Annotated in this window: 52 protein-coding genes (1 of these 52 cut by a window edge); 24 read left to right on the plus strand and 28 right to left on the minus strand. The window is 63.3% G+C overall.

Annotated elements, in window-relative coordinates; all coding sequences use genetic code 11:
- Window positions 1-37 precede the first annotated feature (37 nt).
- Window positions 38-664, minus strand: coding sequence for a transglutaminase-like cysteine peptidase (locus I6F35_RS28680; protein ID WP_225121010.1), 627 nt, complete (start codon window positions 662-664; stop codon window positions 38-40).
- A 333-nt stretch (window positions 665-997) separates the two neighbouring features.
- Complete coding sequence (locus I6F35_RS28685) at window positions 998-1,615, minus strand: PilZ domain-containing protein (RefSeq protein WP_225121011.1); 618 nt, start codon at window positions 1,613-1,615, stop codon at window positions 998-1,000.
- A 334-nt stretch (window positions 1,616-1,949) separates the two neighbouring features.
- On the opposite strand from I6F35_RS28685, the gene I6F35_RS28690 reads away from it, so the two are divergent.
- From I6F35_RS28690 to I6F35_RS28700, 3 genes are read left to right on the plus strand one after another with little or no spacing between them, the layout of a single operon-like run.
- Complete coding sequence (locus tag I6F35_RS28690) at window positions 1,950-2,810, plus strand: xanthine dehydrogenase family protein subunit M (protein WP_225121102.1); 861 nt, start codon at window positions 1,950-1,952, stop codon at window positions 2,808-2,810.
- Between the two features lie 3 nt (window positions 2,811-2,813).
- Window positions 2,814-3,296, plus strand: a complete 483-nt coding sequence (locus I6F35_RS28695; RefSeq protein WP_225121012.1) for a (2Fe-2S)-binding protein — start codon at window positions 2,814-2,816, stop codon at window positions 3,294-3,296.
- Window positions 3,293-5,548 (plus strand): xanthine dehydrogenase family protein molybdopterin-binding subunit, encoded by a 2,256-nt coding sequence (locus I6F35_RS28700; protein WP_225121013.1) that lies wholly within the window; start codon window positions 3,293-3,295, stop codon window positions 5,546-5,548. Before I6F35_RS28695 ends, I6F35_RS28700 begins: the two co-directional genes overlap by 4 nt.
- Window positions 5,549-5,820: 272 nt before the next feature.
- Here I6F35_RS28700 and I6F35_RS28705 read toward each other — a convergent pair whose 3' ends face one another.
- Complete coding sequence (locus tag I6F35_RS28705) at window positions 5,821-6,120, minus strand: hypothetical protein (protein ID WP_225121014.1); 300 nt, start codon at window positions 6,118-6,120, stop codon at window positions 5,821-5,823.
- Window positions 6,121-6,572: 452 nt separating this feature from the next.
- Window positions 6,573-6,950: a VOC family protein gene (locus tag I6F35_RS28710; protein WP_225121015.1), complete on the minus strand. Its 378-nt coding sequence runs from the start codon at window positions 6,948-6,950 to the stop codon at window positions 6,573-6,575.
- Window positions 6,951-7,075: 125 nt separating this feature from the next.
- Here I6F35_RS28710 and I6F35_RS28715 point away from each other — a divergent pair, with 125 nt between their 5' ends.
- The gene (locus I6F35_RS28715; RefSeq protein ID WP_225121016.1) at window positions 7,076-7,489 is read left to right on the plus strand and encodes an ASCH domain-containing protein; all 414 of its coding nucleotides are present in this window, start codon (window positions 7,076-7,078) and stop codon (window positions 7,487-7,489) included.
- A 133-nt stretch (window positions 7,490-7,622) separates the two neighbouring features.
- Here I6F35_RS28715 and I6F35_RS28720 read toward each other — a convergent pair whose 3' ends face one another.
- Window positions 7,623-7,946, minus strand: a complete 324-nt coding sequence (locus tag I6F35_RS28720; RefSeq protein WP_225121017.1) for a hypothetical protein — start codon at window positions 7,944-7,946, stop codon at window positions 7,623-7,625.
- Between the two features lie 308 nt (window positions 7,947-8,254).
- On the opposite strand from I6F35_RS28720, the gene I6F35_RS28725 reads away from it, so the two are divergent.
- Window positions 8,255-8,560: a Kazal-type serine protease inhibitor family protein gene (locus tag I6F35_RS28725; RefSeq protein ID WP_225121018.1), complete on the plus strand. Its 306-nt coding sequence runs from the start codon at window positions 8,255-8,257 to the stop codon at window positions 8,558-8,560.
- Between the two features lie 302 nt (window positions 8,561-8,862).
- On the opposite strand, the gene I6F35_RS28730 is transcribed toward I6F35_RS28725, so the two are convergent.
- Together I6F35_RS28730 and I6F35_RS28735 are read right to left on the minus strand one after the other, a co-directional pair.
- Complete coding sequence (locus tag I6F35_RS28730; RefSeq protein ID WP_225121019.1) at window positions 8,863-10,380, minus strand: hypothetical protein; 1,518 nt, start codon at window positions 10,378-10,380, stop codon at window positions 8,863-8,865.
- Between the two features lie 348 nt (window positions 10,381-10,728).
- Complete coding sequence (locus I6F35_RS28735) at window positions 10,729-11,682, minus strand: tripartite tricarboxylate transporter substrate-binding protein (RefSeq protein WP_225121103.1); 954 nt, start codon at window positions 11,680-11,682, stop codon at window positions 10,729-10,731.
- 396 nt (window positions 11,683-12,078) lie between these two features.
- Between I6F35_RS28735 and I6F35_RS28740 the strand changes: the two genes are divergently transcribed.
- Entirely contained in the window at window positions 12,079-12,456 is a 378-nt protein-coding gene (locus tag I6F35_RS28740; protein WP_225121104.1) for a hypothetical protein, read from the plus strand.
- Between the two features lie 20 nt (window positions 12,457-12,476).
- On the opposite strand, the gene I6F35_RS28745 is transcribed toward I6F35_RS28740, so the two are convergent.
- The 3 genes from I6F35_RS28745 to I6F35_RS28755 form a co-directional block, all read right to left on the minus strand.
- Window positions 12,477-13,529, minus strand: a complete 1,053-nt coding sequence (locus tag I6F35_RS28745; RefSeq protein ID WP_225121020.1) for a glycosyltransferase family 4 protein — start codon at window positions 13,527-13,529, stop codon at window positions 12,477-12,479.
- Between the two features lie 103 nt (window positions 13,530-13,632).
- Window positions 13,633-14,877: a glycosyltransferase gene (locus I6F35_RS28750; RefSeq protein ID WP_225121021.1), complete on the minus strand. Its 1,245-nt coding sequence runs from the start codon at window positions 14,875-14,877 to the stop codon at window positions 13,633-13,635.
- Window positions 14,878-15,781: 904 nt separating this feature from the next.
- A complete protein-coding gene (locus I6F35_RS28755; RefSeq protein WP_225121022.1) occupies window positions 15,782-16,330 on the minus strand; it encodes a DedA family protein in 549 nt (182 codons plus the stop codon).
- A gap of 364 nt (window positions 16,331-16,694) precedes the next feature.
- Here I6F35_RS28755 and I6F35_RS28760 point away from each other — a divergent pair, with 364 nt between their 5' ends.
- Both I6F35_RS28760 and I6F35_RS28765 read left to right on the plus strand, forming a co-directional pair.
- Window positions 16,695-16,916, plus strand: coding sequence for a hypothetical protein (locus tag I6F35_RS28760; protein WP_225121023.1), 222 nt, complete (start codon window positions 16,695-16,697; stop codon window positions 16,914-16,916).
- An 8-nt stretch (window positions 16,917-16,924) separates the two neighbouring features.
- Window positions 16,925-17,329 (plus strand): hypothetical protein, encoded by a 405-nt coding sequence (locus tag I6F35_RS28765; RefSeq protein WP_225121024.1) that lies wholly within the window; start codon window positions 16,925-16,927, stop codon window positions 17,327-17,329.
- A 26-nt stretch (window positions 17,330-17,355) separates the two neighbouring features.
- Here I6F35_RS28765 and I6F35_RS28770 read toward each other — a convergent pair whose 3' ends face one another.
- The 3 genes from I6F35_RS28770 to I6F35_RS28780 all read right to left on the minus strand — a co-directional run bounded on the left by I6F35_RS28770 (window position 17,356) and on the right by I6F35_RS28780 (window position 21,537).
- Entirely contained in the window at window positions 17,356-17,916 is a 561-nt protein-coding gene (locus I6F35_RS28770) for a GNAT family N-acetyltransferase (protein ID WP_225121025.1), read from the minus strand.
- A 6-nt stretch (window positions 17,917-17,922) separates the two neighbouring features.
- Complete coding sequence (locus I6F35_RS28775) at window positions 17,923-20,280, minus strand: Orn/Lys/Arg decarboxylase N-terminal domain-containing protein (protein WP_225121026.1); 2,358 nt, start codon at window positions 20,278-20,280, stop codon at window positions 17,923-17,925.
- 105 nt (window positions 20,281-20,385) lie between these two features.
- The gene (locus I6F35_RS28780; RefSeq protein ID WP_225121027.1) at window positions 20,386-21,537 is read right to left on the minus strand and encodes a DJ-1/PfpI family protein; all 1,152 of its coding nucleotides are present in this window, start codon (window positions 21,535-21,537) and stop codon (window positions 20,386-20,388) included.
- Between the two features lie 262 nt (window positions 21,538-21,799).
- On the opposite strand from I6F35_RS28780, the gene I6F35_RS28785 reads away from it, so the two are divergent.
- On the plus strand, window positions 21,800-22,189 hold the full coding sequence (locus tag I6F35_RS28785) for a hypothetical protein (RefSeq protein WP_225121028.1): 390 nt from the start codon (window positions 21,800-21,802) through the stop codon (window positions 22,187-22,189).
- Between the two features lie 63 nt (window positions 22,190-22,252).
- Here the strand turns inward: I6F35_RS28785 and I6F35_RS28790 are convergent, their stop codons facing one another.
- From I6F35_RS28790 to I6F35_RS28810, 5 genes are all read right to left on the minus strand, one after another.
- Window positions 22,253-22,696, minus strand: coding sequence for a cupin domain-containing protein (locus I6F35_RS28790; RefSeq protein ID WP_225121029.1), 444 nt, complete (start codon window positions 22,694-22,696; stop codon window positions 22,253-22,255).
- Window positions 22,697-22,759: 63 nt separating this feature from the next.
- Window positions 22,760-23,314, minus strand: a complete 555-nt coding sequence (locus tag I6F35_RS28795; protein ID WP_225121030.1) for a PAS domain-containing protein — start codon at window positions 23,312-23,314, stop codon at window positions 22,760-22,762.
- Between the two features lie 2,057 nt (window positions 23,315-25,371).
- Window positions 25,372-25,515, minus strand: coding sequence for a hypothetical protein (locus I6F35_RS28800; protein WP_225121031.1), 144 nt, complete (start codon window positions 25,513-25,515; stop codon window positions 25,372-25,374).
- Window positions 25,516-26,090: 575 nt separating this feature from the next.
- Complete coding sequence (locus tag I6F35_RS28805; RefSeq protein WP_225121032.1) at window positions 26,091-27,071, minus strand: tetratricopeptide repeat protein; 981 nt, start codon at window positions 27,069-27,071, stop codon at window positions 26,091-26,093.
- 459 nt (window positions 27,072-27,530) lie between these two features.
- Window positions 27,531-27,764, minus strand: coding sequence for a hypothetical protein (locus tag I6F35_RS28810; RefSeq protein ID WP_225121033.1), 234 nt, complete (start codon window positions 27,762-27,764; stop codon window positions 27,531-27,533).
- Window positions 27,765-27,987: 223 nt separating this feature from the next.
- Here I6F35_RS28810 and I6F35_RS28815 point away from each other — a divergent pair, with 223 nt between their 5' ends.
- Together I6F35_RS28815 and I6F35_RS28820 are read left to right on the plus strand one after the other, a co-directional pair.
- Window positions 27,988-28,785, plus strand: a complete 798-nt coding sequence (locus tag I6F35_RS28815; protein ID WP_225121034.1) for a rhomboid family intramembrane serine protease — start codon at window positions 27,988-27,990, stop codon at window positions 28,783-28,785.
- Window positions 28,786-28,983: 198 nt separating this feature from the next.
- Window positions 28,984-29,412 (plus strand): CBS domain-containing protein, encoded by a 429-nt coding sequence (locus tag I6F35_RS28820; RefSeq protein ID WP_225121035.1) that lies wholly within the window; start codon window positions 28,984-28,986, stop codon window positions 29,410-29,412.
- A gap of 4 nt (window positions 29,413-29,416) precedes the next feature.
- On the opposite strand, the gene I6F35_RS28825 is transcribed toward I6F35_RS28820, so the two are convergent.
- Complete coding sequence (locus I6F35_RS28825; RefSeq protein ID WP_225121105.1) at window positions 29,417-30,448, minus strand: patatin-like phospholipase family protein; 1,032 nt, start codon at window positions 30,446-30,448, stop codon at window positions 29,417-29,419.
- 228 nt (window positions 30,449-30,676) lie between these two features.
- On the opposite strand from I6F35_RS28825, the gene I6F35_RS28830 reads away from it, so the two are divergent.
- The 3 genes from I6F35_RS28830 to I6F35_RS28840 all read left to right on the plus strand — a co-directional run bounded on the left by I6F35_RS28830 (window position 30,677) and on the right by I6F35_RS28840 (window position 35,822).
- Window positions 30,677-31,747 (plus strand): hypothetical protein, encoded by a 1,071-nt coding sequence (locus I6F35_RS28830; protein WP_225121036.1) that lies wholly within the window; start codon window positions 30,677-30,679, stop codon window positions 31,745-31,747.
- Window positions 31,748-32,036: 289 nt separating this feature from the next.
- A complete protein-coding gene (locus I6F35_RS28835) occupies window positions 32,037-34,505 on the plus strand; it encodes an EAL domain-containing protein (protein WP_225121037.1) in 2,469 nt (822 codons plus the stop codon).
- 189 nt (window positions 34,506-34,694) lie between these two features.
- Window positions 34,695-35,822 (plus strand): lipase family protein, encoded by a 1,128-nt coding sequence (locus tag I6F35_RS28840; RefSeq protein WP_225121038.1) that lies wholly within the window; start codon window positions 34,695-34,697, stop codon window positions 35,820-35,822.
- 146 nt (window positions 35,823-35,968) lie between these two features.
- Here I6F35_RS28840 and I6F35_RS28845 read toward each other — a convergent pair whose 3' ends face one another.
- The 3 genes from I6F35_RS28845 to I6F35_RS28855 all read right to left on the minus strand — a co-directional run bounded on the left by I6F35_RS28845 (window position 35,969) and on the right by I6F35_RS28855 (window position 39,374).
- Window positions 35,969-36,532, minus strand: coding sequence for a nitroreductase (locus I6F35_RS28845; RefSeq protein WP_225121039.1), 564 nt, complete (start codon window positions 36,530-36,532; stop codon window positions 35,969-35,971).
- A gap of 102 nt (window positions 36,533-36,634) precedes the next feature.
- Window positions 36,635-37,012 (minus strand): hypothetical protein, encoded by a 378-nt coding sequence (locus tag I6F35_RS28850; RefSeq protein WP_225121040.1) that lies wholly within the window; start codon window positions 37,010-37,012, stop codon window positions 36,635-36,637.
- Window positions 37,013-37,028: 16 nt separating this feature from the next.
- Window positions 37,029-39,374, minus strand: coding sequence for a YadA-like family protein (locus I6F35_RS28855; RefSeq protein WP_225121041.1), 2,346 nt, complete (start codon window positions 39,372-39,374; stop codon window positions 37,029-37,031).
- 129 nt (window positions 39,375-39,503) lie between these two features.
- On the opposite strand from I6F35_RS28855, the gene I6F35_RS28860 reads away from it, so the two are divergent.
- Window positions 39,504-40,412 (plus strand): hypothetical protein, encoded by a 909-nt coding sequence (locus I6F35_RS28860; protein ID WP_225121042.1) that lies wholly within the window; start codon window positions 39,504-39,506, stop codon window positions 40,410-40,412.
- Between the two features lie 3 nt (window positions 40,413-40,415).
- On the opposite strand, the gene thrS is transcribed toward I6F35_RS28860, so the two are convergent.
- Together thrS and I6F35_RS28870 are read right to left on the minus strand one after the other, a co-directional pair.
- Window positions 40,416-42,464: a threonine--tRNA ligase gene (thrS, locus tag I6F35_RS28865; RefSeq protein ID WP_225121043.1), complete on the minus strand. Its 2,049-nt coding sequence runs from the start codon at window positions 42,462-42,464 to the stop codon at window positions 40,416-40,418.
- Between the two features lie 140 nt (window positions 42,465-42,604).
- Window positions 42,605-42,775: a hypothetical protein gene (locus I6F35_RS28870; RefSeq protein WP_225121111.1), complete on the minus strand. Its 171-nt coding sequence runs from the start codon at window positions 42,773-42,775 to the stop codon at window positions 42,605-42,607.
- Between I6F35_RS28870 and I6F35_RS28875 the strand changes: the two genes are divergently transcribed.
- The 5 genes from I6F35_RS28875 to I6F35_RS28895 all read left to right on the plus strand — a co-directional run bounded on the left by I6F35_RS28875 (window position 42,711) and on the right by I6F35_RS28895 (window position 48,472).
- Window positions 42,711-43,880: an MFS transporter gene (locus tag I6F35_RS28875; protein WP_225121044.1), complete on the plus strand. Its 1,170-nt coding sequence runs from the start codon at window positions 42,711-42,713 to the stop codon at window positions 43,878-43,880. The two genes, I6F35_RS28870 and I6F35_RS28875, sit on opposite strands and share 65 nt — an antisense overlap.
- Window positions 43,881-44,219: 339 nt before the next feature.
- A complete protein-coding gene (locus I6F35_RS28880; RefSeq protein WP_225121045.1) occupies window positions 44,220-45,257 on the plus strand; it encodes a 2-keto-3-deoxygluconate permease in 1,038 nt (345 codons plus the stop codon).
- Between the two features lie 2 nt (window positions 45,258-45,259).
- Entirely contained in the window at window positions 45,260-46,567 is a 1,308-nt protein-coding gene (locus tag I6F35_RS28885; RefSeq protein WP_225121046.1) for a four-carbon acid sugar kinase family protein, read from the plus strand.
- On the plus strand, window positions 46,564-47,562 hold the full coding sequence (pdxA, locus tag I6F35_RS28890; RefSeq protein ID WP_225121047.1) for a 4-hydroxythreonine-4-phosphate dehydrogenase PdxA: 999 nt from the start codon (window positions 46,564-46,566) through the stop codon (window positions 47,560-47,562). The genes I6F35_RS28885 and pdxA overlap by 4 nt, the downstream gene beginning before the upstream one ends.
- 142 nt (window positions 47,563-47,704) lie before the next feature.
- Window positions 47,705-48,472, plus strand: coding sequence for a DeoR/GlpR family DNA-binding transcription regulator (locus I6F35_RS28895; protein WP_225121048.1), 768 nt, complete (start codon window positions 47,705-47,707; stop codon window positions 48,470-48,472).
- A gap of 43 nt (window positions 48,473-48,515) precedes the next feature.
- On the opposite strand, the gene I6F35_RS28900 is transcribed toward I6F35_RS28895, so the two are convergent.
- A complete protein-coding gene (locus I6F35_RS28900) occupies window positions 48,516-49,751 on the minus strand; it encodes an alpha/beta hydrolase (RefSeq protein WP_225121106.1) in 1,236 nt (411 codons plus the stop codon).
- Between the two features lie 355 nt (window positions 49,752-50,106).
- Between I6F35_RS28900 and I6F35_RS28905 the strand changes: the two genes are divergently transcribed.
- Window positions 50,107-51,480, plus strand: coding sequence for an amino acid permease (locus I6F35_RS28905; RefSeq protein WP_225121049.1), 1,374 nt, complete (start codon window positions 50,107-50,109; stop codon window positions 51,478-51,480).
- 2 nt (window positions 51,481-51,482) lie between these two features.
- Window positions 51,483-52,697 carry a hypothetical protein gene (locus I6F35_RS28910; protein ID WP_225121050.1) on the plus strand — a complete coding sequence of 405 codons (1,215 nt, stop codon included), beginning with the start codon at window positions 51,483-51,485 and terminating at the stop codon, window positions 52,695-52,697.
- 317 nt (window positions 52,698-53,014) lie between these two features.
- Here the strand turns inward: I6F35_RS28910 and I6F35_RS28915 are convergent, their stop codons facing one another.
- Entirely contained in the window at window positions 53,015-53,182 is a 168-nt protein-coding gene (locus I6F35_RS28915; RefSeq protein ID WP_225121051.1) for a hypothetical protein, read from the minus strand.
- A gap of 103 nt (window positions 53,183-53,285) precedes the next feature.
- The gene (gene yidD / locus I6F35_RS28920; RefSeq protein WP_225121052.1) at window positions 53,286-53,630 is read right to left on the minus strand and encodes a membrane protein insertion efficiency factor YidD; all 345 of its coding nucleotides are present in this window, start codon (window positions 53,628-53,630) and stop codon (window positions 53,286-53,288) included.
- 244 nt (window positions 53,631-53,874) lie between these two features.
- Here yidD and I6F35_RS28925 point away from each other — a divergent pair, with 244 nt between their 5' ends.
- On the plus strand, window positions 53,875-54,807 hold the full coding sequence (locus I6F35_RS28925) for a hypothetical protein (RefSeq protein ID WP_225121053.1): 933 nt from the start codon (window positions 53,875-53,877) through the stop codon (window positions 54,805-54,807).
- Window positions 54,808-55,014: 207 nt separating this feature from the next.
- Here the strand turns inward: I6F35_RS28925 and I6F35_RS28930 are convergent, their stop codons facing one another.
- A complete protein-coding gene (locus tag I6F35_RS28930) occupies window positions 55,015-55,461 on the minus strand; it encodes an iron-sulfur cluster assembly scaffold protein (protein ID WP_225121054.1) in 447 nt (148 codons plus the stop codon).
- A 340-nt stretch (window positions 55,462-55,801) separates the two neighbouring features.
- Here I6F35_RS28930 and folE point away from each other — a divergent pair, with 340 nt between their 5' ends.
- On the plus strand, window positions 55,802-56,449 hold the 5' portion of the coding sequence (folE, locus tag I6F35_RS28935) for a GTP cyclohydrolase I FolE (RefSeq protein WP_225121055.1). 51 nt of this gene lie beyond the right edge of the window; only the first 648 of its 699 coding nucleotides appear in the window; it begins with the start codon at window positions 55,802-55,804; the stop codon falls past the right edge of the window.

Below are 56,449 nucleotides of genomic sequence, written 5' to 3' on the forward strand. Positions count from 1 at the left end.
GTGGGGATGTGACCGGGTCGCGGGTTCGATCCTTTGCTTATTGCCGGGAGCTGGCGGTGGCGACCGCCGGGCGGTTGTCGCCGAGCGAGACCCAGACGTTGGGATCGCCCTGCGACTGCCGCTTGACGAAGCGGTAGCCGGTCTCGGTCCAGGCGACGACCTCCTCGTTCTGGTTGTCGAGGATGAACTCGCCCTTGTCGGTCTTCACGGTCAGCACCGCGTGGCCTTCGCCCTTCTTGTCGCGCACGACAGTGATAAGCAGCGCCTCGCGCGGCCAGCCGGCGTCGATCAGCATCTTGCGCTTCAGCAGCACGTAGTCCTCGCAGTCGCCGTAGCCGTCCGTCGGCAACGACCATTTCTCGATCACGCCCCAATGATCCATGTCGGTCATCGGCTTGATGGTCTCATTGACCCATTTGTTGACCCGCAACAGATCGCGCCACGCCGTCTGCGACAGCACGATGTCGCGCGGTTGCGACGCGCCGGGCCGGCATTCGCCGGCGTTCTCGGCGCAGAATTCGACCCAGCCGATCGGCGAACGCGTGGCGTCGCCGAGGCTGGCATAGACCACGTCGCCCGCTTTCGCCGCGACGCTCGTAGAGATGCTCAACCCCAACAGGATGGCGGCAACCGCCCATCCTTTCCCCTGTCCCCTGAAAACCATTGTGGCCCCCGTTTTTCTTGTTGGGACCATGTTTCACACAAAGGTTTTGCGGTGCGGCTAAGTCGGCAAAGGTGATTTGACGCGAATGCAAGTAAAGCTGGCGGAAAATTCGATCTGTACTTGAGGCAAACTCGACTAAAATTTGAGATGACTGCAATTGATTCAAATTTTACGCATTAACGACGCGAACGCCGTCGCGAAGCGTGTTTCTGATCGCAAAATCTGCCGGCGTTAACCGCGCGCGGCGGGCGCAGGACAAGCAAAAGGCGGCGTCCGCCATCGCGGATGCCGCCTCGTCAGCGCTGAAAACAGGGGATTTGGAGCCCGCGCGCTTTACCGCGCGGTAACCGCATCTTCGAGCGTCTCGGCAGCCTGCTCGTGGACGAACTCGAGCGCGAAGCCGTCGTCGAGGTTTCGCACCACGCGCGACTGCACCCGCCCGAGCATGACCAGCGATTTCAGCGGCGGGCGGTTCTCGGCGGCGATCGCCGCGCCCGACAGCGAGAGGTCGATGATGCGGCAGGTCATCTTGCTGCCGTCCTCCAGCGTGAGCAGCGCGATCGGATTGCGCGGCACGATACGGTCGTGGCGGCGGTCTTCCGGCAGATTGAGGATGTCGCGGTTGGCGAGCCAGGTGAGCTGCGCGGCGAGCTTGTCGCGCTTGCGCGGCGTCGAGATGATGGTCATCGCAAAGCCGTTGTCGATGATGCGGGTGATCCTGCCCTCGACGCGGCCGATATGGTCGAGATAGGCGATCACGCGGTCGCCGACATTGCCGATGCCGGGCGCCAGCAGCGCCAGCCCGCCCGGGGACATGTTAATAATCTGGCAAGGAAATTCGCGCCGGTCGGGCAGCATGTAGCGGCCGAGCAGGTGCACCTTGACGCGCTGGAAGCGCCGCCGCTCCTCCTGTGCCGGGAAGACCGTAGGTTTCTTTTGTGCAAACGACATCACCGCCACCCGACAACCGGCATTCCGGCGCGGGCAAACCCTACGGCTGACAGGGTTAATGGCCCGTTAGCGGCGGTTGCATCAAGGGTAGGCACGCACGCGACCGACGCGCGCAATCGCTCGCCCTTGCGCGCTTGCGCTGACAGTCCGGATCGTGACGGTTTTGTGTGAAGGCGCTCGTGTGCAAATTCCCTTTGCGCATGGGAGGGCGCCACTTCCACCGGGGCCGGAGGCTGTTCCGATGCCATGCCGGCGTGTAGTCTTAAGGGCGAGAGGCCCCACCAGAGGGCACCAGCAAGGAACGAGGGAGGCATCGGACACGACCATGACGGATATCCGATACGTCGCGCCGCAGACGCTTGATGAAGCGGTCGGCGCTTATGCCGCGGCGGGCAGCGCCGCGCGCATCCTGGCCGGCGGCACGGATCTGTTGGTGCAGATGCGCTCGGGCGCGGTGAAGCCGGGCCTGATCGTCGACATCAAGAAAATCAGGGAACTCACTGCTGTCGAAGAGCTTTCCGGCGGCGGTTTCCGCATCGGCGCGGCCGTGCCCGGCGCCGTGCTCGCGGAGCATCCACGCTTCAGGCAGACTTGGCCCGGCGTCCTGGAAGCGGTGAACCTGATCGGCTCCACGCAGGTGCAGGGCCGCGCATCCGCCGGCGGCAATCTCTGCAACGCCTCGCCCGCCGGCGACAGCGTGCCGGCGATGATCGCGGCCGGCGCCGTCGTCACCGTGCAGGGCCCGGAAGGCCGCCGCGAGTTGAAGGTCGAGGACGTCCCCGCCGCCCCCGGCCGCACCAATTTGAAACCCGGCGAGATCCTGGTCTCCTTCACGCTGCCGCCGCGCCCGCCTGGTTCCGCCGACGCTTATTTGCGCATGATCCCGCGCACCGAGATGGATATCGCGGTGGTCGGCTGCGGCGTCAGCCTGACGCTGAAGGACGGCGTCTGCGCCCATGCCCGCGTCGGCTTAGGGGCAGTGGCGCCGACCGCGCTGCTGGTCGAGCCGGCCGCGCAGGCGCTGATCGGCTCCCGCCTCGATGACGCCGCGCTCAATGCCGCGGCCAATGCCTGCCGCGCCGCCTGCCGTCCGATCGACGACAAGCGCGGCACCATCGCCTACCGCACCCAGATCGCCGGCGTGCTGCTCAAGCGCACCGCGAACATCGCCGCAGAACGCGCGCAAGGGAAATGACAAATGGCAAAACTGCATGTGACGACCACCGTCAACGGCGAGCCGCTGGAATTCCTCTGCGAGCCCTACGAGACTATGCTGGATGCGCTGCGCAATCAGCTCGCGCTCACCGGCTCCAAGGAAGGCTGCGCGTCCGGCGATTGCGGCGCCTGCTCGATCACGCTGGATGACCGGCTGGTCTGCTCCTGCCTGATGCTCGCCGCCGAAGCCGAAGGCCACGAGATCAGGACCATCGAGGGCATGGCGCGCGGCGGCCGGCTGCATCCGCTGCAGGAGAAGTTTCTGGAGCAGGCCGCGCTGCAGTGCGGCATCTGCACCTCGGGCATGCTGGTCGCCTCCGAGGCGCTGTTGCGCAAGAACCCGAACCCGAGCGAGGAGGAAGTCCGCTTCTGGCTCGCCGGCAATCTCTGCCGCTGCACCGGCTACGACAAGATCGTTCGCGCCGTGCTGGAGACCGCTGAAGAAATCCGGGAGGCCGCCCAATGAACGTCGTCAACAACAAGTGGATCGGCCAGCGCACCATCCGTCCCGATGGCGTCGACAAGGTCACGGGACGTGCCGCGTTTGCCGCCGACACCGCCATGCCCGGCATGATCTGGGGCAAGGTTCTGCGCAGCCCGCATCCGCATGCGCGCATCCGCTCGATCGACACGTCCAAGGCCGAGGCGCTGCCGGGCGTAAAGGCCGTCGTCACCTCGCGCGATGTCGTCGATTTCCCGCTGGATAAATCCGTGATGCTCGGCATCCAGGACATGCGCTGGATGTGCCGGAACGTGATGGCGCGCGACAAGGCGCTGTTCCCCGGCCACCCGGTCGCGGCCGTGGCCGCCACCACGGAAGCGATCGCGGCCAAAGCCTGCGAATTGATCGAGGTCGATTACGAGGTGCTGCCGTTCTCGATCGAGATCGAGGACGCCATCGAGCCTGATGCGCCGATCCTGCACGAGTTCAACACCTTCCAGGGCAAGCCCTCGAACATCGTCGGCACGCTGGAACACAAGAAAGGCGACATCGAAGACGGCTTCAAGCAGGCCGACGTGATCATCGAGCGCAGCTTCACCACGCGCCCGGTGCACCAGGGCTATATCGAGCCGCACGCCTGCCTGATCTCGGTCGCCGCCGACGGCAAGACCACGATCTGGAGCTCGAGCCAGGGCCAGTTCATGGTGCGCGCGATGACCGCCTATCTCACCGGCATCCCGCAGAGCGACATCCGCGCCATCCCCGCCGAGATCGGCGGCGGCTTCGGCGGCAAGACCATCGTCTATCTCGAGCCGCTGGCGACGCTGCTCGCGAAGAAATCCGGCCGCCCGGTCAAGATGGTGATGACGCGCGAGGAGGTGATGCGCGCCACCGGGCCGACATCAGGCTCGAAGAGCACGGTCAAGATCGGCGCGAAGAAGGACGGCACCATCGTCGCCGCGCAGGGCACGTTCTATCTGCAGGCCGGCGCCCTCCCGGGCTCGCCGATCCGCGGCGCCGCCGGCTGCAGCTTCGCGCCCTATGACATCGCCAACGTGCTCTCGGTCGGCTATGACGTCTGCTCCAACCGCTCCAAGGTCGCAGCCTATCGCGCACCCGGCGCGCCCATCGGCGCCTATGCGGTGGAATGCGTGCTCGACGAGCTCGCGGAAGCCTTGAAGATGGACCCGCTCGAGTTCCGGCTGAAGAATGCGGCGAAGCAGGGCACCAAGGCGGCGCACGGGCCGGTCTTCCCCCGCATCGGCTATATCGAGACGCTGGAAGCCGCGAAGAACTCTGCGCATTACAGCGCCCCGCTCCGCAGGCTGCAGGGCAGGGGCGTCGCCTCCGGCTTCTGGTTCAATGCCGGCGGTGAATCCTCGGCGCAGGTCAACATCACCGAGGACGGCAACGTCGTCGTCACCACCGGCCATCCTGACATCGGCGGCTCGCGCGCCGGCATCGCCAATATCTGCGCCGAACTGCTCGGCATCGACTATCGCCGCGTCTCCGTCATCATCGGCGACACCCAGACGGTGGGCTTCTCCAATCTCACCGGCGGCAGCCGCGTGCTGTTCGCCTCCGCGATGGTGGTGACGCAGGCCACCGAAAAGGTGATCAACACGCTGCGCGAGCGCGCGGCAAAAATCTGGGAGATCGATCCCGAAGCGGTGAAATGGGAGAACGGCGCCGCGCACCCCGCGAGCCCCAACGCCGGCCAGTTCGAGCCGCTGACGCTGGAGGATCTCGCCGATAAAGCTCCCATGCAGGGCGGCCCGATCGGCGCCGGCGTGCAGCTCAACACGCAAGGAGCAGAGGGCGGCTTCGGCACCCACATCTGCGACGTCGAGGTCGACATCGAGCTCGGCATCGCCAGAGTGATCCGCTACACCGCGGTGCAGGACGTCGGCCGCGCCGTCCACCCCGGCTATGTCGAAGGCCAGCTCCAGGGCGGCGTCGCCCAGGGCATCGGCTGGGCGCTGAACGAGGAATACATCTATCGCAGCGATGGCAAGGTCGATAATCCCGGCTTCCTCGACTACCGCATGCCTGTCTGCTCCGACCTGCCGATGATCGACACCATCCTGGTCGAGGTGCCGAACCCCAAACACCCGCAAGGCGTGAAAGGCGTCGGCGAAGTGCCGCTGGTCCCGGTGATGGCGGCCGTGGCGAACGCAATCTACCGCGCGGTGGGCAAGCGCTTCTACGCGCTGCCGATGTCGCCGCCGAAGGTGCTGGCAGGCTTGGAGCCGCCGGTGCAGCAAGCGGCAGAGTAGCTGCGTGGGATGATTGGTGGTCAACCCGCACCCACCGTCATTGCGAGGAGCGTAAGCGACGAAGCAATCCATCTCTCCGCAATCGGCGAAATGGATTGCTTCGCTCCGCTCGCAATGACGGTGCGGCTATTATGCGCGTAGGATGGGTAGCTCCCGTAGGGCGGATTAGCTAAGCGTAATCCGCCGCTCACGGCGAGAAGCGGCGGGTTACGCGGAGCCTGTCATCGGGCCATGCGAAGTGCGGACCCGGTGGCTAACCCATCCTGCGCGCTCTAGAGATCGATGCCGACAGCGATGTTGCGGCCCTGCAGTTCGGCAATCTTCATTCCCTCAGCCTGAAGCTGCGTGAACTCCGGGTCCTTTGCTATGGCCTCCTGCACCTTGCCGTAAACTTCCCAATTCGCGTAGCGCGTCGTCACCAGCCACTCTCCCGCCCACACGCCGGTGTGGAAGCGGGACAGCCGAAGAAATTCGGCACCGTGTTTTTCGAATATCTTCTTCGCCTGCCTGGCAATCTTGACCATTTCCTCGGCCTTGTCGGTCTTGAAACGAGTGAATTGCACGATTGACATGGGGCTACCTCCATAATGGCGATAAAATATCCAAGAGGCATGTATCGAGCGATGTTTGGGAAATGAACGTCAATGCAAGCTCGATGAAGGTTTGTCTTCGTTGGCTTGATCCTGGTTCAGGCTTCGCAAATGACAACTCTATTGTCTTATCGCAACGGAAGCGCGCGCATCGCCACGCGCCACGCAGCGACGACGCGGAGGATGGGTAGGGCGAAGCGAAACCCGTCAATCCCGACCGACCGCAAACGGCCGCTGCTCAATCGAAAAAGGTTGCTCTGAAGAACGTCGGATCTTGCAAGTGAGCCATAAGATCGCGGGGTGCCCAAAGTCAGCGTAGGGCGGATTAGCTCTTCGCCGCCCTTCGCGGCGAAGAGCTAATCCGCCGAACCACACGCGCGATAGACGGCGGGTTACGCCAGCGCTAACCCGCCCTACGAATTGTCGCCGTCCGCTCAATCCATCCGATGCACGGCGCAGAGCTTGTTGCCGTCGTGATCGCGCAAATAGGCGATGTACAGCTTCATCCCGCCGCCCTCGCGGATGCCGGGCGGATCCTCACAGGTCGTGCCGCCATTCGCAATTCCCGTCGCATGGAATGCATCGACCGCCGCCGGCGACTCCGCGTTGAAGCCGATCGTCCCGCCATTGGCATGCGTTGCAGCCTTGCCGTCGATCGGCTTTGATACCGAGAAGGTGCCTGTCTTCGTCCGCCAGAACACGCGATGGCGGTCGACAAACCCCGGCTTGACCCCGAGCGTGCCGAGCAGCGCATCATAGAACGCCTTGGACTTTTCGAGGTCGTTGGTCCCGATCATCACATGCGAAAACATGCTGCAAATACCTCCCGTTACGCGACGTTCATTCCGCTGCGACGCCGCTTCGCAGAAGATGTTACTAGCAGAAGGTCGGGCGGGGATGGAAGCCCGGGAAGGGCACAAGGCGGATTGGGAAAACCATGAGCAAGCCGGTCCCCGAACGGTATCGACACCTCCGGACGTTCGCCTTCGGCGACAGTCCCGAACTCGCCGATGAGCTGCTCGAACTTGTCGTCAGGGGCGTCAAGATCGCAACGTGCAGCACGGAAGACGAGCCGAACACCTCTGCGCCCGGCGAGCGTTGGGTCGTGCTCGACGGACGCGGCGAACCGCGCTGCGTCATCGAAACCACCGAGGTAACGTATCGGCGCTTCAATGAAATCGACTCCTCCTTTGCGCACGACGAGGGCGAAGGCGATCGGAGCCTGGCCTATTGGCGTAGCGCCCACCGCGCCTATTTCGGCCGGCTCGGACGATACAGCGAGGACATGATGCTCATGTGCGAGCGCTTTCGCCTGGTCGAGGTCTTCGATCTCCCGCACACGGAGCCGTAGCTGATGTTCGCTTGGCCCCAAGCGGCGCAGAAGCAGACGCGCCGACGCTGACGCGACGGGCCATGGGCCGGCTATCCAGCCGACGGAGGTTGCAGTACTGTCTCCCGGCGGCGACCAGGATGTCCGCGCACCGCTATCGAACGACAGCCGCCTCGCCGATCCACCGCCCCTCCCAGAGATAAAAGCGATCCGTCGATCCGAGCGCTTGCGCTGCCTCTTGGCGACACAGGAACACGAAACCCAGACGCCTCCGTTCGCCCGGCATCATGGCGCGTTCGAGCAGCGGATAACCATCCCAGCCCTCATCGACACTTCTGTCCTTGGTGCACGGGCAGCCCCAGCCAAGACGGACCGGACCAGTCCTGCCACCGGCCTCGACCGGATAAAGATAGAGGTCCGCGATCACGTCAGGCGTTACCGAGTGTAAGGCTTCGCGGAATGGGGTGTCGTGTGTCACAGCCACACCTCAACACGTAGGGCGGATTAGCGCAGCGTAATCCGCCGTTCACGTAGAGCAAAGGAGCGGATTACGCCTTCGGCTAATCCGCCCCACGAGCTGGCCCGATGTATGCCACGTCCGATCGGGTTCGAAGCTGGTGACGGTCAACAAATAAATCTGCGCAGGCAGCAGTGCCGTCTGCTGGCGCAGAACTATCGCTAGTGCAGCGCAAAAAGATGCCTAGAATGTTGCAAACGTATAGGTTGTATTATATGTAATTTGCTCTCAACGTATTCAATTTCAGCAAAACATTTCAGGAGAGGGACATGCGGGCGATAATTTTGGTGGTACTCGTCCTGGGCACCTTATCCGAAACGAGCGGTGCATACGCCGCAAAGGTCGGACAAACATGCGGAGGGTTCCCAGGAATTCAGTGCGATGAGGGTTTGTGGTGCGACCCGCAGCCTGGCAAGTGTGGGGCGGCTGATGCGCAGGGAAAATGCGTGAAGGTACCCGAAATTTGTACAAGACAACGGAGACCGGTTTGTGGATGCGACGGCACCACGTATTCCAATAACTGTGTGCGGCAATCGAAAAAGGTTGCTCTAAAGAGCATCGGACCTTGCAAGTGAGCAAGGTGGCTCGTGAGAGCGGGATCGTACCGACACCTAAGTGGCGGATAGGAACGCGCGGCGCGCAGGGCGGATTAGCGTAGCGTAATCACGCACCACAAGGCGGATCACGCCGTCGGCTGATCCGTCGTACGTGCTGAGCGCTTCTCCGACGTTTCCAGAGGCACCTCGCGCCGTTGCGATTCTGTGCACGATTATCGAACGGCGGCAGCCTCGCCGATCCACCGCCTCTCCCAGAGATCAAAGTGTCCGTTGATCCGAGCGCAATTGAGGGGGCTTCGTGTTTGATGCGACGCGCCGCGTCAAAAAATGAGAGTTGTTCCAAACACTGCGAGACCCACAATCAAGCCGACAACGGCCAGTGGACTCTTAAGAAACACGGGCTCGACGGCCGATATGCCTAAGATAACTCTCTGATAGAACTGCCGAGCCACAAGCAAGAAAAATGCAGCCGCATACAGCAAGGCAGTAACGGATAGAGAGGTCATAAAGAGGATGTTGAGCGGAATACTTTTGCCTGAAAATCCTGAATTTGCATCTTGTGCTGCGCGTCGGAGTGCGACCAAATTCGCTGGAGAGAATTCCACCGTTCCATCGCACGCTGTCAAGTCGGTTCGCACTTCCCACCGCATTTGGCCATTGACCCTCGTTCCGCAACCTCGCAAATTCGTTTCGTTGGAGAGGAGAAGAGATTGGTACGACCTATTCAAGTCGTCCACAGAAACTGAAACTAGTGGCATAAACAGGATTGCTGGAAACGAGTCCTGTACCGAATCAACGCTTTGGTAGGCAGCAGTATAGGCATACTCCCATGACTTAGGTTTACCAAACCATGGGAAGGAAATTGTCAGTTCTTCCTTTTCCTCCGCAGATTCCTTGTCTGTCAGCTTTCTCCACTCCGCAGAGAAACGTTGCATCAGTGGCTGCTGTTTCTCTAACTTATCAGGGGTCGGGAGCAGCATTAATTGCTGCGAAGAAAGGACCGTAGCGCTAACCGTTCGATCAGCGAGATGTAAAAGATCGGCGAGAGATATGTTCGGCGCGTTCGTGTCGGCTGTGATCGAGCCCGCAAACAGATCTTCATTTTCGTCGGTAGACGACTTAACAGTCATATCGAAGCTTATTTTGTAGGGATAGTTCTTAGCCCGTTCGGACGCGCGCGCTGTGCTGCCCTGCGCTTCCTCTGAGTTCACGTCCTCCGCTTCCTTGTTCGGTTCGGCTTCCCTCGCGGTGACCGAGACTGATACCCTGACGTCGTCTTGTGCAATTGCACCGTAGAGGTAAGCGCCTAGTCCGATCGGCTGCGCGTAGAGCATAGTGAAGACATTTATCGTTAGGATAAAATCGGCTACGATTAGGATTACTGCACGGGACAAACGTGTTTGTTGAGCAGAAATTTCAAAGAATACCTGAGTTTGCCCGATGCTTAGCCAGTCAACGATTATGTTGACGACAATGCACGCAGCAAGGATCAACACTTGAGATTCATCGAGCTCTATTTCTCGGAACGCAGCGCTGCCGTGAGCCAGTACCTCTGCAACCAATATGACCAACAGTGATAGCAGAGAGACGACTGTGCAGGTTAAAAAGTATCGCCACGAAAAGAAGGGAGACGAGAAATAGCGTCTGAAGACCGTTTCGTTCACTAGCGCGATGTAGGCGAATAGGTTGCGTTCGCCTGTCACCCTCGAGCGTTGGAGAAAGGCGCTTATCTTTGATCGCGTCTCGTTCGTCGTAAGTATCTTGTCAAATGTTCCGCCGAGTGACGCGAAGCCTCCGACGATACCAATTCCATTTGCAATAAGTGTCTGTAAGTCCATCCCTGCCCCCAGGGCTCTGAAAAGCTAAACTGACTTCTACGGATCTTTCTCCTCTCTGGGAGAGGAATTCACGTTCCATCCACAGATACTCGGGGAAGTAGTACGTTTGGTCCAGGAAGACATTTAGTATTGGCTACGAGAGTCGGAAGGCTGAGGAAGCCAGGCTAACGCGGGGGCTTCGTTGCTTGGCGATTTCACTCCGTGAAGCAATTGCCGCGAACTTGATAAGTGGCCCATATCAACTAGGACCACCGCAGTCGTGGTCAGCAAGCAAACCTTTGGTCTGTAATGAATTTTGCGATCGGTCGCTTGCTGGATGAAATCCATCCAGTCTCTAGGTCATACCCCTCAATCCGCAAATTGCCCCGCCGCCTCAATAATCGGCTTCCACCGGTCCACCTCGCTCAGCAGCTTCACCTTCAGCGCTTCGGGCGTGGCTTCGTCCTGGGCCACCGGCTCGGTGTTGATCTCGTTGAAGCGCTTGACCAGGTCCGGGTCGCGGAGGGCTTCCTGCAGCGTCTTTGACAATTTCCGGACAACATCGTCCGGCGTGCCCTTGGGCGCGTAGAGGCCGTGCCAGGCGCCGACTTCAAAGCCCTTCAGGCCGGCTTCGTCGGCGGTCGGCAGGTCGGGCATGGAGGCGAGGCGGGTTTTGGTGGTGGTGGCGTAGCTCTTCACCAGCTTGGAGGCGATCGGGCCCGTGGTGTTGGTGGTCTGGTCGCAGGTGAGGTCGATCTGCTTTGCGATCAGGTCGTTCATGACCGGCGCGTTGCCCTTGTAGGGCACGGTGAGCACCTGCTTGTCGATCGCGGTCATGAACAGCATGCCGCAGAGATGCGAGGCGGCCCCTAAGCCCGCATTGCCGAAGGTCATCTTGTCGCCGTTGGCCTTGATGTAGGTGATCAGCTCGGCGAGATTGTTCGGCGGCAGGTCGGCGCGGGCGATGATGGTCATCGGCGCGTTGGTGACGAGGCCGATCGGCGCGAACGCCGTTTTGGTGTCGTAGGGCAGCTTGCGGTAAAGAGTTGCCGCCGTCGAGATGCCGATGTGGTGGATCAGCAGCGTATAGCCGTCGGGCTCGGCGCGGGCGGCGCGCGCGGTCGCGATGGTGCCGCCGGCGCCGGTGGCGTTCTCGACGACGATGGTCTGGCCTAGGAGTTTGGACATCGATTGCGCCGTCATCCGCGCCACCGTGTCGGTCGGGCCGCCAGCGGCAAACGGCACCAGCAAGGTGATGGGGCGGGCCGGATAGGTCTGCGCGGAGGCCGCGGAGCTCACCATCGCAAGCGCAGCGGCAATCATGGCCAGTCGTTTCAAGTCGTGCCTCCCTTTGAGCTTGTTCTTCTTTGGTCGCGCTTTTCTACACGTTTTGCGCTGCCGCACAAAAGCGAAAGATGTCGCGCGGCCCGGAGGAGACGGTGCTCCGCAGGACCTATTGACTTAGATCAACGAAAGGTCCGCCAACTCGTCGCACTCGGATACTGTGCAAAAAGCGATCCGAAAGGCCACGTCGGGGTGCTACGCCCGTCCGCGTCGAAGAGACGATCTGGCGACAATTCCACGTCCGATCGAACGGGCCCCCGGTCACCTAAAGCATGATCCGGAAAAGTGGACACCGGTTTTCCGAAAAGATCATGCTCAAACAAAGAGCTAGTGACCATTTAATCGGAGAGTCTCATGAGAACCATCAATCGGTTGGTGCTGCCAGTCCTTGTCGTCACGCTATCGGCCGCGGCCCAGGCCGCGGATTTGAACGGAGCCTGGACGATCGACGCCTCGGCCTGCGGTGACGTGTTCACCAAGGAGCACAACAAGCTTGCTTTCAAGCCAGATGCCGATCTCCACGCGGGCGGCATCATCGTCCAGGGAAGGCAGATCACCGGCACCTTTGAGAAATGCACTGTCAAGTCGTTGCACGATGACGGATCGAATGTGCGAATGATCGCGTCGTGCTCGGACGGCGTCGCGATTTCGGACGTAGAGTTCGACATAAAAATCTCCGGAGAAAACAAGATCACCCTCAGCTCCAAGCAGCCGGTGCCGGTGGAAATGCCGTATGTTCGCTGCTCGATGTGAATGATCGGGCTGCCCTCTGCTCACTTGGCTGCAAGAGCGTAGGCGGGCTTTAATCGCGCGAGCGCCTCGTAGTGGCTGAGATATTCCTTCGCCATCCGCTCGGAGGTGAAGCGCTCCTCGAACCGGGCGCGCACTTTGCGGCGGTCGAGTTCGCCGAGCCGGCCGATGGCCTCGACGGCTTCCGCTTCCCCGTCCACGACGAAGCCGGTGATCCCGTCATCGATCACTTCCGGCACCGAGCCGGAGCGGAATGCGATGACCGGGGTGCCGCAGGCCATGGCTTCGATCATGACCAGGCCGAACGGCTCCGGCCAGTCGATCGGAAACAGCAGCGCCGCGGCGCCGGCCAGGAATTTCTCCTTGGTCTGGTCGTTGACCTCGCCAGTGAGCCGCACCGCATTGCCGTCGATCTGGGGTTCGAGCCGTTCCTTGAAATAAGCGCGGTCGCCGCGCGGCACTTTCGCGGCGATGCGAAGCGGCATGTTTGCGGCCCGCGCAATGCGGATCGCAACCTCGGGCCCTTTCTCCGCCGTGAGCCGGCCGAGGAAGGCGAGATATCGCCCTTCCTCGAAGGAGGGACGAAACAGGCCGGCGGGAAGCCCGTGATATACGGTGCCGATCCAGTTGGCCTCGCGCAGGGCAGTGTTCTGGTTGTTCGAGATCGAGACGTAGGGAGCGTCGGGAAACAGCCGCACGAGATCGGCAAGTCCGGGAAGATCCAGCCGTCCATGTGTGGTCGTGAGGAAAGGCACGCCGAGGCGGGTCAGGAGCGGCAGGTGCATCCAGTCGATGTGCGCGTGGATCACGTCAAACTCGCTTGCCCGGCGCGAGAATGCTTCCAGCAGCGCTGTCTGAGCTGCCATAGGGTCCGAACGCGGCCGGCCAAGGCGCAATGCGCGCGGCCAGACGGGCTCAAGTTCGGCCGGCGTCTTCGAATCGCCGCTTGCGAACAGCGTCACCTGATGTCTGAGCCTGACCAACTCGTCGATCAGCCACGCGACGACACGCTCCGTGCCTCCGTAAAGCTTCGGGGGAATGCTCTCAGCCAAAGGCGCGATCTGCGCAATCCGCATGTTGCGTCCGACTCCAGCAATCCCTCGACGGCCGGGGTTAAAATCCGAAGCTTCAACTGCAGTATCCAGATGCCGTTCCAGCGCCGGCGAAGATTTTCGGGAATTATCGGCAAACGGGCCGTTCGTAGCGTGCAAGCAGATCGAGCCAGTCCTCGAGCAGGCGGCTCATCAGGAATCTCTCGCGCACGGTTTCCCTGGCGCGCGCGCCGAGCCGCTGGCGCAATTGTGGGTCCTTCAGGATCTGCACCATACGATCGGCGGCCTGGTCCACCGTGCTGACCAGGAAGCCGTTCTCGCCATCCGTGATCTGGTGCCGGATGCCGCCGACATTGCCGCCGATCACGGCGGCGCCTTTCCACATCGCCTCGGTCACGGTGAGGCCGAACCCCTCGCGCGTCGATTTCTGCAGCACCACGGCGGAGTGGCGCTGCAGCGCGTTCACCAGGATCGGATCATCGACGGCGAGCACGATGACGCGATCGTCGATCGAACGCTTGATGGTTTCGAGAATGACGTGGCCTTCAGGATCGTCGCTCGCATTGTTGCCGACCAGCACAAGCGTGCAGTCCACCTCCCGGCGCGCTTTGCGGTGCGCCTCGATCACGCCGATCGGATCCTTCCACCGGTCGAACCGCGAGATCTGCGTCACCAGGGGGCGATCGGTCGGGATACGATGGTACTTCAGCGTGTCCCTGATCTCCTGCTCGGACAATTCGGCATTCTTGGCGGAAAACGGATCGATCGCCGGCGTGATGAACTGCTGATCGATGCCGAGGTCTTGCCCGTATTCCGGCAGCGAGAAGATGGCGGCATCGTAAGGCTCGATGAACTGGTGCAGATAATTCCACACCGGCGGGTGGGGCGAGGAGAGATCGACGTGGCATTGCCACAACCAGGGCATCTCCCGCTCCGCAAAGTGCCGCACTAGCGGCAGCGGTTGCGGATCATGCACGATCACGGCATCGCAGTCTTCAAGGTGCAGCCTGGTGGCATTCTCGAACACCACTTCTTCGTAGATCGCCTTTTCCTGTTCGGAAAACTCCAGCTCCTGCCCCTGCAGGGCATTGTGCAGCTTCTTGGTGCAGGCGAAGAAACCGGGCGTGCCCTGCACCAGGTGCCAGTCGGTTTCGATCCCGGTCGCATTCATCATCAGCGTCAGCGGCGTGAGGATTTCCGTGACGCCACCGCCATAGAAGGTTGAACTGATGTGCGCGACCTGCATCGTCCCTACACGGTCGGCCTTTCGTTCGATGCGTTCCGCTGCGGCAGCTCCGATGATCGGCGCGTAATGCTCGAGCGAATGCAGGCCGAGAGTCGAGCGATCGATGGCTGGGGGAGGCAGAGACATAGGCTGCGCACCTTTGGCTGAGGAGTTTGATCACATCAACGTCCGATCGCGCTTCAAGCCCGGCTTGCGCGCTCGCCTTCAACTGCGGTTGCAGCGGCGACGTTCCAAACAATGTCAGCCATCTTCTCGAGCTATGCAAAAAGTGCCCGTCGGGCAAATCAGGACGAAAGTCTGTCCATCCCTCGCGCAAAAAATATTCCGCTTCCGTCGTCGGGCAAATCAGTGATTTAACTCCGCGCGTCTCACGGCGGATGAGGGGCGGCTCGCGATCGTCACGAACGTTGCGGTGAGATGCGGTGGACGTGATGGGTGTGACTGACGAGCACGCGCATCACGGACGGCGAAGTCGTGTGGTTCTGGCGCCCCGACGCTGGCGCTAAGCTCGCGAGCAGCAAGAGCTGGCGCGGGTGACGGTGGCAAGAAAGCCCGGTCACCGGGAAGAGCACGAAGTAAGCCTGTAAACCATCGCGCAGGGAAAGCCGGAGTGTTTTCGGTTGAACCTGTGGTCCTACCCCCGTGCTTTCTTTGCACGGGACCCACGGGTGCAACCGGCACCCGGCTTTCCCTGCGCCCTCTGCTATCGAGGAGGGTGAAAGCAGATGCAAACCTCGGACGCCATGCGCCGCGAGAACGTGAACTCCTGTCTCACCACACTCCACCGTCATGCCCGCGAAGGCGGGCATCCAGTACCCGGCGGCCTCTCGGCTCAAGCACCGCCGCCTCTGGAATAGTGGATCGTCCGGTCAAGCCGGACGATGACCGCGGAGAGCTGTTTGAAATTTGAACCAGAACTCACCGCCCGTCATTGCGAGCGCAGCGAAGCAATCCATGCCTCCGCGAGTGGCGAGATGGATTGCTTCGCTGCGCTCGCAATGACGCTGTTGCGCAATCACGCCACTCACCGTCAAAACCTCTGCACCACATGCTCCCAGAACCATCCCCACGCCAGCGCGCTGACGTCGCCGAGTTGCAGCAGCACCGCGACCCAGACGAAGGCCGAGACGAAATTCGCGATCTGGAACGGCTGCCACGGCATCCGCAGCATGCCGGCGACGATCGGCACCGAGGCGCGCAGCGGGCCGGAGAAGCGGGCGATGAAGATCGCGAGCACGCCCCACTTCTTGATGAAGACCTCGCCGCGAAACAGAAGCTGCGGATGCTGCGCGAACGGCCAGAGCCGGCCGATCGAAGGCTTGAACTTGCCGCCGATCCAGTAGGACAGCCAGTCGCCGAGGGCGGCGCCGAGCGCGCCGGCGAACAGCATCGGCAGGAAGGCGATGCCGCCGGACGTCATCATCGCCCCGAGGCCGACCAGCACGGCCCAGGCCGGCACCACGAACGAGAGGAAGGCGAGCGATTCAGCGAAGGCGAGGGCAAAGACGATCGGCGCCGCCCAGGCCTGGTGATCCCTGACAAAGTCGATGACATGCCGGCTGGATTCTTCGAGAGACATGTCACCGCCGCTTCCGATCCGCTCTGGCCGTCACCTGGCGATCACTAGGCCATCCCTTGGCCATCACCGCGACGTCGCCCGGGGATTGCCGACCACATGCGGCCGCTGGACACCGAGCGCTGCATCGAGAGGCGCTGGAGAAGCGGATCCGGGCGCATCCCGACGTGTCGCTGTGCATCGAGCCACAAACCCGTCACCACGATGACGCGGTGCGCAGCGCCCGGTTCGGCGGTGGCTAAAATTGAGGCTACCACGGCGACGTGCGAAATCGAAAGGCCTCTCGCGACTTTGCACTGGCGCAGCCGGAACTTTCGCCCTAATCTCTCATTAGCTTTGCAGTTTCATCCAGCAAGGGAGTGCGGGGATGGCGACGCAAATCGTGATGGATCACACTGGCGACAGCCGGCACAATTTCAATCCCGCCGACGAGAAGGCCCTGCGCGAGGCGCAACTGCGCTTCGACGCTCTGATGAAGAGCGGCTACACCGCGGCGGTGCGGGATGTGTCGGGGCAGCCGAACGTGATCCGCTCGTTCGATCCCAAGGCCGAAGAGACGCTGTTCTATCCGCGACTTGTCGGCGGCTAAGCCGGCCGATGTCCGGCGGGCTGTCGCGGGCGTTCGCCGAGGCCGCGCGGCTGGCGCGCGCGGCCTGGCGGCGGTTTGTCGAATATTGCGTGCTGGATGACAGCCAGTCCCGCGGCCTGTCGCTGCTGAAGGAATGGCTGACGCCCGAGCAGCTCGCGCAATATGAGGCGAGCGGCCATTTCGACGTGATCGGCTGTCACACCGGCAAACGCTACCGGATTCGTCACGGCACTGGCATGAACATCTATGAATTGGATGAACTCGGCCGGCTGCACGCCGGCTGGTGCTTCGTGCCCAGGGATACGCTGGTGGCCGGCGACGTCATGCTGGCGCAGAAGATCGCGCTCGAGGCCAATGAGCGCGCAGCGCTCGCGGTGGCGCGGAGCTTTCCGGTGCGCTGGCGGCCGACATAGCTGGCCGCTGCTGACCGTCGTGATCCTTACCGCCGTGATAGCGGCGCGGGCGGCGGGGGCTCGGTAGTGCCGGGGCCGAGCGAGCGTTGCACCATCACGGTGTCGGCCCAGCGGCCGAAGCGATAGGCGACGCCGGGCAGGAGCCCGACGCGGGCGAAACCGAACCGCTCGTGCAGCGCCAGCGAGGCGGCGTTGTCGCTGTCGATATAGCCGATCATCTGGCGAAACCCGGCCGCCGCGCAGGCGTCGATCAGTTCGCCGAGCAGGAGGCGCCCGATGCCGCGGCCGACATGGTCGTGGCGGACATAGATCGAATGCTTTACTGCATAGCGATAGGCCGGTCGCTTCCGGAACAGCACCACATAGGCATAGCCGACCACATCTGCGCCGCGGATCGCAACCAAATGCGGCAGGCGATGGTTGCGGAAATTCTTGCGCCGGTCGCGAAAGTCATCCGGCTCCGGCACCCCGCTGTCCTCGACGCTGTCGTCGACGCCGCGCCGGATGTGGCGGCGGTAGATCGACAGCATGGCCTCGACATCGGCCTCACGCGACGGCCTGACGGTGATCCTGTCCTCGTTCAGCATCGGCCGTCACTCGGAAATCACGTAAGTGAACAGGCGTACGCGCCCCGCGCCGTCGATTTCCTTGTAGACGCCCTGGATCTCGACCTCGAAGCCCGGAAACGCGTTGAAGGACGCCTCGAACATCTTCAGGTAATCGATCATTGGCCGGGTCCGTTCCGACAGCCGTTCGCCCGGCACGATGGTGGCGATGCCGGGCGGGTAGACCACGAACGGCGTCGCGGCGATGCGGCCCGAAATCTCGTCGATCGGCAGATAATCGACGTCGTTGCGGACGAGATAGCGTGATGCTTCGCGCGGCGACATCGCGATATCGGGCAGGTGCTCGGGCAGGAACTGCTCGCGCTGCAGCGCGCTCACATCGGCCGCGCGGAAGAAGCGGTGCATGTCGCCGCAGAGGTCGCGCAGGCGCACGCCGGCATAGCGGGCAGGCCGGCGGCGGAAGAATTCGGGGATGACGTCTTCGAGCAGCGCATTGTCGTCATGCAATTTCTTGAAGGCGACGAGCCCCGAGATCAGCGTCCCCGCCTTGCTCGCCTCGACGCCGGGGGTGAGCAGGAAGAGCAGCGAGTTGAGGTCATTCTTCTCGGCGACGATGCGGTTCTCGCGCAGATATTGCGCCACGACCGGGGCGGGGACGCCGTGCTCGGCATAGGCGCCGGTCGTGTGGTCGAATCCCGGCGTGAGCAGCGTCAGCTTGTTCGGGTCGGTCATGGCAAAGCCCGCCGTCATCCCGGGGAAGCCGTGCCAGGCACCGCCGGGCCCGAGCTGCCAGAATGCGGGATTGGTCGCGAGCTGGTCGGTGGAGATGGTTTCCCAGGCGACATTGTGCGCGCTGCCTTCGCGCGCGACGTCGGGGATCATCACGCGATCAGGCACGAATGGTTCGAAGAACCAGCGGCGCTCGGGACGGGCCTCGTTCTCCTCGAACTCGCGGCGGGTGGCGCGGATCTTCTTGCGCAGCTCGATGCCGAGCCGGATCGTGTCGTCCCACAACACCTCGCCGGAGCGGCCCTTCATCATCTGCGCGCCGACATCGAGCGAGGCGAACAGCGGATAGAACGGCGAGGTGGAGGCGTGCTGCATGAAGCTCTCGTTGAAGCGCCGGTGCTCGACCCGGCGCTTCTGGCCCTTGATGTGGCGGTCGCGGACGTGGATCTGCGAGGCCTGCGAAAAGCTCGCGAGCTGCTTGTGGGTCGATTGCGTCGCGATGATGCCGGGCGCCTCCGCGCCGAGATCGGCGAGGCCCATGGCGAAGCGGCCGGCATAGATCGGGTGGAACTTCATGAAGCCGGCCCAGGCTTCGTCGAACAGGATGTAGTCGCAGAGATGGCCGATGCGCCTCAGGATCATTTCTGCGCTGTGGATGGTGCCGTCATAGGTGCACTGCTCCACGACGGCGACGCGGAAGGGGCGCGGCCGCTTCCAGGCGTCCTTGTCCTTGACCAGGGGATGGTTGCGGATGCGCTCGCGCAAGGCGGCCTCAACCAGCACGTCCCAGCGCATCGGCCCGATCAGGCCCCAGGCGTTGCGCTCGGTCGGCACATAGACCGGGATGCCGCCGCCGAGCAGCAGCGCGCCATGGTGGGCGGCCTTGTGGTTGTTGCGATCGAACAGCACGAGGTCGCCGTCGGTGACCAGCGAGCCGAGCGCGACCTTGTTGGACGTGGAGGTGCCGTTGAGCACGAAATAGGTCTTCTCCGCGCCGAAGATTTTTGCCGCTTCCTTCTGCGCCCGCAGCGCCGGTCCCTCATGGGTGAGGAGATCGCCGAGGTCGAGCACGGAGTTGTCGAGGTCGTCGCGGAATACGGCTTCGCCGAGATGCTCGACGAAGACGCGTCCGATCGGGCTGCGGCTGTAGAACACGCCGCCATTGTGGCCGGGGCAGGTCCAGAGCTGGTTGCCTTCCTCGGCATAGTCGACCAGCGCGCCGAAGAACGGCGTCTTCAGCGTCTCGGCATATTGCTTGAGACGGCTGATCAGGTTCTTGGCGATGAAGGGCGGCGTTTCCTCGGACAGGAACACATAGCCGTCGATGAAATCGAGCACCTCGACCGGCAGGTCCTCGAACCGCTTGCGGCGGATCAGGAGGATGATCGGGAAGTCGAGGCCGCGCCGTCGCATCAGGTTGATCAGCGAAGCAGTCTTGCCCTCCAACCCTTTCTTGCCCCAGTCCACCACCATGCAGCCGATCGCCGCATCCGTCTGCACCGCGATCTCGGCGTCCTCGAGCTTGCGGGCGCGCACGACCTCGAAGCCGGAACGCTGGATCTCGTCGATGATCTGGTTGAAGCGGATGCCCTCGAGATCCTCCGGATCGAACACGGGCGCCGCGAACAGGAAGGTGAAGCGTCGGAAATAGTCCATCGGTGTCCTCGGAATGGTCCGAGCGAGCTGTCGGCACATTTCGTGACAGGCAGATGACGATGGCGCCGGCGGGGGGAAATTATGCCTGGGTGGACCGAGGCAACTTCAATCCGGTGGACCTTGCTTCGGATATTCGAGCTGCATGGCGACGAAGTCGGCCGTGCGCCCTCCGTAGCGCGCCTCGATCCGCTGCAGGCTCTGGTCCAGCGCTTGCGCCGGCGGCAGCGACCCGACCGGTTGCAGCAATCGCTCCGCGGGCCAGTCGGTCGCGACCTGATCCGGAACGATGCGCAGTCCGTTGCGGCTCGGCTGCGCCTCCGCCGTCGCGGCAAAGGTCACCGCCCGCGAACGATAGGTCCGCGACCAGGCGTCGGCTGCAAGCGCGAGCGAGACTTCGTCAATGCCGGGTGCAAGCGCGATGCCGAGCTGCTCGCGGTCCCAGAAGGCGAGCGTGTTCTGGATCGCCGTCAGCGCGAATGGCCGCGTGAACTGGAACGCGCCGCTGTCGTGACGCGCATCCCAGCGGGGAAGGCCGATCTCGCGTGCGACCGCTTGCGCCTTGTCGCGACCGGCGATCGCCTCGATCAGCGTGAGCGACATCGGCATCGAGGCTGTGATCCCCGTTGTGGTCGCCACGCCCTGGTCGACCACGATCCTGCGATCCCTGATGTATTCGATCGCGGGATGTTTCTCGCGCAGCTTTTTCAGGGAGTACCAATGCGTGGTCGCCCGCTTGCCGTCGAGCAGGCCGGTGCTGGCGACCACCATGGTGCCGACGCAGACGCCAACGATAGTCGCGCCCTTTCGCGCCTGGTCCCTGATCCATTGCACGACGGCTGGATCGTCATCGCGGCTCATCGCTGGCACGATGACATAATCGGCACCGTCAGGATGTTGCGCATCGAACGCCGCGATGGTTGCGTCCGGCTCAACCTTCAGCACCGGAAACAGCGTCACCGGTCCGGGTCCTGTCGAAAGCGTCATCACGTCGGCGACGTCGGCGCGCTTGAGGATGCCGTAGGGCATCAGATAGTCGGTGGTCTCGGTCTGCTCGTTGATGCCGACGATCGCGATCAGCGGTCGTTGCCGCTTCGGGGGCTTCAACGCCGTGATGGTCGCATCAGCCTCCTGGCTCGCGATCGGCGGCGCGCTTCCAAGCGCTGGCGCCGAGGGCAGCGTCAGAAGCCAGCCGCCACCGATGATCGGGAAAAGCGCGGCAGCGGCAAGACCGCCCCACGCAAGAAGCCGCCAGTTCATTGCCTACGTCGCTCGATGAGTTCACCAGGTCGCCTCTGCCGCGCAAACTAGCCGCTCACGGCGCGCTCCGAAATGACGCAAATCCGGCAAAAACCGACACAAGGGCAGCGGCGGATCGCAGTGAACGTCGGTCGAAGGCTCCTTGCCGACTTATTCCCCTTCTTGGGCGCGCCTGGCGAAAAAATTCTCCGTGCTCTCCGGCGGAATAGACCGCGCCTGCGCATGTCCTACTCATGCAAGCCACTTCCTTACAGGAGCTATCATGAAGAACCCGTCGTTTGCTTTCGCACTCGCCACCGTCATTTCGCTGGCGGCAGTCTCCGCAGCGCTTGCCGCGCCGCCGACCAAGACCGGCACCACGGCGAAGGGAACTGTGCTGACGGATGCGAAGGGCATGACCCTCTATACCTTCGACAAGGATTCCGATGGCAAGTCGGTCTGCAACGGCCCGTGCGCGACCAATTGGCCGGTGCTGAAGGCCGAGGCGAGCGACAAGTCAGGCGAGGGCTACACCATCATCACGCGTGACGACGGCTCCAAGCAGTGGGCCTACAAGGGCAAACCGCTGTACACCTTCGCCAAGGACCAGAAGCCCGGCGACATCACTGGCGACGGATTTCTGAACGGCGCCTGGCACCTCGCGCAACCCTGAGGTTGATCTCGGAAATGTGAGAGGCGCGGATCAGCGCAGCCGTTGTGGCAAGCTATCGCGCCGTCATCTCGTGTGTCCCCACGCCTCGTCCCAGTCAGCACCGGCCGCGTCCACGACGCGGCCGTCGGCTTCGAAGAACTTGTTCGGCACCTGGAAGATCGCGAGGATCAGTCCGCCTTCGGGGCACCAGGCAACGTGGCGGCTGCCGGCTTCGCGCCAGATGAACTCGCCCGACTTCGCGGCAGTGCCCTGCGCCGGGCCTTCCTTGTCGACGAGCGAACCTTCGAGCACGTAGGTCTGCTCGATGTTGACGTGTTCGTGATCGGGCAGCACCGCGCCCGGTGCAAAGCGCATCAAGGCCGTCATCAAGCCGGTCTTGCGGTCGAACAGCAGCGTCTTGGCCTCGCAGCCGGGGAAACGGGTCTTTTGCCACGCCATTTCCTGCGGGCGCACGAGATGTGAATGCGTGTCGGCAGTCTGATGCGCCTGCGGCGTCGCAGCGTCCATGGCGTTCCTCCGGTTTCGTTGAACCGAAGGGATGATAGCCGGATCGCGCCGCCGCGTCAGCGATTACCGCAACCCCTCATAGACCATGAAGCCGCGCGCGATCGCCAGCTTTCGCAGTGCACGCGGCACGAAACGTTCCGGCGGATGCAGATAGCGCCACGAGGTCAGCGTGAAATCGGAGAACGTGGTCGCAACACTTTCGATCGGCGCGAGCAGGCCGGTGAGGCTCACCGGCACGTGTGCACGGTTGTTGAAGGGGAGCAGCAGCAGTTCAAGATGCTCCGGCGTGCCCGCCTGGCTCGATGCCGTGACGCCGGCGATGGCGGGCAGCGTCTCCTCGGCGACAAAGGTGACGATGTCCTCGATCTCGCTGCGGCTATCGCCGGTGAACAGCCCGGTAAAGCTCTTGTCCTTCAGGTCGCGGCCGAGCAGGGCGCAGACGCGCGTACCGGCGACGCGAAAGGGAAAGCCCGCCTCATGCTCGTAGGACAGGACAAAAATGTCGCCGAGCCGGTCGCGAACGGCCTCGGGATCGAGGTCGCAGCGATCGGGCGCACGCGCGTTGCCACGCGTCTTGTCCCAATAAGCGAAGAATTCGCGGCTTCCCGGATGCTTCATTAAATAACCTTGCCTCGCACTTGCGGTTGCCGGGACACATCTGTCCCGCTTTCGCGCAAGCTCGTTCATTCTCTGTAGTGCAAGGGAACTTTTGCAGCGTCCATGCCGCGGCCATGTTTTGGCAGGCTTTTCGGCAGCTTTGGGGTGTTAAGGTTAAATTAACTATGAGCTTGGCGCTGCCCGCATGTCCCTCTACTGTCCACTCATTCCCGTTCTTGCCGGCTGTTCTCCAGGGGCCGGCGGGTTCGTACACAGGTGGCGTCAAACAATCAGGTCATCGCGCGGGGAGGGGTGGGGGATGTCCCCCGTCCCTTTGGGTGTGACAAGACCGAAAGCAACAGAGGGGCGGGCTTCTCAGGGCCCGCCCTTATTCCTTAGACGATTTTTTTTCTTGGTTTTTCGCCGTTCTGGCAAACCTGGGCCGCCCTGTTGGCTAAATCCTGTTCTGTTCATGTTCCCGGTGAACGCGTGGATAACCTTCAGCTCATTCTCCACGTGCCGCGTTTAGTGGGCACTCCATTCGCTTGTCGCGATCACCGAGCGCTGCCGCCACTTGCTCGTCGGTGGCACCGGTCTCGCGCTTCCTTTGCCGCGGCGAAGGTGACGCGCAGGCCATGCATCGTCAGGCCTTCGCCGACCAGCCTTCCTTCTTCAGCGCGCTGATGAAGTTGCTGAACTGCCGGCCAAGCTGGCGCGGTGTATCCCATGGACCTCCGGTGTGCTTCGTCGCGATCAAGGTGGACGTCGGCGTCAGCCCGTCTGCGATTTGAGGTTGAGCCAATTGCAGCAGGCGACGACCGGACACAGCCCGCTACGCGAACAGATCGGCTCCGGACGGCGTGATCTTCACGTAAAGTGCCGCTCGCATGCATCCAGAGGCAACCGCGCTCGATCGCGAACCTGAGGCAGGCGTTAGATTCGGCCGGCGGCCTTTTTAGTTTGCCTTGTTGTAGTTTTGGATCGCAAGCCAAACACCAAGTTCTTCCTCGACGATTTTGATCGCGCGTGCGGCGTCCTCTGACTTCACGAGACCCGCAACGACAAGAGTTCCGACAATAAATTCGCCCGCGGAGACCGTGTCTGGCCTTTGGTTAGATTGCATCGCATCAGCTCCGCTACGGACCCACGAGCAAATTAGGACACTCCCAAAATCAATTTAGCACACCGAGTCGGCGTTGGGACGCTCTTCGACGAACTTCATGCATCTGATCTCTTGTGCCAAGGTCGGCTTCGGTCCTGCGAGATTCTCCGGGCCTCCGCAATGTCCTCTTCGCTCAGCCGCGGGTACACCCGCAGCCAAGTCGCCATGAAGTGGGCCTTGGCGCTTTTCGAGGTCCAAACCGCTGCCGCGGTGATCGGGTAGTTGGGGGACGTTGGGCAGGATGACTGCCCAGTTCTAAATGTCGTGGCCGCCGACTCCGTGGCTGCTGTAGATGCGCCCAATCGGAAGGTCATCCCAGACGACCACATAGTCGCCTTCGCGCCTCTCGCCGCCGATTATGGTGGGACGGAGGAAGAGTTCGGAAGGTGGCACGGAACATGGCCCGAAGATAGCCCGTGCCGGGCAGACATCAACCACTCAGATGACCATTATGAACGGTCACCATCGCGTACAAGGCACGCCACCGTGGGAGTGTGTGTCAGCAATCTGGCATTCCCGCCGGACGGGCCGACGCATTTCCAGTGGAGCTAGTTGAGCCAGAAGCGCTAGAACCGGTTGGGCCTGACGTGGTCGACCCGACTGTAGTTTCAGGTGCCTTTTCCGACGATGATGCACCAGCGGAAGCCGGGTTCTTTTCGCGAATGATGTTACTGCTTACATCCCAGCATTGCTTGGGCGTGACGCCCTGATCGCGGTTTGCAGTGACGCCCGTTCCTTGTGCGTTTGCGAAGCTGGTGACTGCCAGAAGAGTGGCACCACAAACCGAAGCGAAATAGATCGTCCTCATGATTCTTTCCTCTCATTTTATCAGGACGATACGGTGATCGCGGGCTGTTGTTCCTGAGGAATCCAAAATTTTAAGCTCATCAATTTAAGCTCAGCGCCATGACCCTTCTCACCCGCCGCCGTGATCCGAACCGTGCCGATTGCTGGGCAACTCCATATAATACGCGATCAAGTTGCGAAGCTCCTTTACCTCCAACAGTAGGTAGATGAGCAGGACGAAGACAAAGCGCAGAAGAAGATCGGTATAGGTCATAACATCACCCGCGGGGAACGGACAGGGCGCTGTCCGCCCCCGCATCTTTCGCTGCCGTACTCCCCCCGGACCGCGGACACCGAAACCCGCACACACCGCTCGTTTATGCACGTGTGACGCGACTAGGGTCACACGCTCACTTCCCGACTACCCGCGCGTTGCGGGCCTTGTGCTTTAGCTTCACTTTTGTATGCCGGCGGTGATCGCGCGCGGACCTAGACCGGCCGCGCTGGCCGGTGGTTTTGCCTGTGGGTCGCATCGAACTATCCTCTCTCGTGTGCTCGCGTACTCGGCGGAGCGCGAGAAGACTTCGATGTGGGGGAGAGCAGAATCTATTGGGGACATGCCCCAATGATATAAAGAAGCCGTACTAGGGCATGTACTCATTAAGCGGCTGTCCGCTTGACGTCCGGTTTACCGCCAGCATCGACCGAAGAGCGGATGGCCTCCGAGGTCGCAGAGGGGCCAACCTGACGTTAAACAAGACAAACGATTTCGCTTCTTTGAGTGAGTTGGCTCCGCCCGCGCCCAGGAGAGAAGTTGGAGAGGCGAGCCGGACCGCATAGTATCACAGCTTAGGGCGGTGGCACGCCCAACGACTTGAGGTTCCTCAGAGCGCTCTCATTCTTTGGATCAATCGCCAGTGCCGCCTTGTAGTCGGCAACCGCTTCAGGACGTTTGCCAAGGCTCTGGTAGGCTGTGCCGCGCCACGCGAGCGCGCTGCTTGATCGCGGCATGACCTTCAACACCGCGTTGAAATCGTCAGTTGCGTCCTGGTAGCGACCGAGGTGCCACGATGCATAGCCGCGTCCGAGATTGGCATCGGCAGTTTCGCGCGGGGCCGGGATTGGATAATAGCCGAGAGCCAGAGCCTTGTCGTAGTCGGTCTTGGCCTCTTTGAATTTGCCGAGAGAGTTGTACGCACTGCCACGCTGGCGGTAGTAGCTCGTGACCCCCGCGTTCCGCCGGATCGCTTCGGTGTAGCGTTCGACGGCCTTTTCATGCTGGCCGAGTTTGCCGTAGACTTCGCCCTCACCGAAGGGAAAACTGCCGTCGGTCGGAACAAGTCCGCCACCCTTGCGGAAGTCGGCCAGCGCTTCGTGGTAGCGTCCGCGGCGGGAAAAATAGAAACCGCGCTTGGCATAGAAGTCGGGATCAAGCGGCTCGATCTGCAAGGCCTCATTGTAGTCGGCCTCCGCGCGGTCGTATTGTCTCAAATTCTCGTATGCAAAGGCACGCTCGCGCAGCAGGTTGCGCCGGACCTTGGCGCTGTAGGACACATCTTCCAGTCCTTGAGTGTAGAGGTCAACGGTGCGCTGGTAGTCGCGCGCGCGCTCGGCCTGACGGGCCCGCTTATGAAGGGCCGCCAACGGATCGTCGGACGGAAGGACCTCATAGCTGGGCGCAGGCCCACTCAAGAGGTTTGCGATTTGCCGTTGGTGCCAGAAATGCAGGGCAGAGCGCAGAATGATCGGTGTCACCACGATCATGGATGTCACCACGATCATGAATATGATCGCAACAATAGCAACAATGATCCAGCGGCGGCCCGTCATGGGCGAAAGTCTAAACGCGGCTGGTAAACAGACCGCGAGACTTTTCGGTTGACGAACGATGAATTGAAAACGCGCAACTTAAAGACCCCAACGCGCATCAAGCGTGTTATGCGGCGGAGCCAATTTCCGCTTCGGGTTACAAGCTACGCTTCGAGGTGGGTGACTTCCGCTTTACTTTAGTGAGCCGACATTTATGAGTACACGCCCTAAATCGTGCTCCGCTGGCCCGCTGCATACCCCTCGCGCAATACGCGCTCGAACGTCTCCTTTACCGGTAGCGCATCCTCGCGTCGGATATCTTTCGGCTCTGGCCCGCCGCGATAGAACAGCTCGTTCGTGTAGTCTGTGGCCGGGGGATACTTACCTGCTCATTCCGCTTCCTGATCGCATTGCCGCTGGTGATCATCTTAAAGCCGTCCTCGAACTCGGCGCAGATGCTATTCATCCTGCCCCGCGCGGTCACGCGGCAGAACTGCCCTTTGCGGTCGTGTCGCTTTCAGAAATAGACGTAGGGGAAGGCCGCGCGGCCTTCGCCCGCTGTGTCGTCCGGTTGATGATCCCGGCGCGCGAGTTGTTCAATTTTTGCCATTCTCGTTTCGCGGCATCGGCTTTCTCGATGGTCTCGCGCTCCTCTTCGGTCAGGTAGGACCGCCAGTCCCATTTCGGTTGCGGTTTGTTGTAAAAGCCGGTCATGGCTGGATAGCCTTTCCGTTGGACAAATCTCGTTTTGTTCGGTGGGTTTCAGCGGGGTTTTGGTGGTCGTTGGCTACAAATTCCTGAGCAATATCAATGGCGGGTTAGCATTCTCAGGGCCCGCGCTTATTCTTTCTTTGTTGCTTGTGCACTTGCACAAAGCGGCCAAAGCCGCCTATCTGGGCTGATCGCCCGTCCGCGCCGCGCTAAGGTCATCAGTCACTTGGAATCGCAGTTTGAACCTCCGCAAGATGCGCCGCCGGATCGTCCGCACGAGCCGATCCTCACCTTGCCCGCGGCGCTGACGGCCTACATCGCGCTGATTGCGGTGATCCATTTGCGCGTGCTGCTGCCGCCGGAGTGGGACAACTGGACCATCGATGTCTTCGGCTTCATTCCGAAGCGCTACGATTCCACGCTGCTCAACATCACCTTTCCCGGCGGCGAAGGCGCCAAAGTCTGGAGCTTCGTCACCTACTCGTTGCTGCACGCCAATCTCACCCACATCGTCTTCAACGTGCTGTGGCTGTTGCCCTTCGGCAGCGCCCTGGCGCGGCGGTTCGGGGCCTTGCGATTCTATCTGTTCATGGCGGTCACGGCGGCGGCCGGCGCGCTCGCGCATCTCCTGACCCATGAGCATGCGATCGCGCCGATGATTGGTGCATCCGCGTCCGTCTCCGGCACCATGGCGGCGGCGATCCGCTTCGCCTTCGTCAAGGGCAGCTTTCTCTCCTTCAGCCGCGGCGATGCGGAGGCGGCGGCAAAGGTGCCGGCGCTGTCGCTGTCGCGCGCGCTGCGCGATGGCCGCGTGCTCGCTTTTCTCGCGATCTGGTTCGGCGTCAACATCATCTTCGGCATCGGCTCTATCGCGATCGGAGCCGACGGCGCCAGCGTCGCCTGGCAGGCGCATATCGGCGGCTTTCTGGCCGGGCTCGTGCTGTTCTCGCTGTTCGATCCGGTGCCGCGGGAACGCCCTCATGCTGCAGATGCGTTGTCGCCTGACGGGCCGGACCGCGTCTGATCGCCGCTTGCGGGACAGGGCGATTTCATCCATCATTAGTTGAAAGTTGTGACGCAAGCTGCCGCCTCTTGCGCTGCACGATGGCCGCGCTTGTTGCCCGCCGCGCCGTAAACCAAACCGCGCGGAACTGTTGATTGAAGACTCGCGAACGATGTCACGTCTCCTCGTCGAGGCGCGGCGGAGATTCAGGAGGCGGCAATGACGGTACGTTCCATTCTTGATACCAAGGGCCATCACATTACGAGTGTCCCGCCGGACGTCACCTTGACCGATGCGATCAAGACGCTCGGCGACCGCAAGATCGGCGCCGTGCTGGTGATGAACCAGGGCCGCATCGAGGGCATCCTGTCGGAGCGCGACATTGTGCGCGTGCTCGGCGAACAGGGAGCCGGCGTGCTCGATGAGCCCGTCAGCGCGGTGATGACGCGCAAGGTGGTCAGTTGCCGGCCATCCGACACCGTCGCCGGCATCATGGAAATGATGACGCTCGGAAAATTCCGCCATCTGCCCGTGGTCGAGGACGATCGCGTGGTCGGCCTGATCTCGATCGGCGACATCGTCAAGCGCCGGGTGCAGGAATACGAGGCCGAGCAGGAAGCGCTGCGCGACTACATCAAGACGGCCTGACGTCCTATTCCTTGGTCGCGTCGGGGACTGCGCCGGTGGTCGTCGCCGGCGGCACCAGGATGTCGATTGCTTCCTGGATCGACTCGATCGCGCGCTCGGCGGCGCGCACGCCATGCGCGATCAGCTCGTCCGAACGATGGAAATCGAACCAGCCGATCTTGCCGACGCGCGGCGAGATCAGGAGGTCCGGTGGATCGCCGGCGAGCCGCGCGCGGGTGATGCGATCCTGCATGATGTTGAAGGCGTCAACCATCACGGTCGAGATACCCGGCCGCGTGCTGCTGCCGAAGAATTCCCGCTTCATGGTGCGCTCGGCCGAGAAGAACTTGCCGAAGCGTCGCTTCGGCGGGACGGGATCCGGAACGGCTTCGGGCACAACGGTCACCTCGGTCGGCTGGCCGTGCGAATAGATCGTCGTGGAATGGGTGAACACGTCGCTGGAAAGATTGGCGGCGATCACGATCTCCGCGCCGAACGCGCGCGCCGCCGACACCGGCACCGGATTGACCAGCGCGCCGTCCACCAGCCAGCGGTCGCCGACCAGGACCGGGGCGAAGATGCCGGGCAGCGCGTAGGAGGCGCGCATCGCATCGACGACGCGGCCATGGGTCAGCCAGATCTCGTGGCCGGTGCGCACCTCGGTGGCGACGCTTGCAAATTTTACCGGAAGGTCTTCGATCTGGGTCTGGCCGATTGAGGCCTCGAGCTCGGCGGCAAGCTTGGCGCCCCCGATCAGGCCCGAGCCGTTCAGGCGAATATCGAGATAGCCGAGGATGTTGCGCGGCTGCAGGCTGCGCGCCCAAGCCTCCAGCGTATCGAGATGGCCGGCCGCGTAGGCGCCGCCGACCACGGCACCGATCGACGTGCCGACCACGACGTTCGGAATGATGCCGTGGGCGATCAGCGTCTTGACGATTCCGATATGGGCAAAGCCGCGCGCAGCGCCGCCGCCCAGGGCCAGCCCGATCACGGGCCGGCGCTGCGCGCCAAGACCTAGCTTGTCGGAGCCATCGGCGCTTTTCTGGCCGCGGCCCATCCAGCTATCCAACACTCTGATTTCTCCTGCCGGCGCAAGATTAGGCTCCGCGACGAGGCGCCGCCAGAGTCGTTCGCATGCATGGTTTATGCCCTAACAGGAGAGGGCTAGGGAGGGATTGTGACTTGAGCGCGACCGGCAGGTGGGGAGCCTGGGTTCCGTAAACTGCAACCCTGCAAGGCTGCGGAGGCTTGAATTTGCCGCGTTTTCGGTGAAAAGCATCGTTCCATGACTGTTTGGGGCGATCGCATCGGACGATGCGGGCGGGGCTTGCTGCTTCTCCCGGCGGTTTTGCTTGCCATAGCCCTGGTTTTGGCGGTGCCGACCGCCGTTTCGGCGCAATGGTTTGGTGAGCGGCCGCCCCCGGTTCCGCCGGCCGCGGTTCCCGGTCCCGGACCCGCAATCAACCTGGCGCCGCCCTCTGGGCAGGGCTCGGCACCAAGTCTGCCGGCGCCATTGACCCAACCGACCATCATGCAGCCCTCGATCGCCACGACCCCGCCAGCGGGGCCGCCACCGTCGGGAACCCCCTCGACCGCGGGCCAGGCGGTGCTGTCGCTGACCGCCCGTTATGGCAAGGATCTGCCGGTCATCAACAATGGCCTGGTATGGCGGGTCTTCGCCGACAAGCCCGACGATAACGGTACCTTCAAGCTGATCCGCGAGGACCGCGGCGCCACGCCCAACATCGTGCTGCCGCCGGGCAATTACGTGGTCCATGTGGCGCTCGGCCTGGTCAGCGCGGTGCGTGCCGTGAGCCTGAAGTCGGAGACCGACCGCGAATCCTTCATCCTGCCGGCCGGCGGCTTGCGGATCGAAGGCCGGGTCGGCTCCAGCAAAATTCCGCCGAACCAGATTTCCTTCGCGATCTACAAGGGCAGCCAGTTCGATGGATCGGACCGCAACGCCCTGATCCCGAACGTCGCCGCCGGCGATGTCGCGCTGTTGCCGGAGGGGACTTATTACATCATCTCCAATTATGGCGACGCCAATTCGGTGGTGCGTTCCGACATCCGTGTCCAGGCCGGCAAGCTCACCGACGTCACCGTCAGCCATCGCGCAGCCGTCATCACGCTGAAGCTTGTCAGCGAAAAAGGCGGCGAGGCGCTGGCGAACACCGCATGGTCGGTGATCACGCCGGCCGGCGACGTGATCAAGGAATCGATCGGCGCATTCCCCCGCGTCGTGCTCTCCGAGGGCGAATACCGCGCCATCGCCAAGAACGAAGGCAAGGTGTTCGAGCGACCCTTCAACGTCGTCAACGGCGTCGACGGCGAGGTCGAAGTCGTCGCGCGCTAGACGCGCGTAAAATCTTCAGCGACCGTCATAGTCTCTAACGCGCACTAACCAAGACCTGACTTAAAACTGTCATAATGGCGCCGGCGTCCCGTCGCGTGCGCAATCTTTACATTGCTTTAAGCGAGCCTGATTTGGATGCGGGCGGGGACTGGAGCATGAAATCGGACGGGGAAGCCGGTTTTCCCTCGCGACAAGCGGGCAAGCGTTTGCGCCGCGATCATGCTCGAAGGTGAATTGAGGTCGTGATCCGAACTTCGTCGGACCATGATCTGGTTGTTCGGGGCGCGTCATGACTGCGACGAAGAAGTCGTCGGGAAAATTCAATCCAGAAATGTTCGGCGACGTCCCGATCCTCAAGCGCAAATGGCAGGCAGCATTGCGTCCGGGCGATCGGTTGCCCCGCTATGAGGACGTGATGCTCGGCAGCCTGGGCCGACTCGCCGATCACATCGTCCTGCTCAAGGAGAGAGGCGGCGCGCTCGGCGTGTCGCAGCCCGGCCGCTACATCCAGCAATGGCTGAATGACGACCGCTGGGACGTGATGCTGAATGAGCTGCCGCCGGATTGCGCGACCGCGCTCGGCGAAGCCGCCGCCAACGCAGTTCTCAATGACCGGCCCTATCTTGCCACCGCGCATTGCGTACGCGACGGCCTGGTCCGCACCTATGACGTGCTGGCGCTGCCGACCGCCTCGCGCTGGGGCGGCACGCTGATCGGCGCCTATGTCAATGAACGCGGCGCCCAGTACAATCTGCTCGACACGATTTTCGCGGCGACCGATGAAGGCGTGCTGTCGCTGGCGGCCATTCGCGATCCACGCGGCGAGCCGTTCGATTTCCAGATCGTCCATCTCAACCAGGGCGCAGCAAAGCTCTTGAAGCGGTCCGGACACGAACTGCTGTGGCAGAGGCTCAGCGCAGGCGGAAACCTGCTCTGCAGCGCCGAGGTGACCGAGCGGCTGCGCGACACCGTGCACACGACCAGCGGAACGCAATTCGAGATCGAGAGCGAGGACCGTTGCCTGCGGCTCGCCGTCACGGCGTTTGGCGACATGCTGTCGCTGACCTTGTCAGATGTCACGGCGCTGAAGCGGCGCGAAGTCTCGTTCCGCCTGCTGTTCGAGAACAACCCGATGCCGATGTGGGTGTTCGACGCCGGCACGATGGAATTCCTCGGCGTCAACGACGCGGCGGTCCAGCACTACGGCTACTCGCGCGAGAAATTCCTGCGCATGAAGCTGCGCGAGATCTGGCCGGAGGACGAATGGGCGCCCCACAGCAAGGCGCTGCAGGAGCTCGGCGACGTCTACCATTCCAGCCGCGACTGGCGGCACATCAAGGCGGACGGCAGCGAAATCCACGTGCTGACCTTCGGCCGCCGCGTTTCCTTCGATGGCCGGGACGGTTACCTCGTGGCCCTGGTCGATATCACCGAGCGGCGCAAGGCCGAGGCCCGCATCGCCTACATGGCCCATCATGACGGCCTGACCAATCTGGCGAACCGCGATTTCTTCCAGGACCGCCTGCGCGAGGCGCTGCAGCGAGGCAAGCCGGGTAATAAGCGCGTCGCCGTGCTGTGCGTCGACCTCGACCTGTTCAAGAACGTCAACGACTCCTTCGGTCATGCGATGGGCGATCGGCTCCTGAAGCAGGTCGCCGAGCGGCTCACGGCCGACATCACAGGCGACAATCTGGCCGCGCGGCTCGGCGGCGATGAATTCGCGATCGTGCTCGCCGACGTCACGCCGAACGAGGCCAGCGATTTCGCCGAGCGCCTGATCGAGACGCTGAGCGCGCGCTACGACATCGACGGCATCGAGGTGGTGGTCGGCGCGAGCGTCGGCATTGCGCTGTCGCCGGGCGACGGCACCAGCTCGGAAGAACTGATGCGCAACGCCGACATGGCGCTCTATCGCGCCAAGTCGGACGGCGGCGGCGTGCATCGTTTCTTCGAGCACGAGATGGACCGCCAGGCGCAGAAGCGTCGCGATCTCGAGCGCGACCTGCGCCACGCCTTCGCCAATGGCGAATTCGAGCTGCACTACCAGCCGCTGGTCGACATCGCCACCGACAAGATCAGCGGCTTCGAATCGCTGTTGCGCTGGCGCCATCCGGAGAAAGGCATGATCTCGCCGGCCGAGTTCGTGCCGGTCGCCGAAGACATCGGCCTGATCGTCCAGCTTGGCGAATGGGTGCTGCGCGAGGCCTGCTCGGAAGCGATGAAATGGCCGGACGAGATCAAGGTCGCCGTCAACCTGTCGCCAGTGCAGTTCCGCAGCCGCAATCTGGTGCAGGCGGTGATCTCGGCGCTGGCGCATTCTGGCCTGTCGCCGCGGCGGCTCGAGCTCGAGATCACGGAATCGGTGTTCCTTGCCGAGACCGAGGCCAATCTCGCAATCCTGCATCAGCTCCGCGAGCTCGGCGTCAGCATCTCCATGGACGATTTCGGCACCGGCTATTCCAGCCTGAGTTATCTGCGCAGCTTTCCATTCGACAAGATCAAGATCGACCGCTCCTTCGTCAAGGATCTGGCGCGCCGCACCGACTGCGTGGCGATCGTGCGCGCGATCTCCGGCCTCGGCCGCAGCCTGAACATCACCACCACGGCCGAGGGCGTGGAGACGGTCGATCAGCTCGACTGGCTGCGCGCCGAAGGCTGCAACGAGGTGCAGGGTTTCCTGTTCAGCGCGGCGCGGCCAGCGGCCGAAATCGCAACGCTATTGGCCGCGTTTGCCGGGCGCGCATCGAGGGCCGCCTGACGCCGTTTGCGGCGTGACCGTCTCCGCCCCAAATTTGTCGGCTCGCGGCGATATTGGGGCGCGGCCATGACCATCATCCCAGGACGCCGTTTGCTTCGGTTCGCCGTGTTGCTCCTTGTGCTTGCGGGCGCCGTCTGCAGGCCAAGCGAAGTTTCCGCTCAATCGGATTCCGCGAAGGCCGTACAGGACATGTTTGCCGGCGTCACGGTGCGGCCGCCCGATGCGTTCTATGATCCGCCGGCGCAAGTGCCGGATAGGCCGGGCGCGTTGCTGCGCAGCGAGCCGCTTCGGAACGTAACACTGCCGGCCGGCATGCAGGGCTGGCGCATCCTCTATACGACCACGGTGAACGACACCACGCGTGCGACCGCCGTCGCGACCGTGTTTGCGCCGATCGATCCGCCCGCGGGTCCACGTCCCTTGATTGCCTGGGAGCATGGCACGACTGGCCTGCAACAGAAATGCATGCCTTCGCTGATATCGGCCCCGACCTTGGGCATTCCCGCACTCGATCGGATCATCAGCGCGGGCTGGGTCATCGTCGCGACGGACTACTCATTCGCCGAGAAGGGCGGCCCGCATCCCTATCTCATCGGCGAAGGCGAGGCACGCGCCGCGCTCGATTCGGTGCGCGCCGCGCGGCAGATGTCCGAGCTCACGCTCGATGCGCGCACCGTGGTGTGGGGGCATTCGCAGGGCGGGCATGCGGCGTTGTGGACGGGCATCGTCGCTCCACGCTACGCGCCGGAGATCGAGATCGCAGGCGTTGCGGCGATCGCGCCGGGTGCGAATGTGCGGAACATCCTTGCCATGAACCAGGGGATCGACAAGCGGCTCGGCCCCTATGTCGCGCAATCCTATAGCCGCTTCTATCCCGACATTACGTTCGAGCAGGCCGTCCGTCCCGAGGCGCTCGCGGCCGCGCGCGAGATCGCTGGGCTGTGCGGCTTCCTGCCGGCGGAGGAGCCGCTGCGGGCGGCGGCGCTCACCACGACCTTCGAAGGGCCTGCATTGGCCATACGCAGCAACGCGGCGCTTTCCGCGAGGCTGGCGCAGAACAGCGCCGATCATCAGATTCCGGCGCCTGTGGTGATCGCGCAAGGAGCCGAGGATGACGTCGTCCCGCCGGCGGCGACCGCAACCTATGTCAAGGAGCGCTGCGCCGCCGGCCAGCGGCTCGAATATTGGACTTTCGCGGGGCTGGACCACGGCATGGTGCAGCCGGGCTCGCCGCTCGAGGAGCCGCTGGTAGCATGGACCGCGGCACGCTTCGCCAACCAGCCCCTGCCGGACGGCTGTACACGCAAGTCGTTCTGACTGCGTCCGCTATGGATACTGCGCTCCCTCCCCCGAGAGGGCTGGGGTGAGGGTATCTCCGCATTGGGACTCCCCGAGTGGAGAGAGCCCTCACCCGGCGCTACGCGCCGACCTTCCCCGCAGGCGGGGGAGGTGGAGAACCAATGTCAGAACCGCGTCACGATATCCGACAGCACAGGCCGCGGGCGGTCTTCGCTCGGCCGGGTCGGCTTGCCGATATGGATGAACCCGACGAGCTTCTCGTCGGGCTTCAGGCCAAGACCGTCCAGCACATCGCGGTCGAACACGAACCAGCCGGTGAGCCAGCACGCGCCATAGCCGAGCGCGGTCGCGGCGGTGAGGATGTTCATGGCGCTGGCGCCAGCCGAGAGTTCCTGCTCCCACGGCGGCACCTTCGGATGCGGCTTGGTGAAGCTGACGATGCCGATCACCAGCGGCGCATCGGTAAGCCGCCGCTTCTCGACCTCGACATCGCCCGCCGGCGCGCCCGGGTTCTTCTTTGCGAACACGCTCGCGATCACGTCGCCGGCGCGGTTGCGCGCCTCGCCTTCGAACACGATGAAGCGCCACGGCGCGAGCTTGCCGTGATCAGGCACCCGCGCGCCGATCGTCAGGATGGTCTCGAGCTCGGCCGGCGAGGGACCGGGTCCCGTCATCTCGCGCGGCTTGACCGAGCGGCGGGTCTTCAGGAGTTCAATAGCGTCGGGCACTCTTGTCTTCTTTCGTCGGAACAAAGGAAACGTTTAGCTACCATGGAGATAGGCAGGCCACGAGACGAGTGAAAGCCAGTTTAGACCGATTGTGAGCGCGGGCTAACGCTTTCCACCGGCCGCGCGCGGCGTCAGGCAATTGATGCTGCCGATGATGTTAGGCCCATACTGAACGAAGCCTGTCGCGGTGGTTGGCGAATGCGGCGCCGAGATCGGCAGATAGAGATAGCAGATGGTTCCGTCGACGGGATCGCGCAGGCGCTGGATCACGGTATCCTGCAAGGGTCCGGCAAACTGCCGCTCCAACACCATCCTGGGCAACTTCCCCCATTCCGGCGATTGCTGGTATTGCGGTGGCGCAGGTTGAACCGGCTGTTGCTGCTGCGCGAGTGCGCTGTGCGGCAGCGCGAGAGCGAGCAGTGTGACGAGAGGACAGGAGGGGAAGCGGGGCCGCCTGGCGGCGCAATGGGTTGAAAGCATGCCGCTTCTAGACCAGCTAGAACTCCACCGCCATACCGGCGCGCCCAATATGTTCGTTGCCGCCGCCATTGGAATAGCCGCCATAGACCACGGTCGGAACACCGATGTTGAGCCGGTGCGAAATGCCGATGCCGACGCCTGTCTCACCGCGATAATAGCCGGTGTTGACCGCGACCGTGGTCTTGCCTGGCGCCGACGGCATCAACACCGGCGCGGTCGCGACCGCGGCGACGATGCCGCGCCTCGCCTCACGCTGGTTGCCGATGATCTGGTTCTGCAATCCTCCCAGCTGCGACTGGAAGCCGGCGACGGCCGACTGCAGCTGACCGACATTGACGGCGTCACTTGGATTGACACCAGCGGCAACATTGGTCAGCCGCCGCTCATTGCCGGTTGAGCCGAAGGATACCGTGTTGGCGGCGTTGTTGGTCGAACCTGACCCGATTGCGACCGAATTGGCGGCGGTGGCGGATGCATTGGTCCCGAGGGCGGCGGAATTCGCGCCGGTTGCCACGGCGCCGTCGCCAAACGCCGCGCCGCCATTGCCGGCGGAAGCGGCCGCGCCGACCGCGATCGAGCCTGTTGCCACTGCACCCGTGCCGATGGCGATGGCGTTGGTGCCGGTCGACGAAGAGTTGAATCCGATCGCTATCGCGCCGGCTTGCGTCGCCTGGGCGCTGCTGCCGAGCGCAATAGCATTGGTTCCGGATGCATTGGCCGCCGCGCCCGAGCTATTCACCTTCATGTACTGGGTTGTTGCGGACAGGCCTGCGATCGTCGAATTGATCGACGCGATGTCGCTCGTGTTGGTTGCGACCTGACCGCTCAAAGCGGCCACGCTCTGGTTAGTGGCGTAGAGCTGGCTGCCGTTGACCGCATCGGTGCTGGTGGCGGTCACGGCGCCAGCGGCGACGCCCGTGACGGTACGATTGCCCGAGGTCCCCGAAACGTCCACGACTGTGCCGGCTGTGCCGGCGCCGACAGTGATGGGCGCGGCCGACGAGCTTTGCTGCACCAGTCCGATCGTGCCGTTGTTGATCTGGGTCTGCAGATTGTTGACTCTGGTGTTGGTATTTCCCAGTGCGGTATTCACTGCAGAGAACGCACTGCCCACGTTGTTATAGGCTATGCCCAGGATCGTATAACTCGGCGCCACCAACTGGCCAGAACCGTCCAGCGTGGTTCCAAACGCTGCCGCCACGCGCTGATTGGCGGTGTAGAGCTGGCCGCCGTTGATGGCATCCGTAGAACCGGACGAGATCGTGCCGCTGGCGAGGTTGACCAGCTTTCGCTCATTGCCGACCGCGCCGATCGACACGGTGTCGTCGGTGTTGGCGACCGAATTCGTGCCTAACGCCACAGCATTGGTCGCAGTCGCTTGTGCGCCCTTGCCGATCGCGGCTGCGTTGGTGCCGCTCGCCAGCGTACCGGCGCCAAGTGCGCTGCTGTCCGAGCCGGTAGCCTGCGCATTGGCCCCAATCGCGGTGGAGTTGCTCCCGTTGGCTGCGCTGTTGTAGCCAAGAGCTGTTGCCAAGATGGCGCTCGTTTCGGCGGAAGTCCCGATAGCGGTAGAGTACTGGACATTGGCTTGTGCTTGATAGCCCATCACCGTGGCTCCATCAGCATTCGCATGAGCTTCGTGGCCCACAGCGGTGCTTGCAGTCGCATTGGCCTGGGCCAGGTTTCCGACGGCCACGGAATCGCCCTGTCCAGTTCCCGTACCGGCCTGTGCCTGGGTGCCAATAGCCAGGGTGTAATCTCCGCCGGCAATGGAATTGGAGCCGACGGCAATGCTGGAGAAGCCGCTTGCCAGCGATTGGGCACCCAGTGCGGTTGAGCCGGTACCGCTGGCAGTGGCGAGATAGCCGTATGCCGCAGCCTGAACGCCGGTGGCGCTGCTCGACGCCCCGAAAGCTGACGCCTGTTCTGCCGCGAAGCTCGAGACGCCAAACGCAGACGCTTGCTGTGCGTTGGCCTTGCTGGAATTACCCACGGCGGTGGCGTCGCTGCCGGTGGCGCTGCTCTTTGTCCCTATCGCTGAGGCGTTGGTCCCTGTGGCGTTCGCCTGAAAGCCGATCGCGACGCTGTTCGTCGCCGTGGCGCTGGATTGGTATCCGACTGCCGTGCTGTTTGAAGCTGTAGCGGACGCCTGATCACCGCAGGCCAAGGCACCGGAAGCGGACGCGGTGCCGCCACCGACAGACAGGTCGCAGGCGGATTGGCCGCGGGCGGATTCGGGAACCATGAGGGCGGCACATGCGGTCGCGGCCAGCGAGAGGAGGACGACTGGCGCCAGGGCCTTCCGCCGAAACTCGGCGAAGGCCTGCAAAGGTCCAATACTTTCCTCCTCACCCGGCGACATTTTACCCCCAATCCTCGCGCTATCTCTCGGAGAGCAAGGCGGGCGCCGCAATTGTGAAAAATTGGGCGGATTGTTAATACATGGGCCGGACTGTCCGTTCGGTCCGCTTGGAATTGCTTGCCGAATTGAATGCCCGACCGCGCGCCGTCACTTTCTCAAGACTCCATTACCTCGTTGCGCAGCCATCCGCGCTTTCCGATCGCGATGCGCGAGGCGGCGCAGTGCCTGATCCCGATGTACCGCAGCGATCGGCTGCTCAACGCGCTGATGGGTGATCGCGCGCGGTCGGTATTCGCGCATCTTGCACTGCTGCTGCACTACCGAAATACGGACAATGGCGCGCCGGGCCTGACCGTCGGCGCGATGAAGGATCTCTGCGTGCAACTCGATCTCTGCAGCCGCGGCCGCTGCGAGGCGATGCTGGCCTTGATGCGCGTCGGCGGTTTCCTTGTCAGCGGGCAGAGCCAGGACCGCCGTCGTCGCCCGCTGCAGCCGACCGAGAAACTATTCGCACTGCACCGCGAACGATGGGGCAGCCACTACGGGGCGATGCGGCACGTCCTGCCGCGCGCGGCGCACTGGCGCACCGCGCTTATCGATGAGCCTGATTTCCTGAAGCAACTCATCCTTGCGCTCGGCGAGAAATTCGTCGCAGGGTTCCGTCTGCTCGACAGCAACCCAAGCCTTGGGCCTTTTGCCGAGCGCAATGCGGGGATGCTGATCTTGTTCAGCCTGGCACTCGGGGGCGCGGACGGCGGATCGTTTCCCGCGCGCAAGCCGGTGACGCTTTCAATCAACGCGCTGGCGACGACCTTCTCGGTGTCGCGCAAACATGTGCTGATCCTGTTGCGCGACGCCGAAGCGGAACAGCTCCTCGTCCGCGGCGGGCCGGCTAACAATGAGGTCACCATCCTGCCGCGCGGGCGCGACGGCCTCGAGATATTCTTCGCGCGGCTGTTCCTCTATTTCGCCGAGGGCGCGGCCGACGCCGAGCGCGCGTTGGCAGGATGCGCGCGCTCGACGGTGCCGGTGAGCTGACACTTAGCTAAGGCTGCGCGCCCTCTTGATGTCCGGCGGCGTCGCCTCGTCGACCAGCGCGGCGAGCGCTTCATCCGTCGGCATCACCGTCTGGCGCTCGCTGCCGAGCCGGCGGACTGAGACCGAATGGGTCTCGGCCTCCTTCTTGCCGACCACGAGCAGCGCCGGGATCTTGGCCAGCGAATGCTCGCGGACCTTGTAGTTGATCTTCTCGTTGCGCAGGTCGATGTCGACCCGCAGGCCGGCGCGCCGCGCCGCCGCCACCACCTGCTTGGCATATTCATCGGCCTCGGAGGTGATGGTGGTGACGACCACCTGCAACGGCGCCAGCCACAGCGGGAAGTTTCCGGCAAAGTGCTCGATCAGGATGCCGATGAAGCGCTCCATCGAGCCGCAGATCGCGCGGTGCACCATCACCGGCGCCTTCTTCGAGCCGTCATGGTCGATGTAGAACGCGCCGAACCGTTCCGGCAGGTTGAAGTCGACCTGCGTGGTGCCGCACTGCCAGTCGCGGCCGATGGCGTCGCGCAGCACATATTCGAATTTCGGGCCGTAGAACGCGCCTTCGCCCGGGTTGATCGCGGTCTTGATCTTCTGGTTGTGGCCCTGCGCCTCGATCTGCGACAGCACGGTCGCCATCACGCGCTCGGCATGGTCCCACATCGCGTCGGTGCCGACGCGCTTCTCCGGCCTCGTCGAGAGTTTGACCGTGAGTTCGCCCTCGAAGCCGAAATCGGCATAGGTCGACAGGATCAGGTCGTTGATCTTCAGGCACTCGTCGGCAAGCTGTTCCTCGGTGCAGAACACATGCGCATCGTCCTGGGTGAAGCCGCGCACGCGCATCAGCCCGTGCATCGCCCCCGACGGCTCATAGCGATGCACGATGCCGAATTCAGCAAGCCGCAAGGGCAGGTCGCGGTAGCTCTTCAGGCCATGCTTGAAGATCTGCACATGGCCCGGACAGTTCATCGGCTTCAGCGCGAACCACCGCTTGTCCTCGGCCTCGTCGCCGGCGGACTGCGCCGCGAACATGTTCTCGCGGTACCAGTCCCAATGGCCGGAGGTCTCCCACAGCGCCTTGTCGAGGATCTGCGGCGCGTTGACCTCCTGGTAGTCGCCGGCGAGGCGGCGGCGCATATAGGCGATCAGCTGCTGGAAGATGGTCCAGCCCTTCGGGTGCCAGAACACCACGCCCGGCCCTTCCTCCTGGAAGTGGAACAGGTCGAGCTCGCGGCCGAGCTTGCGGTGGTCGCGCTTCTCGGCTTCCTCGATCTGCTTCAGGTAGGCGTCGAGATCGTCCTGCTTCGCGAACGCCGTGCCGTAGATGCGGGTCAGCATCGGATTGTTGGAATCGCCGCGCCAATAGGCGCCCGCGACCTTCATCAATTTGAAGGCGTTGCCGATCTTCCCCGTCGAGGTCATGTGGGGACCGCGGCAGAGATCGAACCAGTCGCCCTGGAAATAGATCTTGATGGGCTCGTCGCCGGGAATTGCGTCGACCAGTTCGACCTTGAACGCCTCGCCCTTGTCGCGGAACACCTCCTTGGCCTTCTCGCGCGACCAGACTTCCTTGGTGAAGGGTTTGTCGCGCGCGATGATCTCGCGCATCTTCTTTTCGATGGCGGCAAAATCTTCCGGGGTGAACGGCTCGTTGCGGAAGAAGTCGTAGTAGAAGCCGTTCTCGATCACGGGTCCGATCGTCACCTGTGTGCCCGGCCACAGCGACTGCACGGCTTCCGCCAGCACATGGGCGCAATCATGCCGGATCAGTTCCAGCGCGCGCTTATCGTCGCGCGAGATCAGCTCGATCTTCGCGTCGTCCGTGAGGGGATCGTTGAGGTCATGCAGAACGCCATCCAGCGCCATCGCCACGGTGCGCTTGGCCAGCGAGGGCGAAATGCCCTGGGCGATATCGAGCCCGGTGATATTCCTGGGAAATTCGCATTTCGCCCCGTCGGGGAAGGTGAGGGTGACTTTCTCGACCGGCTGGGCGGGCTTGAGATTGGCGATGCTGTACTGGAATCCAGACTCGGATTTGCGCTCGTCGGGCATGTCATTCTCCTGTAGCTCACTCCTGCGAACGAACGCAGGTAAGCGGAAAGCAGCGATATAGCAGGGGATTCCGCCGACGCAATCCGGCAATATCAAGAAATCGGCGAGGAATTGACTTGGCCGCTCTGGCCGCAGGACGTTCAATTGCTATGTATCAACAGATCTTCGGTCGTGATCTCCGCCGCCGAGGTTTGGCTTGCAAATGCGGCCTTTTCTTCCTCGCCCGGCTGGTTTACATGCATTTGCATGAAAATGATGCCCGCGACAGGCCGCTTCGCGCCCACGTCTCTCATGCTTGGAAACATCGTCACCGGCTGCTCCGTGCTGGCGCCGGCGGGGATGCTTCCGGAACTGTCTGGCGCGCTGGACGTCTCGATCCACGCCGCAGGACTCCTGATCACCTTCGGTGCGATGGTCTTGTGCATCGGCTCGCCCCTGACCGCATGGCTGACCAGCCGCGTCGATCGCCGCACCTTGCTCGGCGTGACGCTTGCGGTGCTTACGGTTACCAATCTCGCGTCTGCGCTTGCGCCTGATTACGTGAGCCTTCTTCTCATTCGCCTTCTCATGCTGGCGATCGGCGCACTCTATACGCCGCAGGCGGCCGGCACGAGCGCGCTGATCGTGCCGGCCGAGCGGCGCGGCTCGACCATCGCCTACATCTTCCTCGGCTGGTCGCTGGCGGCTGCGGTCGGATTGCCGCTGATCACCTTCATCGCGAGCCATTACGGCTTTCGCGCCGCCTATGGCGCGATCGCGCTGGTCGGCGGCGTGAGCTGCGTGCTGCTGTTGTGGCGATTGCCGTGCGGATTGCTCGGGGCGCCGGTCGATCTGAAGACCTGGGTCGAACTTGGCCGCAACCGGATGGTGCTCGTGCTGCTGGCGATCACGACGCTGCAGATGGCCGGGCAGTTCGTGGTGTTCACCTTCATGGGACCGCTGCTTGCAAGATTGACCGGCGCCGGCCCCAACGCCATCGGGCTCGTGTTCGGCATCTACGGCGTCTGCGGCTTCATTGGCGTCATGATCGCGACCCGCATCGTCGATTCCTGGGGGCCATATCGCGCGTCGGTGCTGTTCACCACGCTGATGCTGACCGGCCTTTCCGGATGGGCGTTGAGCGCAGGCATCTATGCGCTGATGGCCGGTTCGGTGGCGCTCTGGGGGCTCGGCTTTGCCTCCGCCAATTCGATGCAGCAGGTGCGGCTGGTTGCGGCGGCGCCGGCGCTTGCATCGGCGTCGGTATCGCTCAACACCTCGGTGCTCTATATCGGGCAGGCGATTGGCTCGGCGATTGGCGGCGCGCTGTTCGCGCACGGCTGGCTGCACGGCACAGGCTATGTCTGCGCGGCTTTCCTCGCGTCGGCCCTCATGATCATCGTGCTGACGAGGCCGCGTCGCGCGGCGGCGGAGTAATAAGCTAAATCAGACCGCTCGCGTCCGAGCGTTCTTGCACAACCAAGACCCGAAGCGGACACATTCGTCGCTGAGAGCGCCGCATCAGGATAGTTGGATGATCGGCACGCGTTCGTCTGCGCGCCTGTTCGCGAGGCGTGAACTGCGAACCAGATCCGAATTTTGCTTCCTTGATGTGACGCGGCGAGCCAGAGGCATAAGCGGAGACGCTTTGCGCGAAATGCGCAATAAATCTTGAATGCTGCGTGATATGAGCATATATGGCCAGAGTTTGCTCGTTTTTATTGGTAAAAATGCGCAAAATTGTCCGATATGCGCATTGCGCGGGAGAAAACAGAAATGCAGGTTCCAATTAAGCGAGCGATCGAGAAGGTGCCTGGCGGGATGATGGTGGTCCCGCTGTTGGTTGGGGCGCTTATTGCGACCTTCTTTCCCGATACCCCGAAGTTTTTTGGCTCCTTCACCGGCGCACTATTCTCTGGCGCACTGACGATTCTCGCGGTGTTTTACGTTTGCATGGGCGCGAGCATCGACTTCCGCGCGACCCCCTACATTGTGAAGAAGGGCGGCACCCTGCTGATCGTGAAGGTTGGCGTTGCCGTTGTCCTCGGCCTGATCTTCGGCCGCATTTTGGGAGAAGCGCCGGTCGCGGCCGGCATGTTCGCGGGTGTCTCGACACTCGCGATCGTTGCCGCCATGAACGACACCAATGGCGGTCTCTATATGGCGTTGATGGGCCAATATGGACGTCCGCGTGACGTCGGCGCCTATACCATCATGTCGCTGGAGAGCGGTCCCTTCCTCACCATGATCACCTTGGGCGTCGCCGGCCTCTCGGCATTTCCTTGGCAGACCCTCGTGGGCGCCATCCTGCCTCTGATGGTGGGCATGATCATCGGCAATCTCGATCGCGAGATGCGCGACTTCCTGAGCCGCGCGGTGCCTGTGATGATCCCGTTCTTCGCCTTCGCGCTCGGCGCCGGCCTCGATCTGTCGAAGGTCTGGCAGGCCGGTCTACTCGGCCTCGGCATGGGAGTCGCCGTGGTGGTGGTGACCGGCATCCCGCTGTTCTTCGCCGATCGCATCACTGGCGGGAATGGTGTCGCCGGTGTTGCGGCGGCCTCGACGGCCGGCAACGCGGCGGCCGTCCCGGCGATTGTCGCGGCAGCCAATCCGGCCTATACGGACGCAGCGCGGCCTGCGACCATCCTCGTCGCAGCCTGTGTCGTGGTTACCGCAATCCTCGTGCCGATCGCCACCGCCTGGACGGCTCGCGTCGTTGGTCGCGATGTCGAGGAGCCCGCAGAAGAGGACGTGGCTTCTGCCGGCAAGATGACCCCCGCGGCGCGCCCGGCTGTCACCAAGGCAGCTCACTGAAGATGGCCCCTAAAGCGTTTTCGAGCGAAGTGGATACCGGTTCGCGTCAAGAAAACGCGTCAAGCCAAAGCTGGCTGATCGTCGCCGACGATCTCACCGGTGCCGCGGACTGCGCGATCGCCTTCGGCAGAAGGGGACGTGCGGCCGCGGTGACGTGGGGTGAGGTGACCGACGCGTCGGGTTACCGGCTGCCCGTCCTCGCCTACGACGCAGCTAGTCGAGGCCTTTCGGCCGGGGCCGCTGCAGCCCGCCATGCCGATGTGCTGGCGCGCCTGTGCGAACCCGGACGTATTCTTTTCAAAAAAATCGATTCGACGCTGCGGGGGCAACCTGCAGCGGAGACTGCCGCAGCGCTTGCGCATCTCAAGTCGCGGTCGGGTCCGGCCTTCGGCGTGTTCGCGCCGGCCTTTCCGGCCACCGGCCGCACCACCGTCGATGGGCGCATCCTGGTCAAAGGCCGCCCCCTCGAGGAGGCCGAGGTCTGGCGGCGCGACCACACCTATCCGAATGCCGATCTTGTCGACGTTCTCGCGACCGCGGGCATCCGCGGCGAGAAGGTCGATCTCGCTGCCGTGCGTGGCGGCGATCTCAAAGCCACGTTCGCGAGGCTCGCCCGGCAGGGCGATGTGGTCGCGGCCTGCGACGCCGAGACTGACCGCGATCTGCATTTGATCGCGGAGGCAAGCCTGCATGCATCGTCCGCAACCTTCTTCATCGGCAGCGCCGGTCTGGCGCACGCGCTGGCCGGCCTCGAAGTCAGCCATGCCGTCGAGCCGCTGCGCATTCCGACGAGCGCATCCGGCACGCTGATCGTGGTGGGCTCGCTCGCCGGCGCGTCTCGCACCGCCGCGCGCGAACTGGAGGCAACCGGCACCGTGGCGCATTTCCCGGTCGCGCCGGAGACGCTGCTCAACGATGGTGCCGGCCGGGCGGCGCTTGCCGCGGACGTGATGAAACGACTTGCCGGCGGCGGCGATGCACTGGTTGAGATCATGATGGATGATCACCCCGACATGTCGCTCGGCCCGCAGCTCGCCCAGGGTCTCGCTGACGCTCTGGAGGTCGTCGCACCCGCGATCGGCGCCTTTGCTGCGACCGGCGGCGAAACCGCCGCGGCGATGCTGTCACGCTTCGGCGTCAATGGTATCCGTCTTGCCGACGAAATCGAGCCGGGCGTGTCGCTCGGCCTCACACTTGGCCGATTGTCCGTTCCGATCGCGACCAAAGCGGGCGCCTTCGGTGACGAGCACAGCCTCATCCGCATCAGCGAGCGCCTCCGCGCCGTCCGAACCAGAGGAAGTTTCATATGACTCGTCCGACCATTGCGATCACCATGGGAGATCCGGCCGGTATCGGGCCCGAGGTGATCATGAAGGCGCTGGCGCAGCCGGAGGTGCAGGCGATCTGCAACGCGCTCGTGATCGGCGACGCCAACCGTCTGCGCAAGGCCGGTCAGATCGTCGGCGTGTCGCTTAAGGTCGATGCGTTGAGCGACGCGAAGGAGGCGAATTTTGCGTCGAAGGCCGTGCAGTGCGTTGACCTGAAGCTGGTGCCGGACGATCTGCCGTTCGGCAAGGTTTCGGCGACGGCAGGTGAGGCGGCCTATCGTTACATCGAGAAGGCCGTGCAGGTGGTGCAGGCAGGGCTCGCTCAGGGCATCTGCACCGCACCGCTCTCCAAGGAAGCGCTGCATGCGGCCGGCCACAAATATCCCGGCCATACCGAGCTCCTCGCGCATCTGACCGGCACGCCGGAAGTGTCGATGATGCTGGTGTCGCCGAAACTCCGCGTCATTCACGTGACCACGCATATCGGCCTGCTCGATGCGATCGAGAAGATCGAGCCCGGTCTCGTCGAGCGTGTCATCGCGCGCGGACATGACGTGCTGGTGCGCGCCGGCATCGCCAATCCGAAGATCGGCGTCTGCGCCATCAATCCGCATGCCGGCGAGAACGGGTTGTTCGGTCGCGGCGAGGAAGCCGCGAAGATCACGCCGGCCGTGGAAGCCTGTCAGCGCAAGGGCTGGGACGTGCGCGGCCCCCTGCCTGCCGACACGCTGTTCTTCCTGGCCGGCCGCGGCGACTACGACATGGTGGTCGCGATGTATCACGATCAGGGCCATGGCCCCATCAAGGTGCTGGGGCTGGAAGCCGGTGTGAACATCACTGTCGGCCTGCCGGTGATCCGCACCTCGGTCGATCACGGAACCGCCTTCGACATCGCGGGCAAGGGCATCGCCGACGAGCGCAGCCTGATCGAGGCGCTGCGGCAGGCGGTCGATCTCGCGCCGAAGAAGGCGGCTTGAGGGGCTCCTCAAGGATGAGGAGCGAGATGCGGGTTAAGCGCTTACATTGCGCGGCCGGTGCATCGTGGTATCGATCGGCCGTGCTGCGAAGCGGCCATGGTCGAGCTCGGCTGACGGCAATGAATCTGGGGGCTGAGGTCCGATGTCGATACGCAGCAAGGAGCGTCACGCTCGTCTGTTGGAAGCACTGAACGCGGGAGAGATCGATGTCGACGATCTCGCACGGCGGTTCGACGTCTCCGCTTCCACCGTGCGACGCGACCTGCAGCATCTTTCCAAGAACAATGCCGTGCGCCGCACCTATGGTGGCGCCATTCTCACCGGCCATGCGAACGAGACGACGCTCGAGCAGCGCCTTGCGGTCCAGGGCAAACAGAAGCAGGCGATCGCGCGCGCGGCTGTCGATCTGATCGAGGACGGCGACACGCTGATTCTCGATGCCGGCTCGACGGTCGCAGCCTTCGGCCGACTGCTGCAGCAGCGGCGGCTGCGCATCATCACCAACAATCTCGCGCTGCTGCCTTTCCTCGCCAAGGCTCCGACCATAGAGCTTGTGGTGCTGGGCGGCGCGCTGCGCACCACCAGCATGAGCACCATGGGGCCGCTCGCCAATGACGCGCTGCGGCGCATGACCGCGGACCGCGCCGTCATGAGCGCCGACGGCGTGGTGAATGGCCGTGGCCTGTGTGAAGCGGATCTGGAGCAGGTCGCACTGAAGTCGCTGATGATGCAGCAGTCGAAAGAAGTCATCGTTCTTGCCGACGCCAGCAAGCTCGGCCGCGCCGAACAGATGGCGTGGGCACCGCTACCGCCACGCTGGACGTTGGTGACTGATGTCGGCGCCTCTGAGGAGCAGTGCACGCGTCTCGCCGATGCAGGAGCGCGGGTGATCGTTGCTGGCGTTCGCTGAACCGGCATCGCAATTTTCCGCGTGGTCGGAGAAAAATATCGACTTAGCGGCTCGCCGACGAAGGACCGCTTGCGATCCGCGCAAGCGACGTGGTTCCTGCGATCTTCACCAGCACTTCCTTCACCGGATGCTGCGTCCAGGCTTGGGTGACGTAGTCGCGATGGGTGACGCCGTCGGGCGTCCGGACGAATACGACGCTGCCGGGCTGCAGCGGCCCGTCCATGCTTTCGCGGACGCGAATGCCCTTGTCCCTGAGCATCGTCATCAGTTCCTGATCACGCCGCTCGGTATGGCGGGTGTAGGAACTCAAGAAAAAGCCGGTGCGGTTGTTCTCGATCCAGGAGGCGAACTTGTCGAGCTCGCCATAGACCGCATCCAGCAGCACCACGCCGCGCACGCGGCTGGTGGCGCCCCCAACCTCGAGGCTCCAGGCGGTCGGCAGGAAGCCGCCGCTATAGCCGACGATCACGACGGGCATGTTGGCGAAGGCCGCCGCCGATTTGGGATCGCCTGAGAGGCGGGCGAGGTGGGAGGTGGATTCGTCGAGGAAGCGTTTGAAGCCGCCCGGCTGCCAGAATTTTCCGGCGCTGGAATCGGCGGCGTCGACCGCCATCTGCGGCGCCAGCAGCACCGCGTTGACACCGGAGTCCGAGATCTGCTGCGGCACCAATTGCCGGTCGCGCACGTCGCGTTCGAGGGTGGCGCCATTGCCGTGGAAGAACACCACGATCACGCCCGGCTTGCGGACGTCGAAATTCTCAGGAACGTGCACCAGCACGCGGCTGTCATTGTAGGTCTCGTCCTGCCAGTAGACGCGGCCCGAATAGCTGCGATGGCCCTTGCGGCTGCCGTTCGTGACATTGAGGAACGGCGCATCCGAGCGCGGATTGGTGCCGAAATAGGGGAAGGCCGAGGATTTCATGCTGACCAGCGTGGTCAGCTCTTCGCGCTCGCTCGGCCGCGGCAGGTTGAGCGTGGGCGTGAGCGAGGCCACCCGGACCGGTGCGGGACGCTGCGGCTCCGCTGCAGGCGCCGGCGCGGCGGCCTGCCGTTGCCTGAGACTTTCCTGCTCGGTCGGGAAGCGCTCCTTGAACGATGGTGCCGGGAAGCGATCCACGAACGTGTCGCCGGAAGCGGCTTGCGTGTTCGCCGCGAGCGCGGATGCGCTGGGCGCTCTGCCGCATTGACCCAGCACGGTCGCGAGCGGTAGCAGCAGCGAGGCGGCGGCGATGCAGCGCCACCGCGATTTTGGCGGGCGTGACGGCGCGGCCGGGGATATCACCCGGACCGCGCGATCACACGTCTGGAACGTTGGGTTCGCAGCCCCGATCATCCACCCACTTACCCCGAAACTCCCGGCCAATGCCGAATCTGAGCGCACCGGTGTTTAGGTGACGTTAAGCTTCCGGAAAACTTCCCCATCCGGAAGTAGCAACAAGACCATCCAATCGTGTCGCGATTGTGGGCCGGCTTCCGTGTTTACACAGACATCGGCCGTTTGAAGGCAGTTCTAGGTACTATAGTACCCGAATTGAGGCTTAAGTTAGATGCTTGTTAACGTTGCTTGAATTGGCCGTTTTCCGCCTGCACGATCCGAATCGTCGAAGCGCGTGGCGCTGAAGGTACGGTCCGATATGGCGGCATCACACACGGGCAGCGCGGCATGGTCCGGTTCGCTCCCCGGCAGCGGCTCGACCGTTTCGGTCCTGGTGGCCACGGCCATCGTGGTGGCCGACATGGTCGGTGTCGGCGTTTTCACCAGCCTCGGCTTCCAGGTCAAGGACATCCCCTCCGGCTTCTCGATCCTCCTGCTGTGGAGCGTCGGCGGCATCGTCGCGCTGTGCGGCGTGTTCTCCTATGGCGAACTCGGCGCGATGTTTCCGCGCTCGAGCGGCGAGTACAATTTCCTCAGCCGCGCCTATCACCCGGCGTTCGGTTTCGTTGCCGGCTGGGTGTCGGCGACGGTCGGCTTCGCCGCGCCGGTCGCGCTCGCCGCGATGGCGTTCGGCGAATACGGCAAGTCGGTGCTGCCGGATGCGCCGCCGCTCGTGCTCGCGCTCGGCGTGGTGTGGCTGGTGTCGATCGTCCAGCTTACCGGCGTCAAGCATTCCTCGACCTTCCAACTGGCCGCGACCATCCTGAAGGTGGTGCTGATCGTGGCGTTCCTTGTCGCCGGATACTTGATCACGACGCCGCAGCCGATCTCGTTCGCGCCGACGTCGGCCGATCTTTCCCATATCGTCAGCGCGCCGTTCGCGATCAGCCTGGTGTTCGTGATGTATTCGTTCTCCGGCTGGAACGCGGCGACCTACATCATCGGCGAGATGCGCCTGCCGGAGCGCAATCTGCCGCGCGCGATGCTGTCGGGAACGCTGATCGTCCTCGTGCTCTATGTTGCGCTGAACGCGGTGTTCCTGCATACCGCGCCCATCGACAGGCTTGCCGGCCAGCTCGATGTGGCCCGCATCTCCGGCAGCTATATCTTCGGCGAGGTCGGCGGCCGCATCGTCGGCGCGATGATCTGCGTCGGGCTGATCTCCTCGATCAGCGCGATGATGTGGATCGGCCCGCGCGTGATGATGACCATGGGCGAGGACATCCCCGCGCTGCGGATCTTCGCGCGCCACTCGACCAGCGGCGCGCCGGCCTATGCCATCCTGTTCCAGCTTGCAGTGGCGACGTTGATGCTGTTCACGCGCAGCTTCGAGGCGGTGCTCGACTTCATCCAGTTCGCGCTTCTATTCTGCTCGTTCTTCACAGTGCTCGCCGTGATCAAGCTGCGCATCACCCGTCCCGACCTGCCGCGGCCTTACCGTGCCTGGGGATACCCGGTCACCCCTGTGGTTTTCCTGCTCGTGACCGGCTTCATGATGTACTATCTCCTGACCGACCGCCCACTGCAGTCGGCGCTCGGTACGTTGATCATGCTCTCCGGCCTCCTGATCTACGCCGTTTTCCGCAAGGGGGCGGCAGGCCCCGCGACCTCGGGCGCATCGGGTCGCGAATGAGGATGTTCCTGTCATTGAGAGCGGTTGCGCTCGCTTTCGCCGTCCTGCTCGCGGCGCTGCCGGCGCGGGCTGCCGACATCGCGACCATCAACGATACCGCGCGCTTCCTTGCCGGCATGATGCCGTCAGCGGATTCGCCGCTGATCCCGCTGACCCGGGACCCGGCCTGGCAACAGCATGCCCGCTTCTTCGACCATGCCTTCGCGCAGCTCGAGCAGCGCCAATTGTCGAAGATCCGCAGTTGGGCGGAGGCCAACCTGGCGGCGCCGCGGCCGACCATGTTCTACATGTTCTCCGGGCCCGATTTCATCTACGCCGACGCCTTCTATTCCAGGGCGACGACCTATGTGCTGAGCGCGCTCGAGCCGACGGGCTCCGTGCCCGATCTGGCCAGGCTGCCGCGCAGCGACATCGGTGCCGCGCTCTACAGCGTCGAGCGGTCGCTCTCCTCGATCCTGAGCTTCTCCTTCTTCATCACCAAGAAGATGAAGGTCGATCTGCATGCGGGCGAGATCAACGGCACGTTGCCGATCCTTTACGTATTCCTGGCACGCTCGGGCAAGACCATCCGCGGCGTCGCGCCGGTCACGATCGATGAGAACGGCATCGTCGGCGCCGAAGGCGGTGGCAAAGGCGCGGTGCGCGGCGCGCGCATCACCTTCGCCGGCAATGACGGTGTCGAGCGTACGCTCTATTACTTCTCGACCGATCTTTCCAATTCCGGCGTCAAGACAAGCGGCTTCCTGAAATTCTGCGAGACGCTCGCGCCCGGCAACAGCCTGATCAAGAGCGCGTCCTATCTCATGCACGCCGGCAATTTCACGCTCGTGCGCGACTTCATCCTCAAGAACAGCGCCACCATCATCCAGGACGATTCCGGGATTCCGCTGGTCTATTTCAACCAGAAGCGCTGGCGCTTCTTCCCGTTCGGCCGCTATGCCGGCCCGATCGCCGAATTCCCCGGCCGCTACCAGGATTCCTACGCCGAACTGTTCCGCCGCGCGCAGCCGATCGATTTCGGCATCGGCTATCGCTGGCGCACGCATGAAACCAATCTGCTGCTGGCCGTGCAATTGCCCGGCGACGGCTTCGGCACCGCCGATGCGGTGGCCCAGGATGCGCCACCGCCGAAACCGCCGGCGCCGCCGCGCCCCAGGCCGCCGCGGCAGTTCGACCCGTTCGGCTCGCCCGGCGGCTTCTTCTGGTTCGGGCGGTAGAGCGCTCCAGACCCCGTCGTGCTTCAATTGGCTGGATGTGTATCAGTCGATGATGCAACTCGATGTGCTGACCGGGGCAGAGTGCATAGGTGCCGAATACGATGATGCGTGAGGGAAATGGCGGGTACGGGGCAAGCGCCGCGCTCGGGCAATCATCGAACTCAACCCGGAGCAGCTCGTGCTCGCTACCGGACTATTCGGGCCTCCGAAGATTCCGGACATTGCTGGAAAGGCCGCGATAGCGATGCCTGTGTACAAAGGCGAAGCCGCCAAGACATTCGAGGCTGCGTGAGCCGCCTCAAGTCACGCGAGCCGGGTCACCAGTGCACGCTCTGGCTCGGCACGATGAAGGCGGTGCTGTCAGGCCTGTCCGGATTGTGGATGAAATAGAAGTAAGCGGAAACGATCAGAACGAGCAGTGCGATGATGGCGAGCAGATCCATCTGACGCGGATCGTGACCATGGCGGCTGATTTTCCAGCGCATTGTTGGTGTCCTCCCTGCGGACGCCCAACATCAATGCCGCATGGCCGCCACAGTTCCCGCACGCCGGCGATGCATGCATGGCCTGAAAGCGCCGCAGCGAATGCTACGGCGAATTGACGCCGCGCCAGCGGCCGTAGCGCCATGGCAGATACCAGCGTGCGCCGCGCGGCGCCTGCTCCGGCACGTTGTCGATGCCGGACGTGCCCCAGGGATGGCAGCGGAGCAGCCGCGCCAGCGTCATCCAGCCACCGGCCCACAGGCCGAAGCGCTCGATCGCCTCGTCGCTATAGACCGAGCAGGTCGGCAGGTGCCGGCAGTTGTAGCCGACCAGGGGCGACAGCGTGTGCCGGTAGAGCCAGATCAGCGCGCGGCCGAGATTGCGCGGCAGCCTGCGGGCTGCACTGGCACAATCCGTGCATCGCAATTGATGTGATGTTCGATGTTCCATGGGCGTCATCCGCAAACTTACGTAGTCTTGCGGGGGTTCCCAAGCAAGGAACTCAGTTTTTGCAGATATTTACGCCACAGTTCGCAACTATTGCACCGCACGAGCGGCGCTGCAGCGAAGGTCCTATGGACGGCACGGGTCAGTACGGTTACCGTTTTGATAACGCTTCGATGACAGCATCATGTCGCGTTGCGATGGGGCCGTTGCCACTGCTCATCTTCGGGGCTTGGGGGAAGGAACCAAATTGAGGCTTGTGACGTCGCTTCGTCTTCGCGGCCTGGCACTCCTCGGTGCCGCCGCCCTTTGCATCACACTGCCCGGCTCGGTCACGACGCTGGGTAATTCCGCCCGCGCCGGGGCCACCCTGGAAGAACGCAAGACGCCGATGCGTTTCAGTTGGGTGGCTTGCGAGCCCAACTGCAAAGGCTGGGTCTCCGCCGTCGGCATCATCACCGCCGACAGCCCGCGCGAGTTCGATGAGTTCGCCCGTGGCCGCCAGCTCGGCGGCGCCACCGTCGTGCTTGATTCCAGCGGCGGCTCGGTCAACGACGCCATCACGCTCGGCCGCCGCTTCCGCGGCCTGGGCATGCTGACCACCGTCGGCACGACCGTCATCAACCGGACCTCGCAGGTCCAGCGCGCCAGCGTCAGGCCGGAGGCCTATTGCGAGTCGATGTGCGTGTTCCTGCTGCTGTCCGGCAAGACCCGCTACGTGCCTGATACCGCGCATGTGCGCGTTCACCAGATCTGGATGGGTGACCGCGCCGACGATGCGCGCGCCGCGAGCTACACCGCGCAGGACCTGATGATCGTGGAGCGCGATATCGGCCGCCTCGCCAAGTACACCTTCGACATGGGCGGCAGCGGCGATCTCCTGTCGCTGGCGCTGAGCGTTCCGCCCTGGGAAGAACTGCACGAGCTGTCGCGCGACGAGTTGCGGCTGACCAATCTCATCACCACCGAGCAGGTCGCCGACGTGCTGCCGCCGCAGGACGACGCGGCCACCGTGCCGGTCGCGGAAGCGAAGTCGAAGCCGTCCCAAGACCGCCACGTCGCCAGCGGGGTTGAAAGCGAGACGACGGCGCAGCCCGCGAAGTCGATATCGACCAAGACCGCGGAAGCCCTGGTTCCCACCGGCGGCACCGCCACGCCGCCCCCGGTCCAGCCGGCGCAGTAGCGCCACGATCTCCCGTCGTGGCAATCGCCCGTGGCCTCATCCTTCGAGACGCGCTTTTGCGCTCCTCAGAATGAGGTGAGATATCGTGGCTTGCGGCAGATACGACCTTACCTCAGGGCGACTGATAGACCCTCATGGTGAGGAGGCGCGAAGCGCCGTCTCGAACCATGAGGCCCGGCCCTGTCGAACCATCCGGCCCGACGGTGCCTACGCCGGCTGCTTGGCCTTGGCCTCGATCTGGCCGATCGCATCGACCACGGCATCGAAGGTCAGCATGGTGGAGGCGTGGCGGGCCTTGTAGTCGCGTACCGGTTCGAGCAGGGCGATCTCGGCCCATTTGCCGCCCTCCGGCGGCCTGCCGTTTTCCTTGAGCATCTTGCGCACGGTCTCGCGTAATTCGCGCAGCTCATCGGCGGTTGAGCCTACGACATGGCTTGCCATGATCGAGGAGGAGGCCTGCCCGAGCGCGCAGGCTTTGACGTCATGGGCGAAGTCGGTGACGACAGGGCCGTCCATCTTGAGATCGACCTTCACGGTCGAGCCACAGAGTTTCGAATGCGCGGTGGCGCTGGCATCGGGGTCGGGAAGGCGTCCGAGACGCGGAATATTCCCGGCCAGTTCGATGATCCGCTTGTTGTAGATGTCATTCAGCATGCGCGTAAACGTCGTAGGCACGAGGGCAGGGGTGCCCTTGGCGGCAGGGTTTCATCGTCCTATATATGGGCCGTATCGGCCGAAATACAGTCCGGCCATGCCACCGGCGCAGGCCAATTCAGAAACCAATGCTCTACCGCTGGTGCTAAAGCATGATCCGGAAAAGCGGGTACCGGTTTTCCGAGAAGATCATGCCCAAACGGGATGGAGCAGGATGACATTTCAGGGAAATGGCATCATGCTTATAGGGACTCCAGGCGTCCGGTGGCACGAGGCCGCCCCGTCTGCCCGGTGACACACCCGGTCCGAGAAGGGGACCGGTCGAACGGAGAGACGTCGAATGGACGCTGCAATCAAATCAATCCGCCCTGCCAAGAACAACGAGCCCAAAAAGGTGCTCGAAACACGGCCAGCCGAGCTCGATCCGTCCGAATTCCTTGCCGCCGCCGTTCGCGCCGATCTGCCGCGTCCGTCGCGCGCCGAGGCGGAGCAGGCGGTGCAGACGCTGCTCAGCTATATCGGCGAGGATCCGGACCGTGAGGGGCTGCTCGATACGCCGCGCCGCGTCGTCGAGGCCTTTGACGAGCTTTACCAGGGCTATCACCAGTGCCCCGCCGAGGTACTCGACCGCACCTTTGGTGAGACCGCCGGCTATGACGATTTCGTGCTGGTCCGCGACATCGAGTTCACCTCGCAGTGTGAGCACCACATGATGCCGTTCTACGGCAAGGCGCATATTGCCTATACGCCGGTCGAGCGAGTAGTGGGCCTGTCCAAGCTCGCGCGGCTGACCGACATCTTCGCCCGCCGGCTGCAGACCCAGGAGCATCTTACCGCCCAGATCGCCGCTGCGATCGACGAGATCCTGAAACCCCGCGGCGTTGCCGTCCTGATCGAGGCGGAGCATACCTGCATGTCGGTGCGCGGGGTCGCCAAGCATGGTGCGTCGACCTTCACCAGCCGCTTCACCGGCATGTTCCGCGACAAT

Origin of the sequence: Bradyrhizobium sp. BRP22, assembly GCF_020194175.1 — a bacterium.
GTDB lineage: Bacteria > Pseudomonadota > Alphaproteobacteria > Rhizobiales > Xanthobacteraceae > Bradyrhizobium.

Bases quoted from the DNA above. Each gene is read 5' to 3' on its own strand.
- I6F35_RS28775 (WP_225121026.1), bottom strand. From the start codon at position 20,280: ATGGACTATTTCCGACGCTTCACCTTCCTGTTCGCGGCGCCCGTGTTC.
- I6F35_RS28875 (WP_225121044.1), top strand. From the start codon at position 42,711: ATGAAAATGATGCCCGCGACAGGCCGCTTCGCGCCCACGTCTCTCATG.
- I6F35_RS28840 (WP_225121038.1), top strand. From the start codon at position 34,695: ATGTTTGCCGGCGTCACGGTGCGGCCGCCCGATGCGTTCTATGATCCG.
- I6F35_RS28855 (WP_225121041.1), bottom strand. From the start codon at position 39,374: ATGTCGCCGGGTGAGGAGGAAAGTATTGGACCTTTGCAGGCCTTCGCC.
- I6F35_RS28895 (WP_225121048.1), top strand. From the start codon at position 47,705: ATGTCGATACGCAGCAAGGAGCGTCACGCTCGTCTGTTGGAAGCACTG.
- I6F35_RS28745 (WP_225121020.1), bottom strand. From the start codon at position 13,529: ATGCGGATTGCGCAGATCGCGCCTTTGGCTGAGAGCATTCCCCCGAAG.
- I6F35_RS28700 (WP_225121013.1), top strand. From the start codon at position 3,293: ATGAACGTCGTCAACAACAAGTGGATCGGCCAGCGCACCATCCGTCCC.
- I6F35_RS28695 (WP_225121012.1), top strand. From the start codon at position 2,814: ATGGCAAAACTGCATGTGACGACCACCGTCAACGGCGAGCCGCTGGAA.
- I6F35_RS28750 (WP_225121021.1), bottom strand. From the start codon at position 14,877: ATGTCTCTGCCTCCCCCAGCCATCGATCGCTCGACTCTCGGCCTGCAT.
- I6F35_RS28735 (WP_225121103.1), bottom strand. From the start codon at position 11,682: ATGATTGCCGCTGCGCTTGCGATGGTGAGCTCCGCGGCCTCCGCGCAG.
- thrS (WP_225121043.1), bottom strand. From the start codon at position 42,464: ATGCCCGACGAGCGCAAATCCGAGTCTGGATTCCAGTACAGCATCGCC.
- I6F35_RS28820 (WP_225121035.1), top strand. From the start codon at position 28,984: ATGACGGTACGTTCCATTCTTGATACCAAGGGCCATCACATTACGAGT.
- I6F35_RS28880 (WP_225121045.1), top strand. From the start codon at position 44,220: ATGCAGGTTCCAATTAAGCGAGCGATCGAGAAGGTGCCTGGCGGGATG.
- I6F35_RS28905 (WP_225121049.1), top strand. From the start codon at position 50,107: ATGGCGGCATCACACACGGGCAGCGCGGCATGGTCCGGTTCGCTCCCC.
- I6F35_RS28790 (WP_225121029.1), bottom strand. From the start codon at position 22,696: ATGGACGCTGCGACGCCGCAGGCGCATCAGACTGCCGACACGCATTCA.
- I6F35_RS28680 (WP_225121010.1), bottom strand. From the start codon at position 664: ATGGTTTTCAGGGGACAGGGGAAAGGATGGGCGGTTGCCGCCATCCTG.
- I6F35_RS28755 (WP_225121022.1), bottom strand. From the start codon at position 16,330: ATGTCTCTCGAAGAATCCAGCCGGCATGTCATCGACTTTGTCAGGGAT.
- I6F35_RS28885 (WP_225121046.1), top strand. From the start codon at position 45,260: ATGGCCCCTAAAGCGTTTTCGAGCGAAGTGGATACCGGTTCGCGTCAA.
- I6F35_RS28780 (WP_225121027.1), bottom strand. From the start codon at position 21,537: ATGAACTGGCGGCTTCTTGCGTGGGGCGGTCTTGCCGCTGCCGCGCTT.
- I6F35_RS28685 (WP_225121011.1), bottom strand. From the start codon at position 1,615: ATGTCGTTTGCACAAAAGAAACCTACGGTCTTCCCGGCACAGGAGGAG.
- I6F35_RS28850 (WP_225121040.1), bottom strand. From the start codon at position 37,012: ATGCTTTCAACCCATTGCGCCGCCAGGCGGCCCCGCTTCCCCTCCTGT.
- I6F35_RS28770 (WP_225121025.1), bottom strand. From the start codon at position 17,916: ATGCTGAACGAGGACAGGATCACCGTCAGGCCGTCGCGTGAGGCCGAT.
- I6F35_RS28830 (WP_225121036.1), top strand. From the start codon at position 30,677: ATGACTGTTTGGGGCGATCGCATCGGACGATGCGGGCGGGGCTTGCTG.
- I6F35_RS28835 (WP_225121037.1), top strand. From the start codon at position 32,037: ATGACTGCGACGAAGAAGTCGTCGGGAAAATTCAATCCAGAAATGTTC.
- I6F35_RS28760 (WP_225121023.1), top strand. From the start codon at position 16,695: ATGGCGACGCAAATCGTGATGGATCACACTGGCGACAGCCGGCACAAT.
- I6F35_RS28785 (WP_225121028.1), top strand. From the start codon at position 21,800: ATGAAGAACCCGTCGTTTGCTTTCGCACTCGCCACCGTCATTTCGCTG.
- I6F35_RS28825 (WP_225121105.1), bottom strand. From the start codon at position 30,448: ATGGGCCGCGGCCAGAAAAGCGCCGATGGCTCCGACAAGCTAGGTCTT.
- I6F35_RS28915 (WP_225121051.1), bottom strand. From the start codon at position 53,182: ATGCGCTGGAAAATCAGCCGCCATGGTCACGATCCGCGTCAGATGGAT.
- I6F35_RS28710 (WP_225121015.1), bottom strand. From the start codon at position 6,950: ATGTTTTCGCATGTGATGATCGGGACCAACGACCTCGAAAAGTCCAAG.
- I6F35_RS28765 (WP_225121024.1), top strand. From the start codon at position 16,925: ATGTCCGGCGGGCTGTCGCGGGCGTTCGCCGAGGCCGCGCGGCTGGCG.
- I6F35_RS28805 (WP_225121032.1), bottom strand. From the start codon at position 27,071: ATGACGGGCCGCCGCTGGATCATTGTTGCTATTGTTGCGATCATATTC.
- I6F35_RS28930 (WP_225121054.1), bottom strand. From the start codon at position 55,461: ATGCTGAATGACATCTACAACAAGCGGATCATCGAACTGGCCGGGAAT.
- I6F35_RS28810 (WP_225121033.1), bottom strand. From the start codon at position 27,764: ATGACCGGCTTTTACAACAAACCGCAACCGAAATGGGACTGGCGGTCC.
- I6F35_RS28800 (WP_225121031.1), bottom strand. From the start codon at position 25,515: ATGACCTATACCGATCTTCTTCTGCGCTTTGTCTTCGTCCTGCTCATC.
- I6F35_RS28860 (WP_225121042.1), top strand. From the start codon at position 39,504: ATGCCCGACCGCGCGCCGTCACTTTCTCAAGACTCCATTACCTCGTTG.
- I6F35_RS28725 (WP_225121018.1), top strand. From the start codon at position 8,255: ATGCGGGCGATAATTTTGGTGGTACTCGTCCTGGGCACCTTATCCGAA.
- I6F35_RS28715 (WP_225121016.1), top strand. From the start codon at position 7,076: ATGAGCAAGCCGGTCCCCGAACGGTATCGACACCTCCGGACGTTCGCC.
- I6F35_RS28730 (WP_225121019.1), bottom strand. From the start codon at position 10,380: ATGGACTTACAGACACTTATTGCAAATGGAATTGGTATCGTCGGAGGC.
- I6F35_RS28910 (WP_225121050.1), top strand. From the start codon at position 51,483: ATGTTCCTGTCATTGAGAGCGGTTGCGCTCGCTTTCGCCGTCCTGCTC.
- pdxA (WP_225121047.1), top strand. From the start codon at position 46,564: ATGACTCGTCCGACCATTGCGATCACCATGGGAGATCCGGCCGGTATC.
- I6F35_RS28705 (WP_225121014.1), bottom strand. From the start codon at position 6,120: ATGTCAATCGTGCAATTCACTCGTTTCAAGACCGACAAGGCCGAGGAA.
- I6F35_RS28795 (WP_225121030.1), bottom strand. From the start codon at position 23,314: ATGAAGCATCCGGGAAGCCGCGAATTCTTCGCTTATTGGGACAAGACG.
- yidD (WP_225121052.1), bottom strand. From the start codon at position 53,630: ATGGAACATCGAACATCACATCAATTGCGATGCACGGATTGTGCCAGT.